A 57,463-nucleotide genomic window follows, 5' to 3' on the forward strand; every position below is an offset into this window, starting at 1 on the left:
GCGAGACGCCGGTCAGCGCGGACGAACTCGACCGCGCGAAGAACTACCTGGAGCTGCAACTCCCCGGTGACCTGGAGGGGACGACCCAGGTCGCGGGCCAGGTGGCGGAGCTCCAGTCGTTTGGTTTGTCGTTAGGCGAGCTGCCTCGCTTTGCCGCCGCGGTACGACGCGTCACGGCCGCCGAGGTGCAGCGCGTGGCCCGTCGGTACCTCACCCCGGACCGTGCGACCATCGTGGTGGTTGGTGACCTGGCGAAGGTGCGCGCCGGGATCGATGCACTGAAGCTAGGGACGACCGTGGTGTGGGACGTGAAGTCCGTGGTGCGGTAACAGGCACGGCGGACTGGCGGACGTCCTCTGGCGGCGTGCAGCTTGGGGACATGCCAACTCGCCCCTTCGCCGTCCGCGCCCGACGCCACGTCGGCGTGACCACACACACGTTGCTGGTGGCGGCCATGGTCGCCACCGCAGCGCCCCGCCAGTCCATCGCCCAGTCGGTGCAGTATCGCACACCGGCCGGCGTGACGTACCGGTCGCAGGCAGATACGGGCCCCATCGCTCGTGCTCAGCAGGCCGTCGCGGCCAACCCGCGCAGCGTGGATGCCATCCTGGCGCTTGGTGCCGCCCAGTCCGGGGCACGCCAGTTTCGCGAGGCGATCGAGACATATACACGCGGCATCGCCGTCGCGCCGAACAATGCCCTGCTCTATCGCTGGCGCGGACATCGCTATCTCTCGGTCCGCGAGCACGACAAGGCGTTGGCCGACTTTGCCCGTGGGATGGCGCTGGACTCCGCCGTCTATGGCATATGGTACCACCTGGGGGTGATTCGTTTCCTCAAGGGCGAGTTTGCAGCGGCCGCCACGGCGTTTGCGCGCGGGCGCGTCATCGCACCAGATCCCGGTGAACTCGCCGGCAGCTACGACTGGGGATGGATGTCGTTGGTGCGCGCGGGACGACGCGACGAGGCGCGCGCCTTGCTGGCGAGCATGCCGGATTCCGTCACGCGCATTGCCAACGCCTACGCGCAACGGCTGCGCCTCTACAAGGGCGAGCTGCCACCCGGCGCCCTATTTACGCCCGCGGACACAATTGACGTCCAGGTGGCGACGTTGTCGTTTGGCCTTGGCAACTGGCACCTGGTCCGCGGCGACACGACCGCTGCCCGCGCCCAGTTCACGCGGGCCGTCGCGTCCGGAGGGTGGCCGGGCTTTGCGTTCATGGCGTCGGAGTCGGATTTGACCCGAATGCGCCGATAGGCGATCTGCTCCGTCCCGTGGATGCATTTTGCGCTCGCTGACGGCGGGACGTTGCCAGCGAGGTCTAGCTATTCCATCCGACCAAGACTGCACGTTACAGGAACGCATTGGTCCGCAGGAGACGCCTGCCCTGATCGCTGGTGAACCTTCAGGAGGTCACCCCTGCCTGGTCATCGTACCAGCGTCGGGCCGAAGCCGTCGCATGGACCGCGTCAGGAGGGCCTCAGCTCCCCTCCGCGAGCGACAACTGAACGAGCGCAATTGTATCTCGGCGATAGCATCTGGGCTTGCCGATGCAACCGCTGGCGCCGTCCCAAATCCGAGACGGCGCCATTTGCGCGCGAATTGGCAGTTCTTGTTCGCTCGGCCGGGTCCGTGATGGCTTGCCCGAGCCGATCAGGGGGCTCGGGCAACAATCAGTTTCCGAGGGCCACCTGTGCCGCGCGAGATAGGGGCACTTGGGCAAGTACCGTCACGCTGTCGCAGCTCATCAATTGAAGTAGGCCGCGTTCCGCGTTGATCGCCGCCCGCCCTGGGTGCTGCTCTACGAAACGCGCGACCTCAGCCAGGCCAAGTTTGCCAAATTTGTCGAAGTCCGCGTTGAATCGCTCCAGCGCCTTCAGCCGGTCGTCGGGATCCCGCTCCAAGAAGGAGGGCACAAACGACACCCCGCAGTCGACGTGTGAGTTGCAGGCGTCAGTATCGCATCCGTGCCCAGGGCCGATCTTCTCCCCCCCACTCTCTTCCGTTGAATGGCGGTCACTGCACCAAGGAAATCCACAAGAGCAGTCGACGCATGTTGGACAGGCCGAGTCCACCCGTGCCACCTTCGAAGGACTCTCGGAACGCGCTGCGGCAAGTGAGATTGCGGCGATTGCCGCCAAGACAACTAGGCCTCGCATTGGTGTTCCTCCTGAATGAGATGTGTGCATCCAACACCCCCAGCCGGGGGCCCTACGTCTCAGGTGCAACCGCAATGCGAAGCAAGGTGATGACGACTTCCCCGTCATCATCGAAGCTTAGCGCGGCTAGTGTTCCTGCACTCGGCACATACGGTATCGTACCTGACAGTCGACGCGTCACAAGCGGCCTGCCGCTCCGCAAGTCAAAGACATCAAGGACCGAGTCGAACACCTTCGTGGGGTCATCCACCTCCCAGCGCGCCACGTTGGGTGTGACGTGAGAAGCGGCTTGGGAGGCCTCGCGAGGCGCCACGAGCTTCATCCCACGCTTCCAGTCCGATCGCAGGGCGCTTCCAAGGACGACCCCAAGAGTGTCGTTTATCACGCCTAGCGCCGCGATGCCTGGCTGGGGTGGCGTAGGTTCAGCTCGTGGCGCCTCGACGCGATCGCTCTGCGGAGGGAACCAATCCGCTGTTCTGGGAGCCTGAGAAACTCTGGTTCCCCGAATGTCCCATCGCGTCAACTCATATCGAAACGAGGTCCGAGCGGCCCAGACCCCGTTGCCAGTCGTCAGCACTCGTCGATAGTGGATCCGCGCTCGCGTGTCCATGCGAATCACCTCTGTCTGCTCTTCACCAAACGCCACCAGCGTTCGCCCCGTTGAGTCGACCCAGCGCAATGGGAAGCCAGCGAGGTCACGACTGGGCTCAATGGCATTGAGGACGATCGCATTCCCGGGGCCAACGTCCATGTCGAGCACGGAGAAGGGTGTGGGGAAGGATCGCCAGAGGCCCTCGCCTTTCATGCCATCAGTCGCGACTCTCCTGTTGCCTCTGTCTGCTGCCAGCCACCGTTCGCCGGAGATAGCCCGAAGGGCCGTAACGTCTCCATACTCACTCGGGCCGGCGCCTCGCCGCCTCAACACACGCACCGCTCCGCCTGCCTGTGAACTCAGCAAGGGCGTCTTGCCGTCGGCGAACGCAAGAACGGCGATCCCGGACTCAAGGAGAACGATGTCCGAGGGTGGTACTCTCATGAGGTCAGACTTGATCTGCCGCACTGGAGTCAGGACGATGCTGCACTTGCCGCACGCGGGCGGCTGCGCAGTGCTTATCGCCGACGTGGCGGAAAGCATCAGCGTGTACGAGCGCGATAGCCTCACTGCGCCCAGGAGCAGCGGCACCAGGTAACGACGAGCGAGCATCTTCAGCTGCGGTGAAGTGACCACGACACAGCCTGAGCTGGACGATACCGAGGGGAAGGTGCGCCGAAGCTTTCAGCTGGCCATGCTCGGATCACTCTCGTCGCCAGCGGTGATCGCGTTCCGCGTGGCGTGACGACCCCCGAGGTCGCCCGCGCGAAGTGCATCCGGCCTGCGGAGACCTCTTCGTTACTTCTTGTCTGCTCCATGCTTCACCTCGCCATCAGCCGGATAGGGTGCAAATTCCAAAGCGACCCCTGCGCTACGGTACCCCCCCCCGACACTTTGTCAATAGGGAGTTTCGTTGAGCTGGCGGCCTGAACCGTTTCCCCAACGCGCCTTGTTGTTGTGGCGACCCCGTACGATCGCGGGAGCTCACACCTGAAACCCGAGGACCCGACCTCGCCCCTACGGCACTCGGTACAACCAGCTCAGCTTGACGAAGAAGCCATCGCTGGTGCGGTCCAACTCCTGAAAGCGGAACGCTTGCGTATCGGTCAGGCTCGCCCCGTAGCCCAGGTAGAGCACCTTCCCGGGGCTCGGGAAGTAGGAGAAGAGCCAGTCGGCACGCAGTCCGTTGGTGCGAGATCGTTCGGAGCGCGTGAACGTGCCATCATCCTCGTCCCGGAACAGGATGGGATGCTCGCCATCCGGGTCACGATACGCATCCCGTAGCCGTGACTCATACTGCCCGATAAACCGGAAGAAGATCGCCCGGTTCAGCTGATACTCCATGCGCAGCCGCGGGATGTTCGTCCGCAGGATCGTCGTATTGTCGCGCACGCGACGGAACTCCTGGTGCAACATGACCAGGCTGGTCCGCAGCTGGGGCGTTGGACGCAGGTCAATCGTCACGTTCACGTCCCTGCGCTTCGCCTGCGCCGTCTCGAAGAACTCGGCGTCACGCCCAAACGTCGTGTTGAACGACGCGCCAAACCTCTGGAACTGCGGGGTCGTGATGCGAAACTGCAACTGCCGCGCCGGCACGCGGTGCCCGACGTTGAACTTCACCGTGTCCCGCAGGGACCCGCGGTTCCGCTCCACGTAGTAGTCCGCATACCGCGACGGCTGGAAGGCGAAGCTCTCCACGGACGGCGTGAGCCCCATCCCCCATCCACGCAGGAACTGGAAGCTCGTCGAGAGCGAGGCGCGCGTCTCAAGCGGGACCTCGCCATTGAAGAAGTCGTCGTAGGTCCAGGTACCCTGCAGGCTCAGGAAGGTCATCATCTGCTCGACCAGCGACCCCCGTGTACCAAACCAGGTGTAGCGTTGGTTCACCTGGGGTTGTACGTAGTCGGTACGCGCCACAAATCCGGTGCGCGTGGCGAAGTTCGGGCTCACCCCTTCAATGGAGTTGCGAAAGCCGTAGTTGCGGCCGGTGCGGTCAAAGCTCGCTTCCCAGATCGAGCCGTTCGACCCGACGTCATCCACCGAGGTGCGGCTCGCCGCGTATTGGTACTGCAGCGCGTAGATGTTGCGCATGAGGAAACGACCGTCACCATTGAAGACCTGGTTGTAGTCGTTGCCTTCGCGCCGGTCGGTGACGGTGAAACCGATGTTGCTTTGCGTGCTGATGTCGCGACGCAGGCGCACCACGTTGAACAGCGGGTTCTCCGTCCCACTCGCCGAGTATTTCTCGTTGTCCACGGCGGAGAGAATGCCAAGGTCGAAGCGCGAGATCTTGCCCGTCAGCTTCGTTGCCACCACCGGCTGCACGATGCGGCGCGTGTAGACCAGCTGGTTCGGCGTGTCGATCTGCTCGTTCCCCTCCACAAAGAAGGGACGCAGCTCGGGGAAGAACAGGGCAAAGCGTACGTCGCCGGGGATCTGCCCGGCATCCGCCTCGACCTGGGAGAAGTCGGGATTGATCGTCCCGTTCAGCGTCAGGTTCGGCGTGAGGCCCCAGCGCACATCACCCCCAAATTGCGGCTTCGCCCCGTACTGCCACGACCCCGAGCTACTGTCGGAGCCATTGAACGCGGTGGTGACCACCGGGGTCACATCCAAAACGAGTCCGCGTCGCAGATCATGGATCCCCGTCAATCGGCCGGATTGCATCAACAGCGACGCATTGCCGCGGCTCGTCACGGTCCAGGTGTCCTGGTAGTTGTTCCGCTGCGTGTTGCGCACGACCTGCAGCCCCCAGTTGAGCACGGAGCCCACCCGATAGCGGATCGACTTGAAGGGAATGCGCAGCTCAACCTCGTAGCCAAACTCGGTGATCCGCCCCTTGGACTGCCAGATCATGTCCTGGTTGAGGTCGGCGTTCCCAAGTCCGGCGCGGGAAAAACCACCGCCCCCGCCGCCACCAGGACCACCGCCTCGTCCCCGCGACCACCACCACCGCCGCCACCCTCCGTGCGAATGCCGTCGCTCTGCACGCCTAACGGGTTGACGGCAAAGACGAACGCCTGCCGCCGGTCGTTGAACGTGTCGAGGATGAACTGGATGTGGTCGTCGTTCTGGATGCGGTCGCGATCGGCGAGAGTGCCACGCACGGTCCCGGCGGGCGCGTAGGCCCGCGCGCCAAAGTAGATGGCATCGGGAGCGTACCAGACATACGCGACGGTCGAGTCCAGCGCCGGCACGCCGTCCGAGGGATTGAACTGTGAAAATCCCGTCAGCCGAGCCGCTCCCTGCCACTGGGGTTCGGAGAGCGCGCCGTCGATGGCCACTGGCGCCTCGAAGCGGGGAAGCGATACCACCGTCTTGCCGTCGCGCCCGCTGAACGTCAGGGCGTCAGCAGCGAGCTCGACGCGCCCGGTGTCGACCCCGGGGCGGACACGCTCTTGCGCAGAAAGCAGCGGGCCGACCAGCTGCCCGAGGATCACCATCAGCCGAAACACACGCATGAACGGGGCTCCACGTACCGTGCGGTTGCGCCTCAGGCGCACTGCCCGAACGAGGCCCGCATACGAGTCAGGTAATTGTCAGACAACAACTTAGGCCGTATCGGACGGGCAGCCAAGTCGCCGCGTTCCCGCCCCGCGTCATCGACCAACACAACGCCGACCCCGGCGGGTTCGTTCGTCCAGCGCTACATCACGACGCTGAAGTTGAACTTCGTACCGGATCCCGGCTCGGCGCGCAGGAAGGCGATCACCTCCTCGAGCTCCGAGACCACCTCGTCGTGCTGATTCGACAACAGCCCGAACCGGACCTGGTGCTCGCGAATGTGGTTGAGGAGCTGCTCCAGCGTCTCGACGGCCTTGCCCCCCTCGAGCCAGACCCCCTCGCGAGCCATCAACTCGTTGGTGGAGCTCATCCCGTCGGGCAGCTCCGCCTCCTCGTCCGTGTTGTACCGGAGGTCGGTGGTGTCGCAGAACTCGTTGAAGGCGTGGAGCCCGAGCCTGCGCGTCATCGCATCCAACTTGTCGGCGTGCTTGTAGAGGGCGTACCGGTCAGTCTCGTCGGACGTCACATCGGTGCCACGGAGGACGTTGGCCCACAGGACGGTGCTCACGGGATTCCCTTTCGATGGGGTCGTGGGGAAGACGCGCGCCCACCCTTCGCGGGAACGTCGCAGCGAGGATTTCCCTCTCAGTACCAGAGCGCAGCACGGGGCAGCTGCAGCACGCGGGGGGGAGGGATCGCTATTCTCGTGCTGCTCCAGCCTCGTGCTGCCCGTGCTGCATCAGTTGACGAACCTCGCGGGTTGCGCGTGCTTCCCTCCGCCCACTGGCCCTCCTACCGCTTCCCCGTCTCCGCCCTGATCACCGACTTGATCCCGCCCCGGATGTTGAAGTCCCCCGTCACCCGCATCCAGCGCGGCTTCACCCGCTCCGACAGGTCGTCCAGGATCCGGTTGACCACCCGCTCATAGAAGATCCCGTCGTTGCGGAAGCTCCAGAAATAGAGCTTGAGGCTCTTGAGCTCCACGCAGAGCTCGTCCGGCACGTAGGTCACCTCGATCGTGGCAAAGTCCGGGGCCCCGCCCTTGAGCAGCTCGAGCTCGGCGGCATCGGACTCGACCCCGCCCAGGGGGCAGAGCGAGGTGAACTCCGGGCAGGTCATGTGGATCTCGTAGTCCCTTCCCGGATAAGGGTTTGCGAAGGTCTCGAGGAGTTCTGGCTTGGGCATGGTCCGGGGAATGTGGTGGCACGGAGCCCGGCGATCAACGAGGCCTTGGTCCGGGACTTGCCGGCTGGTCTGATTCGACGCGGGTGCAGGTCTCGGGTGCGGGCTTCTGGACAACCTGCGGACCCGCGCCGTACCTTCTCAAATACGGTCGTTGCCCTTGTGCATCGACCTGTCGCCGCCGCGAGAACGGCGTGGCGGCATCGCCCCCCGGGTTGAACCCCGGGGGGCTCTTTTTTGTGGGTGTTGAGATGCGCGAGCGCCGCCATATCAGGCAGCGCCTGACGCGGGGATGGACCTAACGACAGCCGTGCGCGGGAAGTCCTAGCGCTTGTCGCGCAGCTCGCGCGAGCGGTCCTCGAGGAGCCGGCGCTCACCGGTCGTCAGGCTCTCCATCCCTTCGCGGGAGATCTTGTCGAGCACGGCATCAAGGTCGCTCTCCCGCGCAGCATCCACGGTCGCCACGCGCCGCGGTGGTGCCGGCATCGGCGCTTCGCGTCGCCGGACCGCTGCATTGCTGCGCGCGACGATGTCATCGACCCCGCCGCGCTGCTCACGCGAACGTGGCATCTGGCGCGGCACCATGCGTCCCGCTTCGTCGGGGTGGTCCGGCTCAACGTTCACATGTTGCCGCACGCGCTCGATGCGGGCGGCGGTCGACCCCCAGCGCAGGTACACCCAGGCCGCCGCCATTCCGCCAAGGTGCGCAAGGTACGCCACACCGCTCCCGCGGCTGCTGGTGGCCATCCCGCTGATCAGGTTTACCCCGACGAGGAGCGCCACCAGCGTCTTCACCCGCAGCGGCAACACGCCGAACACCAGCACCTCGTCATCGGGCCAGTGGGTCGCATACGCGACCATCACGCCAAACACGGCGGCCGACGCGCCAACGACCAGGGTGTCGCGCGCGAAGACCAGGTGGAACAACCAGCCACCCAGGCCGCAAATGAGGTAGAACTTGCTGAACTCCGCCGCCGACCAGCGATGCTCCAGGCGTGGGCCAAACGAGTAGAGCATGAACATGTTCATCACGAGGTGCCAGAACCCCGCGTGCACGAACATGTAGGTCACGATGGTCCACCACGCATCCGAGAGCCGATGCGCCTGGAAGCCAAGGGCCGGGAGCATGTTGGCATCCCCGACCACCGTGAGCTGCACGAAGTAGACCGCGACGTTGATCGCGATCAACCACTGCACCGCGCGCGTCAGCCGCGGGGCGTCGTGCGCATCGTTGAAGGAGACGGCCATAACCACCGGAATCGCGGGAGCCTGCCCACCACACCTGCCTGATATCTATCGCGAGGACCTCACCGTTGTTCCGTCCTCGCTCATCCGTCACCGGATCGTGGCCGGGCCGGAGAGCCGGTACGCCACGCGCACATCGGGGTGACGCGCCATCGCATGCTCGAGCAAAACGCTCCAGCGGCGGTCGAGCATCCCCCTTTCCGCGGCCGGCCCGGGGTGCAGCACCACCGACGTCTCCGCACTCGCGGCCCTCGCGCCCTCGACGATCTGCAAATAATCGGCGTCACTCGTGTCATCCCCCCCAACGACCACCACGGCATGGGCACAGCCCAGTCGCGCCGCCGCCTGTACCGTCTCCCACACCCGGTCCGTCGCCGCCCCCGGACCCGGCGTCTCGATGGTCACCTGCACCATCTGGAGAAAGCCGTGCAGCGCCGCAATCGCGTCCGGGCGCTGGCCATCAGTATCGACCATCACCGGCACTTTCGCCGTCACCTGTCGGAACGCCGCTGCCAGATATTCCTCGTTGGCCAGTGCGTCCCGGCCCGCAATGCAGATCGAGTGAAAGGTCGTCCGCTCTACCCCACGGTTGAGCTCGCGGGCCAGGGCGTCGGCGCTGTACATCGTCGCCGTCTCCGCCGGCCCGGCAAACCGCACAAACAGCTGGCGTCGGCCGGACCAGACCCCCTGCCGCTGGATCCCCATGGGCACCCCGGCCAGTGCGGCAGTCAACAACGGTGTCGTTCCCATGGGACGTCTACACTCCAGATGGCAGGGCCAGCGCAACAATACGTTCGCACAGCTCCGGAAACGAGATCCCGGCCGCTGCCGCCGCTTGCGGCACGAGGCTGAGCTGGGTCATCCCGGGCAGCGTATTGGCCTCCAGGCACCAGAACCTCCCCGCCGCATCCATGCGAAAATCGATGCGCGCGCACCCGCGGAGCTTGAGGGCCCGGAAAGCACGCAAGGCAAGATCCTGCACGGTCTGTGCCTCGACCAGCGTCAGGTCGGCCGGAAACACCTCGCGCGCCATCCCCGGCGTGTACTTGCACTCGTAGTCGTACAGCTCGTGCTTGGGGATGATCTCGCCAACCGGAAGCGCCTGGTCGCCCAAAATCGCCACCGTCAACTCCCGGCCGGCGATGAACTGCTCCACCATCACCTCGTCATCGAACTGCGCCGCCAGGTCGATGGCCGGCTGCAGCTCCTCGGACGACCGAACCAGGGACAGCCCGACCGTGGACCCCTGCTTGGACGGCTTCACGATGCAGGGATACCCCAGGGTCATCATCACGTCGCCCTTCTCCACCGGCGCCATCCGCCAGGTGGGGGTGGGCACTCCCGCCTCGCGCAAGATCCGCTTGGTCAGGTCCTTGTCCATCGCCAGCGCACTCGCGAGGTGCCCACTGCCGGTATAGGGAATGCCGCCCAGGTCGAGCAGCGCCTGGAGGGTCCCGTCCTCGCCTCTCCCCCCGTGCAGGGCCAGGAAGATCACGTCAGCTTCCGGAAGTTTGGCCATGGAGGCCGGCAGCGCCCGTTCCAGCCGCACGAGCGCCTGCACGTCCGGCGGGACGGTTTTCATCACCCCACCGGCCAATATCGCCTGCTCCTCGGTGGGCAACAGCGGCCCGTGCGCGGTGTCAATCGCTGTCACCGTGTGGCCGCGCTCGCGCAGCGCCGCCGCAATACGCAGCCCGGACGCCAGCGACACATCCCGTTCCGCCGAGGTCCCGCCCAGGAGCACCGTGATCCGCATCGCGCCTAACGTTTGGTGGTGTCGACCGCGACGGGCGCCACCGGCAGGGTGGGCACGCGGAACTGGATGGGAAACAGCACGGTGTACGGAATCGCCTTCCCCTTGCGACGCGCGGGCCGAAAACGCAGCTCGCGGGACCCGATCAACGCCGCAGAGTCGAACTGCGCGTACTTGGCGCCCAGTTCCACCACGGTGCTCTCGGGCACTGGAGCCCCGAACTCATCCACATGGAGGCGCAGCGTGACACTGTCGTCGATGAGCTGGAGGTAGAGCCCAACGGGATAGTCGAACGGCAGCGAGTCGTTCAGCAGCTCGGGAAGGGAATCCGGGGGACTGGTGTCGGGGCCGCGCAGTCGCGCGACCGTCTCGGAGACCTGGTCGCAGGCGCTGATCCCGAGCACCAGGGTGCACAGGATGGTGAGGGAAAACCGGGAGGCGAACATGGCGGGAATGTAAGGCGTCAGGTCTCGTGGGCGTGCCGGGCCAGCTCGTCCAGAAGGCGGAGGGCCTCCAGGGGGGTGATGCCGTTGGGATCGAGGGCCCGCAGGCGCAGCACCACGGGGTGCGGCTCGACCGTAAACAGGGTCAGTTGCGACGGCGGCGGAGCGCGATGCACCGCTCGATGCCTCGCCCCACCCACTTCCAGCGCGGCGGCCAACTGTTCTCCCTCGAGGGACTTGAGGACCTCGCGCGCGCGCGCGATCACGGCCGGCGGAAGCCCCGCGAGGCGCCCTACCTCGATCCCGTAGGACCGGTCCGCTCCCCCGGGCTGCAGCCGATGGAGGAACAACACCTGGTCCCCCACCTCGCGCACCGCGACGTTCCAGTTGCGCAGCGCGGACAACTCGTCGGCCAGCTGCGTCAACTCGTGATAGTGCGTGGCAAACACCGTCTTGCACCCCACCTGGTCATGCAGGTGCTCGCTCACCGCCCACGCAATCGAGACGCCGTCGTACGTCGAGGTGCCGCGCCCGATCTCGTCCAACAGCACGAGCGACCGTCGCGTGGCGGTATGCAGGATCGCGCTCGTCTCGGCCATCTCCACCATGAACGTGGATTGGCCGCGGACCAGGTTGTCGCTCGCACCAACTCGGGTGAACAGCCGATCGACGATCCCCAGCCGTGCGCGCGTCGCGGGCACAAAACACCCGACCTGCGCCATCAGCTGGACCAGCCCGATCTGCCGCAGGATGGTGGACTTGCCCGCCATGTTCGGGCCGGTCAGGACAATGAGCCGCGCCTCGTCTGTGAGGGTGACGTCGTTGGGGATGAAGCGATCCCGCGGCATCATCCGCTCCACCACGGGATGGCGCCCGCCGACGATCTCGAGGTCGAAGCCCTCGGTCACCTCGGGACGCACGTACCGCTCGGTGGCCGCCACCTCCCCAAAGGTGGACAGCACGTCGAGCCGCGCCAGCCGATCGGCGATGGCCTGCAATCGTCGAATCTCCCGCCCCGTGGTCGCCCGCAACGCCTCGAACAACTCACGCTCACGGCTCTCGATCCGCTCGCTCGCGGTGAGCACCTTCTCCTCGTATTCCTTGAGGGCCGGCGTCACGTACCGTTCCCCGCCGGTCAGGGTCTGCCGACGCTGGTAATCCTCGGGGACGAGGTGCTTGTTGGCGTTGCTGATCTCAATGAAATACCCGAAGACGCGGTTGTATCCCACCTTGAGGCTCGCGATCCCCGTGCGGTCGCGCTCGAAGGACTGGATCTGTGCGATCGCGTCCTTCCCGCCGTCACGGATCGTGCGCAACTCGTCCAGCGCGGCGTCCACGCCGGCCGCGATCGTCTCGCCCTCACCAATGGCGGCCGGTGGTCGCTCGGCCAGGGTGCGCTGGATCGGCCCGGCGACGTCCACGGCGGCGTCCCACGTGGCCACGACGTCCGCCAACCAGCCCCCAGCGCCCACGGCGCGCACGGCCTCGACCACCTCGGGCAATCGGCCTAACGAGTCTCCCAGGGCGCCCAGCTCGCGTGGGGTCGCCCGCGCCGCCGCCACCTTCCCCGCGAGGCGCTCGATGTCCCGGACCCCGTCCATCGCCTCGCGCAGCTGGGTCCGCTCCACTGGCCGCGTGACCAGCGCCTCCACGGCGTCGAGCCGCTCGAGGATGGCGGACCGGTCAGTCAGCGGAGCGAGCAGCCAGTGGCGCAGCAACCGCGCGCCCATCGCCGTGCGCGTGCGATCGAGCACGCCGAACAGCGTGCCCGACCGTTCGGCGGCCCCGCGCCCGTTGGGCTGGTCCGGCTCACCACGCAACGACTCGACCAACTCCAGGTTGCGCCGCGTCATCTCGTCTAGCGGCAGCACCCCACCGGGACGCTCGAGCACCGGGCGAGCCAACTGCGGAATGCCAGCCGGCTGCAGCTCACGCAGGTAGCGCAGCAGGGCGCCCCCGGCGCCCACGGCCACCTCGGCATCGGCCCCGATCCCGAGACCATCGAGGCCATGCAAGGCGAAATGCCGCGTCAACTCCTCGCGGGAGAGCCCGCCATCGAACTCCCAGGCATCGCGTTCGGTGATCAGGGCCGTCGCCGCGGTGCGCACCGGGCTTCCCGGCCCCAGCGGGGACGCCCCTCGGGGCACGAGCACCTCCCGCGGGGCAAAGCGCGCCACCGCAGCGTCCGCGTCCCCGGCGCTCGACAACACCAGGTGAAACGCTCCCGTCGACAGGTCCGCCGCGGCAATACCGAACTGGTCGCCCGCCTGATGCAACGCGCACAGGAAGTTGTTGCGCCCGCCGTCCAGCAGGTCATCGTTGAAGGCGGCGCCCGGGGTGATCGTCTCCACCACCTCGCGGCGCACGATCCCCTTCGCGAGTTTCGGGTCTTCCACCTGCTCGCAGATCGCCACGCGATACCCGTGTTGCACGAGGCGACGCAGGTAATCGTTCACCGCCTTCACGGGGACACCCGCCAGCGGGACGTCACTCGCCCCGCCGTTGTTCCGGCTCGTGAGCGTGAGGCCCAGCACGCGCGACGCCACCTCGGCGTCATCGTGGAACATCTCGTAGAAGTCCCCCATCCGGAACAACAGGATCGCGTCCTGGTGACGCGCCTTGATGTCCCGGTACTGCTGCATCAGGGGGGTGCCCTCACGACTCATCGCGGTTCGGCTTCCACCACGATCCCGTTGACGCGCGATTGGCGCTTCATGCGCCCCTGCGCCGCGACCGCATCCGCCCGGGTGGCATACCGCCCGACGCGCACGCGATATGGCGCCTTCGTCCCAACTACCCGCACCTGGAAGCCGCGGGCCTTGAGCCGCGCCGCCGCCGCATCGGCGTCCCGCTTGCGCCCGTACGCGGCGACCTGCACGCTGTATTCCGTTTGGCTCTTCGGAGCCACTTCCGGCGCCGGCTCGGGTGCCGGTGGGGGGGCCACGCGTGCCGTGTCCGCTGGCGGGGGCGACGGGGGCGCCTCGCCGCCCGCTGTTTCACAGCGCACCCGCAGGTAGTTCACCTGGTTGCGCAGCTCCACGTCGTCCTTGGGCACCCGGTCCACCGCCACACCGAGGTAGCGGCATCCCTTCGCCAGGTCGCCATCGTCGAGCGCCAGGCGTCCCGCCCAGTAGTTGTGGCGCGCCGACATGGTGCTACCGGGAAAATCCATCGCGAGACGCTCGTATTGCACGCGCGCCCCCGCGCGATCCCCGCGGGACTGCCGGAATTGCGCCACCATCAGGGTGGCGTCCTCCGCGCGTGCCGAAAACGGGTATTCGATCGCCAGCCGCGCATAGTCCCGCTCGGCCGCCGCCGCATCGCTGGTCGCGAGCGCACGGGCAAACAACGCCTCGGCATGCGCGTTGGTCCCGGGCGTGCGGATCACCAGCGCGGAATCCGCCAGCGCCCTGGCGCCGTCCCGGTTCCCGGCATTCACGAGTTGTTGCACGCGTGTCACCAGGGAGTCGCGTGTGTCCTGGGCCGACGACCGCGCAGGGCTAAGCACAAGCGCCAGCGCAACGAGCAGGACACGGCCCACGGCCCCGGCCTTCACCAGGGCACGCTCGCGATTGACGTTAAGCCGCAGCATGAGCCTCGGAGACACACATGGCACAGATCAAGGTGGAGAGAAGTTGTTCGTCCGACGACACGCGGCTGTCCTTGGCGGCGTGGTCCGCATGCTGCAATGCGCGGACCGCCTGCTCCAGGTCCCGCGCCGGCCACCGGCCCAGGTGTTTGGACCAACACTTGACCGCGTCGCCCCACGGGCGCATGGGAAAGGCCCCGGTTTCCTTGAGCAACGTGAAGTACTCGCGCTCGAGTTGGTGCGCCGGCATCCCGCGCTCCCGCGCCGCACGACCCCAGCGCAGCGCCAAGGTTTGCACCGTGAGCGCCATGATCAGGCTGACCGCAGTCACCCGCGGTTGCGACAGCACCGGTCCCACGAGGGCCAGCGCCCCGGCCACATCACGGGCGGCAACCAGGTCGAGGAGCGCCGTCGAGTCCTCACCCTCCCGCTGGCCCACCACCTCCAGCACGTCGGGCGCGGTGATGGCACGTCCGTGCGCAAAACTGACGAGCTTGTCGACCTCGCCCACAAGCTGGGCGGTGTCCGCACCAACGACCTGCAGCAGCTGCTGCGCCGCCGCCAGCTCGAGGGTGGCGCCATGCGCAGACGCCGCGTGGGCCACGAGCCACTCGGGCAGTGCATCGGCGCCCAGCGGCTCCACCGGCACCTGCGTCGCGGCCGCAAACCCCTTGTCTTCCTTGCCTCCCGCCAGCGAGACAAGCACCAGGACCGCATCCGGCGAGGGCCGCTTGAGGTACCGATCGATCGTTGCCCGCGCGTCCTTCTTGAGCGACCCGGTGTCCCGGATCACCACGGCGCGCCGATCCGCCATCATGGGCGGCGTATTGAGCAACGACTCGACGCGCTCCGGCTCCACGTCCCCCCCGCGAAAGATGTCGAGGTTGAAGTCGCGCATGGGCGCATCCACCAGCGCGTCCACCAGCGAACGCACCAGCGCATCCTTCCGGAATTCGTCCTCGCCGGAGATGTAGTACACCGGCTCAAACGTCCGCTGCTCGATCGCCGTGCGAAGGGCTCGTACTGCCTTGGCTTCCATAGGGAGCGGGCAATATAGCCCTGCCCACGTGCACCGCGCCGACAGGCGAGCGCCGGATCACCCGGCGTCAGCGCTCCGGCGGCGAAAACGATGCCGTGCGAGCGCTGGTCGCAGCGAACTCGTCAGCCGCCGCCCGAAGGGCGGGCGCTTCGTCGAGCAGCATCAACGCCGGGAGGATCGCCATTCCCGACGACATCGTCGCAATGAACGCGGGCTGCGCATCGGTTGCGACGGGGAGCTGCGACATCGTCGCTCCCTGGGGCCCAACGACAACGGCCTCGGGAATCCGCACCAGGTCGCGCGGAGGCGCGGGCGCGCGGTCCAGTGCCACCGCCGTCGCACCAATCACCATCACGCCGATCGCCAGTGACCACACCGGCACGTGCCGACGCGACCCGAACAGGGCCGGCGGGGCAGAAAGGGCGGCCTTCTCCCGAGCGAGCCGCGCGTCGAGCCTGGTGCGGAAGTTCGCCGAAGGCTCGATGGCACCCAGGTGGTTTCGCACGACAAGCAGGCTACGCCGGATGCGCTGATCCCACACTTCGCACTCCGTACACTCGGCCAAATGCAGTTGCATACCAACCACGTCGACCCCGGGCAGGGTGTCGTCGACAAAGGCGAGGTGCTTCTTGCGGAAGGTCCGGCAGTCCATCGGCGGGCGTTGCTCGGGGAAGGCTCGCCGTCTCGTAACCCACGGAGACCGCTGAGGTTCCGTGGGACGAAGGGAGCGCGCGGAACAGAACGTCCCAACCGGGCAAAATGGCAAGGGGGGCGAGAGTCGCAACTCTCACCCCCCTCCCGAACTGGTGCCCCGCCGAGGGCCTATCCCAGCGCCGGCCCGATGATCGAGGCGAAGGCGTTTCGCGCCCGATTCAGCCGGGACTTCACTGTCCCGAGATTGCAGTCCGTGATCTCGGCGATCTCCTCGTACGACTTCCCTTCCAGCTCGCGCAGGATGAACACTTCCCGGTGGTGCTCCGGGAGCCGCTCCACCGACGCCTCCACCAGCTCCCGCAGGTGGCGCTTCCGGAACAAGTCGTCCGGACGGCCGTTCGGGTCCTCGAACTGCAGCGGGCGATCGTCGTCCTGCCAGGTCTTCCGGATCGTCTGGAAGAGCACAAGCGGATTACGCGACCGATTGCGCAGCTCGTTCTTGGCCAGGTTCGACGCGATCGTGTAGATCCAGGTGGAGAACTTCTTGGACCGGTCAAACCGGTGCAGGTGGCGGTAGACCCGGATGAACACTTCCTGCACGAGGTCTTCTCCACGCTCGCGGTCGCCGATCGTGCGGTAAATGAAGTTGAGCAGCCGCGTTTGGTAGCGATCCACCAGCTCTTCGAACGCGCGCTCCTCGCCGTTCAGGAAGGCGGTCACCACCCCCGCGTCGTCCTCGCGGCGCAACTGTTCCCTGACCGTCAGGCCACCGGCCACCGGTACCGCAGCGGTCTTGTGGGCAAGGTTCGTCATGGGATCTCTCTCCGGTCCTGGGCTACGGTTCGGCATCCGATCCACTGAGTTCAGGAGTGGCGCCGTCCTCGGGAACATGGAAAGGCAGGTGCCATGCCTCCCCAACCCTTGGTACGCCATATGGCCGTAAACGGTTTGCTCAGATCGACTTACGGGTTCCGCCATCTGGCTCCAACCACGGCGCCATGTCCGGAATTGCGGACACTCCGGTCTCGGCGGGCCCCAAAAAGTGGACACGTGTACGGCAAACTCCCCCACCCCGCTGTGACCTGCGCACATCGACCGGAGCTTGGCCCGCCCACTCTACACTCGTCGGGTGGCTCTGTTGCCGCTCAGCCCGCCTGGCCGAGTCGAAAACCCGCGGCGTACATGAGGGCAATGATGGTCTTGCCGTCGGAAATCTCCCCCGACTGGATCATGGCCAGACATCGGGAGATGGGCAGCGTCTCCACTTCAATGAACTCGTCCAGCTCACGGTCGGTATCGCCGTGGGTGAGGCCGGTGGCCATGAACAGGTGAATCCGTTCGTCGGTGAATCCCGGGGTCGTGTAGATGGTCGTGAGCAGCTCAACATGCTCGGCGTGGCACCCGGTTTCCTCGCGCAACTCCCGCTTGGCGCAGGTGGCCGGGTCCTCACCCGGATCCAGCCGGCCGGCCGGGATCTCGTACATGAACTGTTCCGACGCGTATCTGTACTGCTTGATGAGGAGCACCTGGGGATCGGAGCCCGTCGGGTCGGAGACAAACGGGACGACGGCCGACGCCCCAGGGTGGCGCACCATCTCCAGTTCGCCTTCGCTCCCATCGGGAAAACGCACGCGATCCAGGTCCACATTGATGATGCGCCCGGAATAGGCGCGGCGGGTGTCGATCCGTGCGGACATCCCTACCCTCCCGCGCTCACGCGCTCGATGGCCCCGAGTGACAACTCACCGAGAGCTGGCTCCACGACACCGGCATCACCGACCACGACCACCTGCAGGCGGTCTGGATGCAGGTGCTCCTGCGCCACCCGGAGCACCGCAGCGGCATCCACGGCCCGCACGCGCTCGCGATAGGTGTCGTAGTACGACGGTTCCAACCCGAAGCCGATGCGCATGGCGAGGGCATCGGCGATGGCTGCGGTCGTTTCGAACCGCAGGGGAAAGACCCCCGTGAGGTAGTCGACGGCCAGGGACAACTCATCGGCAGCGACTGGTGCCTCGCGGATCCGCGTGATTTCGTGGAGCATCTCGCGCAGGGCCGGACCGGTCACCTCGCTCTGGACGGCCGTCGAGGCCGAGAAGATGCTCGCATCCCGTCGCCAGTCAAAACTGCTGAAGGCGCCATAGGTGTAGGCATGGCGCTCCCGCAGGTTAAGGTTGATGCGCGAGTTGAACAACCCGCCGAGGATCGCGTTCATGACGGCCAACGCGTGAAAGTCCGGGTGCGTGCGCGCCACGCTCGCATGCCCCACGCGCAACTCGCTCTGCGGAGCGTCCGGCCGGTGCAGCACCCGCACCCGCGCCGGCAGCGCGGCCCGCGACCGCCCCTCGTGCGGCGGCAACGTGCGATCCTCCCAGGTCCCAAACGTGGCCTCCGCACGCCGCACCACCGCGTCGGCCTTCACGTCCCCCGCCACGATCAGCACACTGCCGCGCGGCACATACCGGCTCCGGTGGAAGTCGCGCACCATCGCGTCGGTACAAGCCGCCACCCGCGCCATGTCCCCTCCCAGCGGGCGAGACAACCGATCTCCAGCATCAAAACACGAGGCCAGCAGGAGGTCATCGGCAAGCCCGCGCGGCTCGGCTTGCTGCTGCAGCAGTTCCGCCTGCCGCTCGTCCCGGAGGCGGGCCACGCCAGCACTCGGCAACGCGGGTTCCATCACCGTCTCGGCCAGCAGCCCGAGCGTGGCATCCAGCCGGGACGACATCACCGTGGTGCCACAGTCGGCGTGCGTCCATGCCACCGCACTGAACACCTCGCCCCCCAGCTGCTCAAAGGCCGCCGCCTGGGCATTGGTATCCCGCTGGCTGGTCCCCTCCAGCAGCGCCGGCGCGGTGAGCGCGGCGAGACCCGCTGCATCGGCCCCTTCGACCTCGCCACCAGCAGGCGTGAGGAGCAACACCGTGGCAGCGGGCAGGCGATGCAGGGGCGCGACCAGCACGCGCAGCCCGTTGGCCAGCAGGTGCGACTCCGTGGCCGGAAAGTGATACGGGCGTGGCGCCCCCGGTCCGGGACGTGGCGGCGCCCTCATGTGTGGTCCTCCACGGTGGCCTTCGGCACGTAGAGTAGTGAGGCACGATTGTCCTCGCCAAGCCACGCCGCAGCCCAACGGTTGACCTGCTCGGTGGTGACCGCGGCGAGCCGATCGGACCACGCAGCCAATTCCGCTGCATTCCCACGATAGGTCATGTATTGGGAGATCCGGTCGGCGCGCGACTGCGCCGACTGCATGGAGGTGACGAACTCGGTGGTGCTCAACGCGATCGCCCGTTCCACCTCGGCGGGGGTCGCCCCGGTGCGTCGGAAGTCGTCCACCACACTGGCTACCTCCGCCTCCAGGATGTCGGCCGACGTTTCGGGTCGCGCCGTCACATCCAGGACCAGGAGGTCGCGCCCGCGACTCAAGTCAAAGGTGAAGGCGGCGGCGCTGGTCGCCACCTGGCGACCCCGGACGAGCTGCTGTTGGAGTCGGCTCCCCTTGCCATTCCCGAGGACGGCGGCCACGATCGTGGCGACGTCGGCGTCGACGGCCCCAAACGGCGGAGAGCGGAACGCGAGGAACAGCCGTGAGGCCATGACCTCATCGGGTACGACCTGGCGTCGCCACCCCTCAAACCGCTCCGGCACCGAAAGGTCGCCCAGCGCGGGGCGCGCCCGGCCACGCGGGATCCCACCGAAGTAGGTCTCCACCAGGGCGAGGGCCGCCTCCGGCTCCACATCGCCGACGATGGTGAGGACGGCGTTGTCGGGCGCGTACCAGGTCGCAAAGAACTCGCGCACATCGTCCAAGGACGCTGCATCCAGGTCCTCGAACGACCCGATCAACGAGTGATGGAACGGATGTTCACCCGGAAAGGCCAGCGCGGGCAGCTTCTCCCACCAGGTCCCGTAGGGTTGGTTGTCCACCGACCAGCGGCGTTCGTTCTTCACCACCTCACGCTGCGTATCCAGCTTCTCCTGCGTGAGCCCTGGCAGGAGGCGTCCCATCCGATCGGCTTCCAGCCACAGGGCCAGCGCCAGCTGGTGCGCGGGCACGGTCTCGTAGTAGTTCGTGCGCTCCAGCCAGGTCGACCCATTGAGCGTGCCGCCAGAACGTTGCACAAGCTCAAAGTGCTCGTTGGCCGCCACATGTTCCGACCCCTGGAAGAGCATATGCTCGAACAGGTGCGCAAACCCGGTGCGACCCGGTCGCTCGTTGGCGCTCCCGACGTGATACCAGAGATTCACGGCCACCACCGGGGTCGTGTTGTCCTCGACGAGGGTGACACGCAAGCCGTTGGCGAGCGTGTGCGTGTGGGGTGCAGGGGTCACGGGAGGTATCAGGGGGAATCGCCACCCGTCCCGAACGGAAGGGACAGGCCGTAGAAGGCCAGGGGATTGAACCGATCTCGCGTGCCGTCGAGGGCGAGGTTCGGGGTGAGGGACTGGTGGAAGACACCGTACACCCGCAGGCGCGCAAGGGGACCTCCAAATCCGGAAAGCAGCTTCGGGCCCACCGGAATCGTGCTCAATACCTCCACCGCGACATCCTTGCCATACACGCGCCCGTTGCGGTCCCCGCCGCCGCCAAAGGTGTAGGTGAGCACGACCGGCACGTCCACGGTCAACCAGCCCGCGGTGCGGTTCGTTCCCACGACAGGGAACAGGTTGCCGATGAACAGCATCGGTGTGTTGGTGTTGCGCCGTGACGCGCCCGTCGTGCCATAGGGAGTCACGCTCGCCCCCAGGTACAGCGTCAACCACCGCGTGCGGCTGGGAATGGTCGCCATCGCCCGCATGTTGAAGCCGGTCGTCGACGGCTCCGTGGCGGGCGCCGAGAGAAAGTCGCCGGTCAGCATCCCGGGCTGCAGGAACACCACCGGACCGGCACGCTCCTGCGCGCCTGCGGCGGCACTGGCGAGGCCGGCCAACACGAGGACGCACCACGCCACAAGCGAACGACCCATCAGCCGGGCCACAGGCGCCAGCGAACCGGCACCAGGGAACCGATGACCTTCACCGACTCACTCAGCACGTGGATGGCCGTCTCGGTGCGGCTTCGGGCAATCGGGCTCGTGCGCGTGGGGGAACATTGCACGTCCAGGTCACGGCGCCAGCTCAATACCTGCAAGCGGAACATGTGAAAGGGATCACTCACGAGAATGACCCGCGACAGCCCTTCATCCCGCATCAACACCGCCACGGCGTCGAGCGACTCCTCCGTGCTCCGCCCCGTCGTCTCGAGCAACATCTGGTCGGCCGGAATGCCCTTGCGCCGCAGGTAGACCCGCCCCACTTCGGCCTCGCTGGTGGTGTCACCGTCACCTCGTCCCCCGGTGAGGATGACACGCCGCCCCTGGTCGCGCCGCCACAGGTCATGGGCGTGATCGAGGCGGGAGCGCAGCACCGGGGATGGCCGGCCGACGTATTGCGCCGCACCAAGCACGACGATGGCGTCGGCCGCCCCGGCCGAATCGCGCCGCCCCCACAACACGACACACGTCACGCTCCCCAGCCAGACCACGACCACCACGAACAGCAGTCGGGAGATGAGGCGCCAGAGCATTCTCTTCACTCGCCAAATATGCCCGGGTGTCCCACATGGACGCCACGCGTTGCCTCCCTACACCGCCGCCCGATCTCCTCGCGAGGGCACCGTCACCGCAAAACCATCACCGCGCAGGGTCGTGGCAAAGGCGTCCTGCGCCTCCCGTTCACCGTGCACCAGGAACGTTTGGCGCGGGGCCGGCCCGTCTCCCCGCACGGCATGTGCCCACGCCCGCAGCTCAGTCCGGTCCCCATGCGCGCTGTACCCGTTCACCACGGCCACCGTGGCATGCAGCGGCACCTCCTCACCAAAGATCTTCAGCACCGGCTGCCGCTCCACGATCCGACGCCCCAGGGTGTGCTCCCCCTGGAACCCGACGATCAGGATCGTGTTGCGAGGATCACTGGCGCCATGCATCAGGTGGTGCAGGATCCGCCCGGACTCCGCCATCCCCGAGGCAGCAATCACGATCATCGGCCCACGGGTGGCGTTCAACGCCTTGGATTCCGACGCTTCGCGCGTGTAGCGCACGAGGTCAAACCGAAACAGCGTATCCGTGTGGCGGACCAGGTCTTCCGCCCGGTCGAACAGGTCCGGATGCTGCTCGAATACCGAGGTCGCGCTGATCGCCAGCGGCGAATCGATGAAGATGGGGATCTCGGGAATCCGCCCCGCACGCGCCAGCTCATGCAGCTCGTACAGGATCTCCTGCGTGCGTCCGACCGCGAACGCAGGGATCAACACCTTCCCGCCGCGCCCCGCGGTGTCCGTCACGATCTGGGCAAGTTGCGACTTGGCGTCCTCAACCGTGGGATGGTCCCGGTTGCCGTAGGTGCTCTCCATGATCAGCACATCGGCGCCGCCACGCGGCGGCGCGGGATCCCGGATGATGGGGAGTCCGGCCCGCCCCACATCGCCCGAGAACACCAAACGTGTCGTGCGACTCCCTTCCTCGCACTCGAGCACCACCGAGGCACTGCCGAGGATGTGCCCCGCCTCGTGAAACGTCAGCCGAACCCCGGGCAGGATCTCCATCGACGTCCCGATGGGAAGGCCAATCATGTGTTCCAGGGTGCGCGACGCGTCCCGGATGGTGTACAGCGGTTCCGCATGCGGCTTGCCGCGGCGCTCGAGGAACGCTGCATCCTTTTCCTGGATGTGCGCCGAGTCCGTCAGCATGTGCGCGCTGAGGTCCGCCGTGGCCGGTGTACACCAGATGTTCTTCCGGTACCCCTTGGCCACCATATATGGAAGCCGGCCGGCGTGATCGATGTGCGCGTGGGACAGCACGATCGCGTCGAGCGCATCCGGATCGATCGGCAACTCCCGGTTCTTCTCGTTCGCCTCGGAGCGCTTCCCCTGGAAGAGGCCCATATCCAATGCGATCGTTCGCCCACCGGTGTGCACCAGGTGACAGGATCCCGTCACTTCACGCGCAGCGCCGGCAAATGTGATCTCCACGGCGTTCGGCTCCTTGGTTGCTGATCGCCGCGAAGATAGTACCTTCGCAAGCATGGACACCACCCATCCGCGCGACGACCAGGGCGTGCCTGCGCTGCCGGGACTTACCGTCGTGCAGCATCCGCTCGTCAAGCACAAGATCACGATGTTGCGTGATCGCGGCACCTCGACCAAGGCCTTCAAGGAACTGGTCGACGAGATCGCGATGCTCATGGCCTACGAAGCCACCGCGGATCTCCCGCTGTCCCCGTGTGTGGTGGAGACGCCACTGGAGCGCGCTCACGGATGGCAGGTCGCTGGCAAGAAGCTCACCCTCGTGCCGATCCTGCGCGCTGGGTTGGGGATGGTCGAGGGAATCCTGCGCCTCGTCCCCTCCGCCCGCGTCGGGCACATCGGGCTCTACCGCGACCACGATACGCTCGAGCCCGTCGACTACTACTTCAAGGTCCCCGCCGATGCGACGGAGCGCGACTTCTTTGTGCTCGACCCGATGCTCGCCACCGGCGGAAGCGCGGTCTCAGCGATCGCCTCCCTCAAGCGCGTTGGGGCGTCGCGCATCCGCCTGCTGTGTCTTGTTGCGGCACCTGAGGGGGTCCGTCGCGTCAGCGCCGCACATCCCGACGTGCCCATCTTCTGCGCCGCACTCGACCGCGAGCTGAACGAGAACGGATACATCCTCCCCGGGCTCGGCGACGCCGGCGACCGACTCTTCGGCACGCGCTGAACAACCGTCGCACGGGCACGTCGCGCTTGCCGCGCCGCGTGCCGCCCTCCACCTTGCTTGCTCTGCACGCGCGCACATCGCGATGGAATGCGCGTCTTGTTCGCTCTCACGTGGGGCTGTACATTCCGCCCCGTTCCTGACTGCCCACGCGACGCCGACGCCCTCACGAATGCTGATCAACCTGATTCCGGACTTCTTCGCCGTCCTGAACAGTGCTGATCGTGTCGCCGCGTACCAGCAGTACTTCGAGGCCCACCGCGCGCGCCTCTCGGCCTACTGGAACAACTACGTCTTCGATCCCGACAGCGAGCACTTCCTCGACGTCGTGCGCATGACCACGCACGCCGATCGCTCGGACCTGCGCGCCATGCTCGAGCGCACCGACGTCGTTGCCCTCGCCCAGCAGGCCGTGGCGAGATGTGACGAACTGTTAGGGAACGACGTGGAGTTCGACGTCGTGCTCATGGTGGGCGTCGGGGGCGCCAATGCCGGTGAACTCGTCGTCGCCGGTCGCGGGACCGCTTTCATCTGCCTCGAGCACTTCACCGGCGTCGCCAACCCGGAAACACAGGGCCTCGGTCTCGACCCCGAGCTGATTCCCCTCTGGCTCGCCCACGAGATCGCCCACGTCCTGCGGTACACGTCGCCAGGCAGCCGCAGCGAAATGCGCGGCCTCGTCGACGACTTCGACGGCTACTACTCCTACTGGGAAACCGGGCGACGCGCCTCCCTCCGTGAGCTCCTGGTCAACGAAGGGCTCGCCGTCACCACCTCGCGCCTCGTCAGCCCGGGACATGCGGCCTGGGAGTATTACGGATACGGTCGCCGCCAATACGCGCGGGTGCGTGAGCTCGAGTCGGCGATCATGCGCGCCATCAACCCGGCGCTCGATTCGCGCGCCCTCGGCCTTCGGCTCCGCTACCTCCTGGGAGGTACCTCCGAGGAAACGCGGACCATCGATCGGCTCGTGATCCCGGAACGCGCAGGCTACTTCCTCGGGACGCGCATGATCGAGGCGGCCGTGGAGCGTCACGGCATGGCCTGGTGCATCCGCGCCAGTGCAGAGGAAATCCTGGCCGCCGGAGCGGCCGCCGCGACCGCCTGAAGACGCGCGCCGGTTCGTTACTTCCCCACGCAAAAGCTCCGAAACAACTCGTCGAGCACGTCCTCCACGTCGACGCGCCCGACCAACTCATCCAGGTGCTGCGCGGCCGCCCGCAGGTGTACCGCCGCGATCGTCGCCGGGAGCTGCCCGTGTTCCCAGGCGTCCCGAAAGGCTGCGACCTCCTCTCGTGCCTCGTTGATGGCCAGGCGCTGTCGTGATCGCGTCAGGACCACGCCATCCACGGGGAGCTCGCCCACCTCGCGCCGCAACACCGCGTCGATGGCCGTCATCAACCCGTCGAGGCCGAGGCGCTCCGTCGCCGCGACGACGATGGCGCCTGGGGTTGGCGTCGGTTGCAAGTCACCTTTAGTGTGGACCGCAACAACCGGCGCGCGGGTGAGCGTGGCCACCGCCTCGCACGTGGCCGCAAGAGCGGCCGGGGTGTCCCCACAGGCCAGGACGAGATGCGCCGCTCGGATGTGCCGCTCGCTGACCTCGATCCCGAGTTGTTCCAGCCGGTCCCCGGTCGCGCGCAGCCCGGCCGTATCCACGAGGCGGATCGGCCAGGGGGTGCGGTCGATCCTCACCTCAACAGCATCGCGTGTCGTGCCTGGAATCTCGGTGACGATGGCGCGCTCCTCGCCCAGCAGGGCGTTGAAGAGCGACGACTTCCCGGCGTTTGGGGCGCCGGCAATGACCACCAACGCGCCATCCCGGGCCACCTCGGCCAGCGGCGCCGTCGCGGCCAGCGCGGCGAGGCGCTGCTCCAGCTCCTGCGCCGCGGTACCGATGCGCTCCCGATCGATCGGCCCGTCGTCTTCCTCGGGAAAGTCCACATCGTACGCCAGCAGCGCGTCGAGATGCACGAGCGCGCGGCGCAACTCTGCCAGGTGACGCGACAGCCCGCCATGCACCTGGGCGAGCGACAGTGCCTGATGCGTCGTCGTGCGCGCGTCGACGAGCTCCTGCACCGCCTCGGCCTGAACCAGATCCATCTTGCCGTTGAGGACAGCGCGACGGGTGAACTCTCCCGGTTCGGCGCATCGAGCCCCCCCGGCCATCAGCAGCTCGAGCACCGCGCGCGGCGCGATGGACCCCCCGTGGCAGGTGATCTCCACCATCGACTCGCCCGTATAGGAGCGCGGCGCATCGAACCGCGTCACCAGGGCATCGTCGATCGGGGCACCATCAACGGGATGCGCGATCCGGACGAGGATCGTTTCGCGCGGCCGCTCCGGCCATCGTGAGCAGCAGCGGCGCGCGATCTCGTGCGCCGCCGACCCACTGATCCGCACCACAGCCACCGCGGCGCGACCCGGGGCCGTGCTGATAGCGGCAATGGTATCGTCGCGGATCTGCAGCACGGTGGTGCGCTCCTTTACCAACTCACAATCTCACCCGGTTCGCTCCCTGCCCCGCCCCGTCGCTACCCCTTGGCCTTCGCGGCCTTCCCTCGCTCGTTGGCAATCAGCCATTGCTGCGGAAGGGCGGCGATGTTCTGCACCGCGTAATAGAGGTTGAGCCCGGACGCCCAGTTGGCAAAGAGCACCGTCATCATCACCGGCATCACGTAGGCCATCATCTTGGCCTGCGGGTTGGGCGGCGAGTTACGCAGGCCGATCCACGACAAGACGAACATCGACACGCCCATGAGCAGGGGAACGATGTAGAAGGGGTCCTTGAGCGAGATATCGGTCAGCCACAGGAACGGGACCCCACGGAACTCGATCGTGTTCTGGAAGACGAAGAACAGGGCGAACAGGATCGGCATCGGGAGCAGGATCGGCAGGCACCCCGCAAACGCGCTGAAGGGGCTCATGTCGTGCTCCTTGTAGATCCGCATCATCTCGGTCTGGAGCTTGGCCGGGTCCCCCTTGTACTTCTGCTGCAGCGCGTTCAGCTCCGGCTGGATGCGCTGCATCTTGATGGTCGTGCGCATCGCACCCTGGTTGAGCGGCCACATCAAGAGGCGAACCATCACGCCGAACAGCACGAGCAACCAGCCGTATCCCCAGCCGAGGGTCGCCTTCATCCACAGCAGGACGCGCATGACGATCGTCGCGAACGGCTGCACGACGCCCTGCATGAAGCCGCCGTACGGGTTGGAGTTCTCGAAGTCCCGACCGAGACTGAGGAGCCGCTGGTATTGCTGCGGGCCCGTGTAGAGCTCGAAGGCGAAGCGGCCCGTGGTCCCCAGCTGGGCGATGACCGTGCCGTGGGCGACGGTGGCTGTTCGGGAGATACGGGCCCCTCCCGTGATCTGGGCCTCGCCAAACTGCGTGTTGCCAGAATCGGCCAGCAGGCCCAGCATGAAATACTTGTTCTTGGCGACGGCCCAGGTTACCGGCCCCTCGATGATCTTGCGCTCACCCGGATCCAGCGAGCCGAACGGCACCCCCTCGGCATTGCGCGAGCCCGACTTGACGGCATAGGCCAGCGCCGTGTGATCGCTATTGGAGTCCGCCTCGAAGGATTGGAACGTCGAGGGCAGGTCGATCAGGAGGAAGCCGCCGGCACTCGCGCCACCGGCACCAAGGACGGACCCTTCCACGCGCACCCGCAGCGAGTCGCGCACCGGCGTGTACCGGATCTCCACCGTCGGACCCGTCGCGCCCAGGGTCCCGCTGAAGGTCGTTTGGCCACCGGCTTCGGCGACCGCGAGCACATGGTCGCCGAGGCGCACCGTATCCTGGCCCGAAAACCAGCGGTAGGACAGGAGTGGTGAACTGCCGGTGGTGAGCGTGACCTTGCGGTCCGACTTGTCGAGCGCCTCGTACGTCCGGAGCGTCACCGAACGCAGCGCGCCACCGGCCGTGGTCAAGACGGTCTGGGAGAGCGAATCCGAGACGGTGACGTCACGCGGCGGCGCGGCCATCGCCACCGTCGCCGTCGAATCCTCCACGGCTCGCGCGATGGCCGGCGTGGTCGATGGAGACGGTCCCGGTGTCGCCGCCTGGCCGCTTGGTGTCGCCGCAGCCTGGTCAGTGGAGACAACGGCCGGCGGCGGGGCTACCCGTGGCTTGCCAGGGAACAACACCGGCGTCGCGAACACCACGCCGATGATGAGGAGGATTGCGAGTACGGTACGTCTATCCATGCCAGCCACGAGGGGTCAAGGAACCGGATCGAATCCGCCGGGCCGAAACGGATGGCACCGGCCGATACGTTTGAGGGCCAACCACCCGCCACGCCACGGTCCGTGCTTTTCCAGCGCCTCGAGGGCGTAGTTGGAGCACGACGGGAAGTACCGACACGACGCGGGCAGGAGCGGACCCAGGAACAGCTGGTAGCCCCGTACCACGGCCATGAACACGGTGCGCATTCAGGTTGCAGCTCCTCGCTCACCCATACGCCCCGCCAGTCGGCGAAGTGTCGTGGTGAGGTCCTCCAGGGTCATGCGATATGCGGGCGGGAGGGCCCAGATCACTACATCGCGATTGCCTGGCCCGGACAACCACTCCCGGCGGACCACCTCACGCAACCGCCGCTTGAGGAGGTTGCGTCGGACCGCCGTCTGTCCGTACTTCGGCACCACGAGACCCACCCGCAGGAAAGCAAAAGGGGAAGAACTCACGCGAAGGACGAGGCTGCTCGTCTTCAGAGTTCTTCCCTCTTTCCGAATCCGATCAATGTCCTGGCGACGCGTGATCCGCGCCGCTCTCGGATACATCAAGGATCACGCCGCCGCGTACTTGGACGGCAACTTCACTGTGAGACTCTTGCGCCCCTTCTTGCGACGGCGGCTCAAGACCGCGCGCCCCCAACGGGTGGCCATGCGGGCCCGAAAACCGTGGGTGCGAACCCGGCGCTTGTTGCGCGGGCGATAAGTTGGCTTGCCCATTCAAAACCTCTCCAGAACGATCGACCTGCGATCCGGCAAAAGAAGGCGTACAATAGGCCCTTAACCCTTGACTGTCAACCACTTAGCTCTTGCTCGCATTCGCGAGAATTGACTTGTCAACACCTCGGGTCTACGTTGCCTCCCCCAATTTTCCACAGACCGCTGCATGCCCCTCACTCCTTCCGAAGCATGGGATCGCCTCCTGCGCGTCGCGAAGGATAAACTGACGGAACAGACGTTCCGAACATGGCTGGAACCAGCCGTGCCAGAACGCTTTAGCGATGGCAAGCTGGTCGTAAAGGTGGCCGACCAATTCGCCGTCGACTGGAACGAAAAAAAGCACGCCGCACTCCTCAACGGGTTCGCACCCATCGCCCTCGGCGAACCGTGCCAAATCGTTTTCCGCGCCGACGAAGAACGACAGGCCCGCACCGGCCAAATCGATCTCTTCTCACAGCCTAAGGGGCCCGCCTCCATTCCGGCGCAGCCCGTCCCGAGGCCACTCCTCAGTACTCGCTACACCTTCGATCACTTCGTCGTCGGCAAGAGCAACGAGGTGGCAGCCGCCGCCGCTCTCGCTGTAGCCAATGCGCCAGGGCAGATGTTCAACCCGCTCTTCCTCTATGGGGCGACGGGTGTGGGAAAAACCCACCTCATGCAGGCTGTGGCGCAGGAAATCCTCAAGCGCACCCCCGACCTCCGCATCGTTTACCTGAGCGCCGAGCAGTTCACCAACGAGTACGTCCAAGCCCTGCGCTCCAACTCCATGCCGGACTTCCGTCGACGATTTCGCGAGACCGATCTCCTCCTCGTCGATGACGTGCACAGCCTCAAAGGAAAGGAGGCAACGCAGGAGGAGTTTTTCCACACATTCAACGCCATCTACGAGGCTGGTCGACAGATCATCCTCACTTCAGATCGCTCCCCGGATGACCTCGGCAATGTCGAAGCACGGCTCGTCTCCCGTTTTCAGTGGGGAATGGTCGCCGACATCGAGTTTCCGGACCTCGAGCTGCGCATTGCCATCCTGCGCAAGAAGGCCGAGCTGGACCAGTTGCAGCGGCAGATTTCCGACGATGTCATTCGCTTTCTCGCCGAGCACATCCGGTCCAGCGTGCGTGAACTGGAGAGCGCCGTCATCCGCTTGCTGGCCTATGCCTCCCTCAAGCGCCGGGACATCACCCTCGCCCTCGCCCAGGAAGCCTTGCGCGACAAGTTGCGCCGCTCCATTGCCGGTGGCCTCGAGGAGGTGCCGGCGATTACCGCGGAGCGCATCCAGGGCGCCGTAGCCCGCGAATGGGGAGTCACTGCGGAGGCCCTGCGCTCCAAATCTCGGACCAAGACCCTCACGATTCCTCGACAAGCCGCCATGCACCTCTGTCGAGAACTACTGGCCATGCACCTGGTGGAGATCGGGGTCGTGTTCGGAAACCGGGATCATTCCACAGTCATCCACAGTCTCGAACGCGCCGCCGAGCAGATTGCGACCGATGCTATCTTCTTGCAGCGCTTGGAGTCTGCGAAGCGTGCCCTCACGTCTTAGGTGAGGTCACTTCCACATTTCCACAGCCCCTATCACTAATACCCTGTTTCTTATCTCTTCTAAGAACAGAGTAGAACGCTGGACCAGGGGGACTTCTCGCAGGACCGCCCTCTCACCACCCTTTCAGACATGCGCCTGACCATCAGCCGGGAGAAGCTCCAGGAAGCCCTGGTGGCCGTTTCGGCCGCCGTGCCGGCGAAGACCACGCTTCCGGTCCTCGGCAACCTCCTCCTTGAGACCACCGACCGTGGGCTCCGGATCTCCGGTACCGACCTCGACATCAGCGTGTCGATGGAGGTTGCCGCGGATGTGGAGGCTCCGGGTGGGATTACGGTGCCGGCGCGAAAGCTGAGTGAGATCGTTCGCGAACTCCCGCCCAGCCCGGTGAAGCTCGCTGCCGTGGGTGAGCAGCGGATCGTCGTCGAATGCGGAAAGTCCAAGTTCAAGCTGCTCGGATTGCCCAAGGACGACTTCCCGGCATTTCCAACGGTGGACTTCAAGTCAGCGTGGCGACTGCGATCCGGTGAACTCCAGCAGTTGATTTCCCACACGGCCTTCGCGGTTTCCACCGAGGAGAGCCGACCGATCCTCAACGGCGTGTTGTGGGAAGTGCGCGAAGACACGCTCCGGATGGTCGCGACCAACGGACATCGCCTGGCCAAGATGGAGCTCGCCTACGAAGGGGGAAGCAAGGCAGAGTTCATCATCCCGCCGAAGGCCCTGGAGCAGGTCCGCAAGCTGTTCCCGACGGACGAGGAGGTGGAAGTCGGTCGTGGGGAAAACCACATCGCGTTCCGCTCGCCCTTTGTCTCGGTCTACACACGCCTCATCGAGGGACCGTATCCGCCGTACGAGTCGGTCATCCCCAAGGACAACGACCGGGTCGCGATCATCGAGAAGGCCGAGTTGATCTCGGCGCTCAAGCGTATGTCGGTGGTCGCGTCGGATCAGACGCATCGCGTGAAGCTGTCGTTCAACACCGCGCTGCTGAAATTCTCCGTCCAGACGCCGGACCTGGGGGAAGGGCAGGACGAGATTCCGGTGAAGTACACGGGCGACCCGATGGACATCGGGTTCAACGGCCTCTACCTGCTGGAAGTGCTGCGGTACATGCCGACGGAGGAGATTCGCCTCACGTTCAAGCATCCGGAGCGCGCGACCACGATGGAGCCGGAGGGCTGGAAGGAATCGGCCAAGTACCTCTGTCTCGTGATGCCGCTGCGGTTGGTCGACTAGGGCAGGCGGGTCGCCACGAACGACACGACCTGCGCCACGCGCTGCGACATGGTGTTGGCGGAGGCCATGAGGTTGATCGTGAAGGACCCGCGCGACTCCACGAGCTGCCCGTCGTTTCCGGTGACCTGCAGGCGAGCCTCGCCCCGCAGGTCGCCGGACGTGCGCATGGGAAATGCGCGGGTGGAGTCGCCCTGGATGTGGGCCGTGAGCTCAACGACCTGCTCGTAGGTGGACCGATCCGCGCCGGGCACCGGCGACTGCCAGGAGATCACGGAAGTCACCGTGCGGGGCGATCCGCGAGTGCACAGCGAGTAACTGCAGGGAATCCCGCTGGGGCCAGGTGCTGGCACTGCGTGGTTGCAGGAGTCGGACGACGAGCGGCGACGGCAGCAGCCCAAGGTCGCGACATGGCAGGGTGAGGCGAGCAGGGTTCCACCGGCCGGAACGATCGACCGCGATGGGGGGCAGGGAATCGAGGCGTCCGAGGGAGTCGTTGCGCGCCACGCGGACTCCGAGACCGCGCGCGTCGTGCGTGAGCAGGGTGGTCGCCACGGTGTTCGTGCTATCGCGCCGGACACTGTCCGAGGAGATCACCAGGGTGCGCACTTCGAGCTGCAGGGGGGCCGTGGAGGGCTCCGGGACCACGAAGGGTGCAGGGACCCTCGGAACCTCGACTGGGGGCAGTGGAGCCGATTCTGGCACGACTGGCGCGGGTACGGGCGCAGGCCGGCACGCGAGCGCCAGGGTGATGGCCATCCTGCCGAGCCAACGGCGATGCGACCAGCTGCGGTGGAACGGGGGTGTCAGGACGGGCACTGGCCTATAAGCCGGGTTCTGTCGGAATCCCTCGCGGGAAACCGTAACGGTCATTTCTCTTGGAGCGTGATCGCTCACGCCCTCCAGCAGCCTACCCGCGGCGTCTTTGTCGAGTTGGGCGCTCTCGCCGCCTACTTGGCCTTGCTCCGGCCGGGGTTTGCCGTGCCAACCCTGTTGCCAGGATTGCGGTGGGCTCTTACCCCGCCGTTTCACCCTTACCCGCACGCCTTGCAGCGCAACGGGCGGTCTGTTTTCTGTGGCACTTTCCATCGCGCCACTTACGTGACGCGTCCAGGTGTTACCTGGCGACCTGCCCAATGGAGCCCGGACTTTCCTCGAGGTGTTACCCCCGCGACCGTCCAGCCACTACCCGCCTGACACCGGGGAATATAGCGGGACGGTGGGTAGCCCCGGGTGTGTTGTTGGTCACCGGATGCGGGGGGTGACGGGTGTGCACCATGACGGCGGCCTGACGCTGCCGCGCATGATGCGGTCGACGCGTCACCCGGAGAGCCGCGCGATGACCGAGTGGAGGAGAGCCCAGCCGCTGGCAGCGATCACGACGATGTTGACCCCGGACGAGCAGATGCGGGTGGATGCGGCCGGCAGCGGCGTGTTTGCCACGACCCATCGCTCGTCCGTGGACGATGTCCTGCGTGACTTGCGGCTCTGCCGGGCGCGAGCGGTCGTGGTGTCGACAGCCTTCTGTCGCGAGGTGCCGGATATTTCCCGGGTGGCCCGCGTGGTGCGGGAGTTTCCGCAGGTGCCCACGGTGGCGCTGCTCTCGCAGGTGGATCGCGGCACGGCGCGGGCGGTCCTCACGCTGGGCCAGTGCGGCATTCGCACGTTGGTCGACGTGCGGGAGCCCACCGGTTGGCGCGAGCTCCGCAGCCTGCTCGCCCGCGAGCGGTCCACCGACCTGCAGCATCTCGCCGTGGCGCACCTCCTCGGCGAGATGCCGGCGGCCCGTCCCGGCATGCGACGGTTTGCCGAAGTGCTCTTCGAGCGGGCCGCGCGCCCCGGGGGGGTGAGTGACCTCGCCGATGCCCTGCAGGTGCTGCCCAGTACCATGATGAGCCGCTTCTTCCGCGCGGCGCTCCCGCCCCCGCGGCGCCTGCTCACCTACGCCCGCCTGGTCTTCGCGGCCCACTGGTTCGAAAACCCGGGGCTCTCCATCTCACGCGTCGCCTCGCAAATGGATTATTCCTCCGCCCAGAGCTTCGGGCGCCACCTGCGCCACGCCCTGGGGCTCACGGCGCAACAGTTCCGCGATCGCTACGACGCGCGCGGCATGTTGCAGCGCCTGAGCGACGACCTCGTGGTGCCCTACCGACACGCCTGGGCGAGCTTCGACCCGTTGGTGAACCGACGTCGCAGTCCGTGCGTCAGGCCGGGGGAAGGTGCGCGACCACCTCAGCCGCACGCGCCAGGCTGACCACGGGACATCCGGCGGCCGCGATGGCCTCGTGCCCACCCTCCTCACGGTCGACCACGGCCAGGACACCGAGGACCTGTGCCCCGGCCGCGCGAAGGGCCTCGATGGCCTTGAGTGCCGAGCCGCCGGTGGTGATCACGTCTTCGATGATGACTACGCGATCCCGCTCGCGAAACGGCCCCTCGATGAGCCGTCCCGTGCCGTGCGCCTTGGCTTCCTTGCGCACCGTAAAGGCGCGCAGGGGCCGCGTGGTGCCGGCACTCTCGCGGGCGATCGCATACGAGACCGGATCGGCTCCCAGCGTGAGGCCGCCAACGGCATCCGCGTCGGGGAAGTGCGCGCGAACCGCGGCCAGCCCCAGGGCCCCGATCAGCGCGAGGCCGTCGGGACTCATCGTCGTCAGGCGGGCGTCGATGTACAGGGTGCTGCGGCGTCCGCTCGCCAGAACAAAGTCCCCGCGGCGCGCGCTGCGTTCGGCGAGCAGGGCCGCCAAGGTCGGCTCAGACGGTTGGGACATGGTCGGGAGGGCGGGTGCCTAACGCCGGAACAGGCCGCGCACACGGGAGAACAGCCCGCTCTCGCCTGCGGCATCGTCCGCCGCCGGCGCGGCGTCCACGGGAGCCCGGGCGGCGTCCGCGAGGGCCGCCGTGAACGCCACGACGTCGGCAAAGCGCTCCGCAGGTTGGCGGGCGAGTCCGCGCATCACTGCCCGATCCACGGCGTCGGGAAACACCAGGCCCGCTTTTGCCTTGTTGAGCGCAATCGGGGGCTGCGACAGGAGCTGCGTGAACATCTCCCGTGGATTCTTCGCCAGGTACGGCAGCACCCCGGTCAGCAACAGGTAGGCAATCGTGGCGAGGGAATACTGGTCGGCGGCTGGAGTGACCAGCTCCCCCGAGAGGGCTTCCGGGGCGACGTACATCAAGGTGCCGACAAAGTAGCCGGCACGCGTGAGGCGCTCGTCCTGCGTGGTATCCGTGGCCGCGGCAATGCCGAAGTCGAGCAGCTTGAGGACGCCCGTGTCGGGGTCGTACATCGCGTTGTCCGGCTTGAGGTCGCGATGTACCAGCCCCGCGTCGTGGACGGACTTTACCGCGGCACCCAGCTGTTCCATGATCTGCGCCACTTCGGTCACGGGCAGTGGTGCCTTCCGCTTGGCGTACTTCTCCAGCAACTCGCCCAGGGCCCACTCCATCACGAGATAGTGCAGGCCATCCGCCTGCCCGATCTCGATGGTGCGAATGACGTTGGGGTGCACGACGCGCTTCCCGAAGTCCGCCTCGCGCGTGAAGCGCGCGACGGCGGTCCGCTCCTGGCGGAGCTTGGGCTTGAGCAGCTTGAACGCCACGGTCCCATGGGCCGGGTGCTCCGCGCGATACACCACCGCAGTGCCCCCCTCGCCCACCAGCTGTCTCAGCGCATAGCCGGCAATGTCACGGCCCTCGAAGTTCTCCGACACGCGGGCGAACCTAATCCCGGGCGTCAGTGGCAGCAAGCAAACGGAAGGTGAGAGCCCATCGGTGTCTGCTCCCGATGGTAGGGAACCAGCCGGCGCGCGGGTATATATCAGGCCAGCCGGCTCCACCGGTCCTCTTGATGCCCTGCCCATGCGTCTGACCTCACCTCGCCTCATCGCGGGATGCACACTGCTCACCCTCCTGACCACGGCATGTGGCGGACGCGGACGCGGTGCCCCCCCAGGACGCGGCCCGGAGCCGGCCGCAGCATCCGCCCAGCCTACGGGACAGCGGCGCGTCCCGGTCCAGACGGACGCGGTCACGCTCTATCGGCGCCTGGGGCTGCTGGCCGAGGGAGGCGAGACGCCGTTCGTGGGCAACCTCACGTTCTTCGCCGGGCGTTCGACCGACTCGACCCTGATGGTGCTGACCATCTCGCTGGCGAACCGAGCCCTGCGCTTCTCGCGGGAAGGGGATCGGTATCGCAGCGGGTACCGCGTGGGCGTGGAGGTGAAGCGCGGCACCGACGTGGTCGCCAATCTTTCCAGTGACGAGACCGTGCGCGTCCTTGCCTTTCGCGAGACGCAGCGCACCGACGAGGCGGTCCTCTTCCGACGGGTCATTCCCCTGCCGCCAGGCACCTACGACCTCCGACTGATCGTCAAGGGCGACTCGGTGAACAACGGCAGCGCGATCGAGGCCACGATCGGGGTGCCGCGCCTGGCCGACGGGGCGTTAAGCTCGCCCGTGGCCTTCTTTGAGGCGACCCCGCGGACGACGCGCGATTCGCTCCCGCGCATCCTGGCGACCCCACGCAGCACGGTCGTGTTTGGGCGCGACACGCTCCTGCCGCTGTACGTCGAAGGGTACGGCACTGGCCCCACCTTTCCCGTCCGCGTGCAGGTCCGCCCGGAGGGCACCGGCAGCGTGCTGTGGAGCGACTCCGTCTCGCTCACTCGGCAAGGCAACCTGTTCAGCGGCGTGATCCAGGTCCCACTGCAGAAGCTTGGCGTCGGGGTGATGGTGGCGTACGTCAATCGTGCCGGCGGATCCGACACGCTCCGGGCGCCGATCTTCGTGGCCTTCGGCGATGACCTGCCCGTCGCGACGTACACCGAGATGCTCGATTACCTGCGCTACTACGTCAGCGCCCCGCGCCTCTCCGCGATGCGTGATGCCGGCCCCGAAGCCCGGGCGCGATTGTGGGCAGAGTTCATTCGCGATTCCGACCCCATCCCGGAGACGTCGGCCCACGAGGGGCTGCGCGACTACTTCGGTCGGATGGGCCAGGCGAACCTGCGGTTCCGGGAAGAAGGGGGTCCCGGATGGCTCACCGATCGGGGACGCGCCTTTGTGTCGCTGGGGACGCCCGACCAGATCCTGGAACCCAACATCAACGACCTCAACCAGCGTGGTCGCACCCAGATCTGGGAGTACCGTCAGCATCGCCTTGCGATTGTCTTTGTGGACCAGACCGGATTTGGCCGCTGGCGCATGACCCTGTCCTCCGAGACCGAGTTCGAGACGACGGCGCGACGCCTGATGGTGCAGTAGCGGTCGCGGGGCTGCACACCCACACCGCCGGGGCTCATGCTCCGGCGGTTTTTGGTTCCCGCCGTCCTCGGCGCGCAGTAGAGTTGAAGGTTCGTCCACCCTCCGTTTTCGATCGTGCCGTCGCCCACTCCCACGCTCCCCTCGTCCCCCACGTTGTTCCTGGTGGACGGGTATGCCCTGATCTACCGCGCGTTCTTCGCGCTCCTCTCGCGCCCACTGCGCACGGCCCGCGGGGAGAACACTTCGGCGGCATGGGGTGTCGTCAACTTCCTGCAGCGCCTGTTGGGACAGCACCATCCGGACTACGTCGCGTGGATCCACGATGCGGGGTCGTCGTTTCGCAAGGAGGTGTACCCGGCGTACAAGGCCACGCGTGAGAAGCTGACGGACGAGTTGCAGGCAGACTTCGACCAGGGATTGGCGCGCATCCGGGAATTGCTGCAGGCATTTGGGGTGCCGGTGATCGCCCAGGAGGGGTTCGAGGCCGATGACGTCATTGGCACCCTCGCGCGCCAGGCCACCGCGCAGGGCATCAACGTCGTCATCGTCTCGGGGGACAAGGACTTCCAGCAACTGGTACGCCCCGGGGTGTGGCTGCTGAACCCGGGACGCGGAGGGCCGGCGAGCGTGGAGGAATCGTGGGTCGGGGTGGAGAACGCCAGTGATCGTCTGGGAGTGCCGCCGCAGTTTGTCACCGACTACCTCGCCTTGCTGGGGGACGCCTCGGACAACGTCCCCGGCGTGCCGGGCGTCGGGGAGAAGACCGCGCAGGAACTCGTCACCGCCTACGGCAACCTCGACAGCATCCTGGCCCACGCGGCGGAGGTGCAGAAGAAGCGGCCGCGGGAGGCGCTGCTGGCGTTTGGGGACCAGGCCAAGCTGTCGCGGGAGCTGGTCACGATTCGCGAGGATGTGCCGATTCTCCTCGACCCTCCCGGCCTCAAGCGACGCACCCAGGATACCACACGCCTGCGGCAGCTGTTTGTTGAGCTGGAGTTCAACACGTTGCTCCGCGCGCTGGAGGGAGCGAGCGGCGGGCAGGGACCAGCAACGCCCATGGCGCAAGCAACTCCCGTGGCGGTGCCGGTGGCGGTGCGCGTGCTCACGACCGTGGCCGAGGTCGACGCGTACGTCGCGCGACTCGAGGCGGCTGGCGCGTGCACGCTGCACGTCGAGGGGATGGGTCGTGCGCCCGAGATGGCGAACGCGGTGTTGTGGCAGGTGCCGTGCGGGCTGACCCTGGTGCATCCGGATGGCGATGTGGCCTACCTGCCGTTGCGCCACCGGCCCTGGCACCCGCCGCAAGGGGACTTGTTAGGCGGTGCGTCGGGTGGCTCGGCGGGCCCGGTGGGGAACCACCTCGCCGCGCGCGCGCTCGCCAACGGCGTCCCCGAGGTGGCCAACCTGCCATCGTTAGGCGATGCGGCGATGGCGCGGGTGCGCGCCCTGCTGGAGGCGCCCACCGTGCGCAAGTCCGGCCACAACCTCAAGGCGGCGATCCTGCTGCTCCGGCAGGACGGCCTCACGCTGCGCGGCCAGCACTTGGACACCATGCTCGCCAGCTACGTCCTGGATCCCGGGCGGCGCGCGCATACGCTCGATGTCCTGGCCCTGGAGTTTCTCGATCGTCCGTTGCCTGCCGTGGACGAGTTGCGCGGCAAGGGGAAGGGCGAGCTGGGCTACGAATACGTGCCCGTGGAGACGGCCGCCACGTTCGCCGGCGCGTGGGCGCGTGCTGCCCATGACGTGGCCGAACATCTCGCCCCGGAACTGGCTCGCGGCAACGCCGGCCCGCTCCTGCAGGACATGGAGCTGCCACTGGTCGAGGTGTTGGCCGAGATGGAGTGGACGGGGATCGCGATCGACGTGGCCTGGCTGCGCTCGCTGAAGACGCGCTTCCAGGCGGAGCGGGAGCGCGTGGAACGGGAGATCCATACGGCGGCGGGCGAGGTCTTCAACGTCAACTCCAATCCGCAGCTGCGCACCATCCTCTTTGACAAGCTGCAACTGCCCGTCAAGAAGAAGACCGCCACCGGCCCCAGCACCGACGCCTCGGTGCTCCAGGAGCTTGCCGACGAAGGGCACGCCCTGCCCGCGCTGCTGATGGAGTACCGCGAAGTGGCCAAGCTGGAGTCGACCTACCTCGACACGCTGCCGGATCTCGTCCTGCCGCGCGACGGTCGCCTCCACACGGCCTTCAACCAGACCGTGGCAGCTACGGGGCGTTTGTCATCGAGCGATCCCAACCTGCAGAACATCCCGGTGCGCCGGGAGCTGGGCCGCGACATCCGGCGGGGGTTCGTTCCGGCGGCGGGGTACCAGCTCATTGCGGCCGACTACTCGCAGGTTGAGCTGCGGCTCCTCGCCCACCTCTCCCATGACCCCGCCTTTGTCGATGCCTTCACGCGGGGCGTGGACATCCACCGGCAAACCGCGAGCATCATCTTTGGCGTGGCCCCCGAGGACGTCACCTCGGAGATGCGCGCTCGGGCCAAGACCATCAACTTCGCGACGATCTACGGACAAGGGGCCCACGCCCTCTCCCGGCAGCTCAAGATCAGCAACGCCGAGGCCAAGGCGTTCATCACCACCTACTTCGAGCGCTTCAAGGGCGTCCGGGAATACCTCGACGGGATGGTCACCTTCGCCAAGGCGAACGGGTATGTGGAGACCATCTTCCATCGACGACGCTACATCCCCGAGTTGAAGGAGAAGAACTTCAACATGCGCGCCTTCGGGGAGCGGGTGGCCACCAACGCGCCCATCCAGGGTTCCGCTGCCGACCTGATCAAGGTCGCGATGATCCGGATCCACGCCCGGCTGCGTGCGGAGGGACTGCAATCCCGGATGCTCCTGCAGGTACACGACGAACTCGTATTTGAAGCGCCCACAGCCGAGGTCGCCGTCCTCCTCCCGATGGTCAAGACCGAGATGGAAGGGGCGGCCACCCTGTCGGTTCCGCTCGAGGTCGACCTCGGCGTCGGCCCCAATTGGGTGGACGCCAAGCACTGAGTTCCGGGTTGCAACCTGCACTATCCGGCGCGATTCGACGCATGGACCCGTTGTGACGCGCGTCACGCTGATGTCGTCAAGTGGTTGCCGTTACTGACTTTGGACGGCTGGGCCCGATTGCGGCCCCGCAGTTGCTTATGCAGACAGCGTCACCACGGTTGTCACCTGCGAACGACGATCCCCATGCGAAAATCCCGGGCGGGCTTCACTCTGATCGAGCTGTTGATCGTCGTCGTGATCATCGGCATCCTGGCCGCTTTTGCGGTCCCGAAGTTCCAGAACACCAAGGGCAAGGCCAATGCGGCCGCCCTCAAGTCGGACCTGCGGAACATGGCTACCGCCCAGGAAGCGTACTTCTACGAGAACGGGACCTACACGACCAGCATCGGAGCGCTCAACTTCGATCCCTCCCCTGGCGTGGTCTTCACCTTCGGCGTGGCAACGCCGGGAGGGTGGTCAGCCACCGTGACACACCCGCAGGCCTATCCCATCCTGTGTGGGCTGTTCATGGGGGGCGCTCCGGCCATCGCCCCTGCGACGATCGAAGGTTTGATCGCCTGCCAGTAGGGGGAGCAGGTCCAGGGGTTATGATGGGGGCGCATGCAACAGGCGTCCCCATTTTCTTTTCCCCTCCGGGAGTACGAGAAGCGTCGTGACGGGATGATCCACGCCATGGACGGCGGGCTCTGGCTGCATCGCCACATCTGGAAGGGGCGTCCCATGGCGCACCTCGTTTCAGTCGATCGTGAGTTGCTCCTGACCTACGGTCGCGCCGTGGGTCTTCCGGCCGAGCGGCTCCAGTTCAAGCCGCTCAAGGATCCTCGCACCGGGGAACGCCGTGACGCCTGGCATTGGGACCTCCTCGGCCACTTCCTGCCGCCTCCGTCGCCGCGTATCCCCTGAGTCCGGGATCAGGCCGTTGGGTCCGCTGGGGCGCCTGCGCGTGAAGTCAGCAGGGATTCGAGCTGCCGTGCCTCACTGCGCAGCACGTCACGTTCCTCGAGGAGTTCGCGCGCCTCGGCCGGGTGCCGTCGGAGGGCGAGGTACCCGCGGGCACGGCGCGCAAAGGCCCGCCACCGATCGGTAAGCCAGAAGTCGAGGGAGGCGGCCGCCGGCAGCGAGACGAGGTACACCAGCGCCCATCCCCAACCGGCGCTCCGTCCCACCACCAGGGCGAGGGCCAGGTAGACCAGGAGGACCAGGGCGAACCCACCCACGAGCGTATGCATCGCCGGTTCATCGGGATTCCGCGACGTTGCGCGGCCGATCCACAGCGCGAGGCGCAGTGGAATGAGGTGGTTGAGGCGTCCCCAGAGGGCCACAGGAGCGGCGAGGAGAAGGGCGACTCCCTCCCGGGCGACGAATCCGGTTCCACTCCCCAGCGAGGTGTTCATGTCCACCTCGGCCGGTGAGACTCCCAGCTGCACCGCACGGCGTCGCCACGATTCCAGTCGCGCGAGGAAGCCCTCCACATGCTCGACATCGTTTGGCGTGGCGTGGGGAAGCACGCGGCGGAGTTCCTCGACCTGCCGCGCGACGCGCACGGTGTCGCCCAGGGGAACGTCCGGGGTGGTGAGCGGCGGTGTCGTCCCGAAGAGGCGGCTCAGGGTGCGGGACACCTCCAGCACCTGACGGGCCGCGGCGGATGTGGGGAAGTTGAGGGTCACGGCACGGAGCCCTTCGTCCACGCGTGCGGTGAGCGCCCGCACCCGGTCGGTGGCGTCATGCACTTCCGACGCGGCGATCGGGGTGCCGACGGTGAGGAGCACGCGGGAGCGGGGGCGTCCCTTGGCCTCGAAGGTGAGGCCGACCGGGACGATCGTGACCTCGGGCACTCCGCTCTCGAGCGCCTGCAGGGCCATGCGCGCACAGCCGGTGCGGAGTGGGGCGAGGGCGGGTTCGCTGTGGCTGATTCCCTCGGGGAAGATGAGGATCATCCCCTCGCCCCGCAGGGTCTCGACGATGGCGTCGAAGGCGCCCTCATTGCGGCCCGCGGTGGCGGCACCGGATCGTTGGGCTTCGTCCTTCGCGCGACGCAGCGGCACAATGCCCACGGCGTGCACGACGAACCGGGTGATCGGGTGGTCGAGGAGCGTGGCCTTGGCGGTGAGCTGCACGCGCCGTGGCACCAGGGCGCCGACGACGAGGGCGTCCACCAGGGCGTTGTTGTGGTTCGCGGCCAGGATCACCGGGCCGTGGGAGGGGATGCGGTTCAGCCCCTCGTCCTCGACCCGCCGGTAGAACCAGCGCACGGCGACCCGCATAACCCACTGCTGCACGCCCCACGGGATCCGCATCTTAATGCGGCTCGGCGACGACGACGCCCTCCTCCGCCTCGCGCGCCATGCGACGCCCGGCCTCGACGTCCACGCGCGACAGCAGCCACGCGCCCACGGCGAAGAACGCAATCACCCCGAGAATCGCGGCCCGGCTGCTCCCCGTCGCCCAGATCGTCAGGGCAAAAAGCAGGGGCCCAAAGATGTTGGCAAACTTCTCGAAGACGGAGTAGAAGCCGAAGAACTCCCCGGACTTGTGGGCCGGGACCATGCTGGAGAACAGCGACCGGCTCAGCGCCTGCGTCCCGCCCTGCACCATTCCCACGAGGCCGGCGAGAATGTAGAAGTCCCGCGCGCTGCTCATGAAGTACCCCACGATCGAGATGGCGGTGTACGCGAGCAGGCCGATGAAGATCGAGGTCTTGGCCCCGATCCGGTTGGCGAGCATGCCAAAGAGGAAGGCGAACGGAATCCCGACAAACTGGACGATGAGGATCGCCGTGATGAGGGCACTGTCCGGAATCCCGATCTCCTTGCCGTAGGCGGTGGCCATGCGGATGATCGTCTGGATCCCGTCGTTGTAGACCAGGAACGCCAGCAGCATGAGGAACGCATGCTTGAAGGTGCGGAGCATCCGCACCGTCTCACCCAGGCGCACGAACGGCGTCACCAGCAGCGACCGTACCCCCACCTCGTCGGCCTCCGTGGCCCGGGGCGGTTCCTTCACGTGCCGGAGGATCGGCCAGCTGAATACCAGCCACCACACGGCCACCGAGAGGAACGCGAGCCGCACGGGGAGCGTGGCCTGGGCGGGGGTGAGACCCTCACCGCTCGGCAGGCCGAACAGCGCCGGGTTGAGGATCCACGCGATGTTGATCGCCAACAGGACGCCTCCGCCGACATACCCGAACGCGTAGCCCGCACTCGAGACCCGGTCCACTTCCTCCGGCTTGGCCAGGTGCGGCAGCAGCGCCTCGTAGAAGACGATGGTGGCGGTCGCCCCGACGGTCGCGGTGATGTAGAGCCACGAGGCAAGGGCAACGTCGCCTCGCTCAAGGAAGAACATGCCGGCCACCGCGGCCACGCCGAGCAACATGAACCCCGCGAGCATGCGCTTCTTGGCGGCGGCGACGTCGGAGATGGCTCCAAGCACCGGTGACAGGATGGCCACGATGACGGCCGAGATGGCGTTAGCACTGGCCCAGCTCGCCGTGCGCGAACTTTCGGCCATGTCCGCGGCCCCCACGCTGACAAAGAAGATCTGGAAGACCGCGACCTGGATCGTGGTCTGGAAAGACGAGACCGCCCAGTCGTACATCGCCCAGGCGCGTAGGTCCTTGCGATGGAGGCCAAGGCGCGTCAGCCAGGCAGTGGTGGGCGTGTTAGGCACGGCGGCATGGTGAGGGGTGGCGATTGACGCCACGGTCCGGGCGCCCAGATTTGCGGCATGGGTGTCTTCCCTCGCCGATGGCTGGTCGCCGTGCTCGCCATCGGGGCGTGCGAACGCCCCGCCGTCGAACGCGCCAACGATACGGTGCTCTCGACGGTGCCGCCACCGCCACCTCCCGCGGTCGCGCCGATTGTGACGGACGCCGCCTGGGACACCGCGGCGGGGCTGGCCTTCCTCGTGATGGGGCCCACGCCGACCAAGCCGCAATGGTCGTCCCCTTTGTGGACACCGCGGCCTCACTCGACACGATGCAGGTGCCCCTGGGCCCGTGGCGCGGGGTCGCCTTCGACTTCTTTCGCCAGGGACAGTCCATCGGGACTGCCAGCGCCGGCGATTCCATCGCGATGGATGCGCCGGACGACTGCTCGGCCTGGCCGGCGCTGCGCGTGACGCGTGGCGATTCCACCGGGTGGACCGTGGCCTTTCCCACGGGCCGCTTTGCCGCGTTAGCCATGGACTCGCTCGCTGGGCTTGCGCCGCGCGACTCCGCCGGACTGACGCGCGACCTGGCACGGGTGGCGTCCGCCGCACCGGGGGACACTGCAGAGTTGATGCGGGGGCTTCCGTATGTCGTGCATCGCGCGTGGCGCACGACCCTGTCCAATGGCCGGCAGGTGGTCATGGCGGAGATCGACCGCACCCTGAACCAGGAGGCGAGTCCCGTGCATGAGCACTTGCTGCTCGTAGCCGAGCGGGACACAACGGCTGGTAGCAGGTGGGAATTGGCCTGGTCAGAGCGCATGGTGGGCGGCGAAGAGGCGATCGAATCGATGGAGCTGATGGTGATCGGGACCGCCCGCGGTCGCTCCGAGCCCATCATCCTGTTCGCGCGGTACCTCGGCGATGGCGTGATCTACGCCGTGCTGCAGCGCGAGGGCAGCGGCGGCTGGCGGCTCCGCTGGACCAGTCCCTACGTCGGGTGCTGACGCCTAACGACCGGACGCTGCCTCACGCCCCAACCCGCCGGGCGCGCGGGCGCGCCCGAGCCCACCGGCGAGCACGGCCAGGGTGACGAGGTAGGGCAGCGCGACGAACAGCTGGTACGGCAGGTTGGACCCGCCCGCCTGGAAGCGGTATTGCAGCGCCGTGGCCGCGCCAAAGAGCAGGGCCGCCGCCAGCGCGCGCCATGCGGGGTCCACCGCCCGAGCGCGACGACGGCCAGGGCGATGAACCCGCGCCCCGCCGACATCTGCTCGGAGAAGGTGCCCACCTGCATCACCAGGGCGGCCCCTCCCAGCCCACCAAACAGGCCACTGCACAACACGCCACGCCATTGCACGCGTCGCACGTTGATCCCGGCCGCCGTGGCGGCGGGAGGGTGTTCGCCGACCGCGCGCCACCCCAGTCCGGCCCCGGTGCGATACAGGAACCACCACGAGCCCGCCGCGGCGGCATACAACAGGTAGGTCAGGATCGACTGGCCAAACAAGGCAGCACCAACGAGCGGAAGCTGAGACAGGAAGGGAAGGGCCAGGGGCCCGAGGGTCGGGATATCCAGTGCGGCGCCGCCGGGGCCGAAGAACAGCGGGTACAGGACGCCGGTGGCCCCGTAGGCCCCGAGCGTGATCGCTGTCCCCGTGATGATCTGGTCGGCGCGCGCCACGAGGACTATCACCCCAAAGAGCAGGGCCACGGCCAGCCCGGCGCCGGCGGCGACCAGCACCCCGGCGGGGGCACCAAACGCGGCCGACCCAACCACGGCGCCCAGGCATCCCGCGATGATTGCGCCTTCGAGCCCGACATTGATGATCCCGGTCCGTTCGCAGAGCGTCTCCCCAAGCGCCGCCAGCGCCAACGGGGTCGCGGTGCGGACGCTGGCGTCGAGGAAGGGAGCGAGGGCGTCCATCATGCCGCGGCCACCACGCGGTGCTGCCTGGCGCGCCACACGACGACCGACAGGATGACCGCCGCCTCGAGCACCGAGACCAACACCGCAGGCACGCCGGCGTCTCGCTGCATGGAGGCCGCACCGGCGGCCAGCCCGCCAAGGAATGTCCCGCTCACGAGCACGCCGATCGGATGCAACCCGGCCAGCAGCGCGACCGCAATCGCGGTGAACCCGTAGCCTGGGGAGAGGTTGTCGTACAACGCGCGCGTCACCCCAAGCACCTGCACGGCACCAGCGAGTCCGGCCAACGCCCCGCTCCAGAGAAACACCTGGGTGGACAACCGGGCGGTATCAACCCGACCAGCCACAGCCGCAGCGGATGCATTGGCCCCGAGGACGCGAATCCGGAATCCCCCGGCAGTCTGCGTGAAGTACCGGTGCAGCACGATGGCCAGCACCACGGCGAGCGCGAACCCCACGTGCAGCCGCGTCCCGGGCAGGAGGAGCGGGAGTTCGAGCGCGCGCGGGATGGCTGCCGACTGCGGCAATACACGTGTAGGCTCCTGGAGCGGTCCGCGCACCAGCCAACTCACGACGTTCAAGGCGATGAAGTTCACCATGATCGTCGTGATCACCTCGAGCACCCCGAACCGCCGCCGCAACCAGGCGGGACCCGCCGCGCAGGCGGCCCCCGTCACCAGTCCGGCCGCCAGCACCGGGACGATGCCAAGTGGCCCGAGCGTGTCACCAAGTGCCAGGGCGACGGCCGTGGCGGCGGCCGCACCACCCAGCAGCTGTCCGTCGGCGCCAACATTCAGGATCCCGGCGCGAAAGGCGAGGGCCACGGCAAGCCCGGCGATGATGATCGGCACCGCCCGCACCAGGGTCGACGACGCAAAGACGCCCGGCGACGCCACGGCCCCGCGCACCATCGCGCTCAGCGCGGCACCCACGTCGAATCCGCCAAGCACCAGGAGGAGCGCCAGCAGCGCGACCACCCCGGCCGCGGCCCCGAGCGCGGGCCCCGCGTGCGCGATCCATCGGGGAACACGCGACGGCGTGACCACGCGCCTAACGATTACGCGGGAAGACCCGGTAGTTCACCACGCCGGAGTCACAGACCGTCTGCGCTTCCGAATACGGGATGGCAAAGTACGTGTAGGCCCGCACCGTGCTGCGCACACGCTGGCAGGGAATCGCCCCACTGCTGTCCCCTCGCGCGGCGAGCGGCAGGGTGTCCACCCGCATCACGCGCGTGGCGCGGACCAGCCCGAGGCGCTCCAGCGGGTGATTCCACAACGTGCGCGCGATCGACTGCGCATTGAACGCCTGCGCCTGCGCCGACGTGGGCAGGTGCGCGATCCCATTCCCGATCACCCAGCGCGGCACGGCAGCCCCGAGCGTGAAGACCACCACCTTCCACGCCACGCCGATGGCGAACAGCACGAGCCACGGACGCCAGCGGCGCCGCTGGGTTCCTGCGGGAGGTGGGGTTACGTCGGGGCCATCGCCACAACCTATTCAACCGTCGCTGGTCGCAGTCAGTGCCCGGCGACTCGACTCATCACGGGCCAATCGGCGCATCGCCAGGATGCCCAGCGCCGGCCCGATGGCGAGCGGCATGTAGGCCATCTCCCATCCCCACGCGGAGCTCCACCCGGGCACCAGCCTGATCGTGACAACCGTCAACAAGAACCCCAATGCGGTCTGGATGGTCACGCTGGTGCCGACGTACGCGCGGTCCGACCATTCAGTGACCGCTGCGGAAAATTGCGCGGAATCCGCAACGATGCTCATACCCCAAACCACCGCCACGGCCACCAACACCACGGCCGGGCCGTGCATGAGGGGCCCAATGGCCAGGGCACATGCTCCGCTCACGGCCATCGCGACAATGCTCGTTTGTGCCCGGCCAAGCCGATCGGCAACGAGCCCGGCCCACACACATCCCACCCCACCGGCGCCAATGGTCAGGAACGAGAGGGCCGCCGCGCTCGCGGTCGGCCAACCGCGCTCACTGGCAACGGCTCCAAAGAACAGGCCGATCGAGCTCCACATCGCGTAGAGCTCCCACATGTGTCCGAGATAGCCACCGGTCGCCAGCATCACCTGGCGGTTCCGCCACACGCGGCCGAGCGCCCGGGGGTCGAACGGCACCGATGGCGCCTGGTGCGGCCCCTCGGTCACCCGCCAGGCAAACACGACCGCACCAGCCGCCGCGCACGCCGCAGCGAGCAGCTGGAAGCGGCGCCAGTCGTCCGGGGCGACCGCCAGGCGAAGCAGGTGCGGCACCGCCGAGCCCAACGTGGTGCCCGCTACCAGCACGCCAATCGCCAGGCCGCGGCGCGTCAGGGTCCAGCCAGCGGCGATCTTGATCCCCGGCGGATACACCCCTGCCAGGGCCATCCCGACGACGATGCGACAAACCAGCGCATGCGTCATCCCGATTCCCGGCAGGACCAGGGCCGCCGTGGCCAGCGCGGCTACCAAGGCGCTCCCGGCGGCGAGGCGGCGCGGACGCCAGCGATCTGCGAGCAGGAAGGCCGCGGAGATCATGCTCCCGGCGACAAAGCCCAGCTGCACGGCGAGCGTAAGCCACAACTTCTCACCTGCTCCCCATTGTTGGACCATCAACGGCGCCGTCACGGTGGCACTGAACCATGGCGACATGCCCAGCACCACGGCGACCACGAGGATCGCCGTTTCCCGCCCGGCGTGCCGCGTGCTCATGCGACCCGTGGTGCGCTCGCCCCGATCATCGCCCGCCCGATCGTTTCCCGGTCCCCGGCAATCTCCCGCACCTGTCCCGCGTGGACGACCCACACCCGGTCGGCGACCGACAACACCTCATCCAGGTCGGTCGAGTAGCAGACCACCGCCACCCCGGCGTCCGCAGCCGCGCGTAGTTGGTCAAGCACGGCGGCCGTGGCGCGCACATCCAGCCCTCGCGTGGGATTCTCCGCAACGATGGCGTCGGGCCGCGGGTCGAGTTCGCGCCCAAGTACCAGCTTCTGCTGGTTGCCGCCCGAGAGGGTGCCCACCACGTCATCCACGCTTTCCGACCGGACGTCGAACGACTGCCGGACCTGGTCCGCCCGCCTCGCCACCGCGTCCCAGTCCAGGGCGCGCGCCGTGGAGAGCCCCCGCAGGGCAAGGTTTTCGGTGAGCGTGAACTCGAGCACGGCCGCGTCGCGGTGCCGGTCCTCCGGGATGAACGACACGTCGCCGGGGCGCCGTACCTCGCCCGATGTGGGATCTCGCCGACCGGCGAGGAGCCGCAACAGGGCCGCCTGGCCGGCCCCCTCAACTGCAGCGATCCCCAGCACCTCGCCGGCGTGGACCTCGCCTGTGGTCGGGTGGAGCAGCACCTGGCCCGAAGGAGCGAGCACGCTCGCGTTGGTGAGGGAGAGGACCACCGGTCCCGCGTGACGCTCGCCACGTCGCGGGGCGAACGTGCCGACATCACCGCCGAGCATGGCGCGCACCAACTCGGTTTCGGGACTGGCCGACGCGGCGGCATCCCACACCGTGCGACCCGCGCGCAGGACGGTTACCTGGTCGGCCACCGAAAGCGCTTCGCGCAGTTTGTGCGTGATCATCACGATGGCGCGGCGGCCATCGGCGACGAATCGCCGCATCCACGCCAGCAACGCCTCAACCTCCGGGGGCGCCAGAACCGCCGTCGGTTCGTCGAGGATGAGGACGCGCACGTCGCGCGCCACCGCCTTGAGGATCTCCACGCGTTGTTGCGCCCCCACCGGCAGGTCACGCACGAGCAGCTCGGGATCCACCACCAGGCCGGTCTCGTCCCCCAGCGCACGCACGCGCGCCACCGCCGTACCGCGTCGCCATCGACCACCATCGCCTAACGACACATTCTCGGCGACGGTCATCGCCGGCACCAGGGTGAAGTGCTGGTGCACCATCCCGATCCCTCCCGCGAGGGCGTCGGCCGCGTTGCGCCAGGTGTGCGCGGTGCCATCGACGTGCACCGTGCCCTGGTCCGGTGCCACCAGCCCGAACGCCACGCGCATCAAGGTGGATTTCCCGGCGCCGTTTTCGCCCAGCAGCGCGTGGACCGTGCCCGGGCGCACCGCCAGCGTCGCACCGTCGAGCGCCACCACGTCACCGAATCGACGGGAGATGTCGCGCAGCTCGAGCGCGAAGGTCACGATCCCGTGGGGAGGTACAGGAACTCCGTCGGGAGGCCGAACTCCCTGCCCACCACCTCGAGCAGGGCCTGCACACCGAGCGTCTCGGTGGCGTAGTGGCCAGCGTAGATCACCGTCACCCCCAACTCGGCGGCATCGACCGTGGTGTGGTGCGGTCCTTCGCCGACGATCAAGGTGTCGATGCCACAGGCGCGAGCCTCGCGCAACGTGGTGGCATCTGCACCGGCCCCGGTGACGATCGCCCATCGATGACAGTGCTGCCCCGCGACCTCATGAGACGCGCGGGCACTGCCGCCGAGCGCGACCGAAAAGGCATGCGCCCGTGACAACAGATCCATGAGTGGCAGGTCAGCTTCACCCATCACCCCGATCGGTACCCCCTGGTACTGACCGAACCGGCCGCTGACCGTCAGGCCGAGTCGGCGCGCGAGCTGCGCGCAGTTCCCCAGTTCGAGGTGCGCGTCGAGGGGCAGGTGCGAGGCGTACACCGCGATGTCGTGCGACAGCAGGTCGCGGAGTCGCTCGTAGTGATGACCCACCAGCCGCTGGTTGCCGCCCCAGAACATCCAGTGGTGCAGCACGAGGAGGTTGCCCCCCGCGGCGATCGCCGCATCGATGGTGCGACGCGAAAAGTCGACGGCCGCGACCACCTTGCGAACCGGCCCCTGATGATCGAGCTGGAGCCCGTTGAGTGCTGGCGGATAGTCCGGAAACCCGGACGACGCCAGGCGCTCGTCCAGGAGCGCCGCGACCTGGCTGGCCGTGGGCAAACTCACTTGGTCGAGTCCCGCGAGGGGACGGGAATGATCACCGAACCGCTGGCGAGTGCCGCGACCACGGAATCCACCGCCGTGCGGGCCGTGGCGGGGAGCTGGCCCTCCACGGCAGGGTTCAAGACCAATCGCACGACGCGACTCGCCGTACCGAGCGCGACGACGCGTGGAACGAAGGTCCCTGCCTTCACTTCGCGCGCGATGTCGATGAAGGCCAGCGGCAGGTCGATCAACACGCTGCCTAACGTCACCTCGGGAGCTATCCCGTTCTGGTCGGCGTTGGAGCCGAAGACCCAGGCCTTCTTTGACTCCCGCGCGGCCTGGAATACTCCCAGGCCGGCGGCGTCGGCGTTCTGGAAGATCACGTCGACTCCGGCGGCGATCTGTGCCAGGGCCTGCTCCTTTCCGGCGGTGACATCGTCCCAGTTGCCGACGTAGGAGATCGAGACGCGGATGTCCGGCTTCACGGATCGTGCGCCGTTGGCAAATGCTTCGAACGACGACTTCACCGGCGGCAGCTCCGTGCCACCGATCGCGGCGAGACGGCCGGTCTTCGTCATGTGAGCCGCGAGCACGCCGGCCGCATACGAGGGTTCCTCGAAAGCAAAGCGAATTCCCGCGAGGTTGGGTCCGGTCGTGCTTCCCGATGTGGTGATGAACAGGGTCTTCGGGTATTCGGGAGCGACGCGCATCGCGGCGTCCTGGAACTCGAACCCATGACCGAAGACGACGCGGTATCCTTGCGCGCCGTACTGCCGGAAGTTCTCCTCGAACTCCGCAGGGTCTTCGTCTGGATGTGACTCACGCCGGCCCCCAGCGAATCACGGATGCGCAGGAGTCCATCGTAGGCGCCCCCGTTCCATGACTTGTCGCTAATGGGGCCCGGCGTGAGCAACGCCACGCGGAACGCGTCACTGGCCGGGGCCTCGCTCTTCTGGCAGCCGAGCACGACGGCAAGGACGGCGAGGGTGGTGCAACGGATCAGGCGCATGAGACGGACCCCTCGTGAGGTCAGGCGTCGGCCGCGAGGCGGATGGCCGGGGAGCCCTGTGCACGGGCTGCGGCTTCGCCCATTCGGACGGTGCCGTTGATCTGCCCGCCTTCGAACACCACGATGCTGCGTGTGTTCACGTCACCTTCAATAGACGCCGTGGCCTGAAGTTCCACCCGCTCGGTGGCGACGATGGAACCGACCACCCTGCCGCCGAGGACGGCGTCAGCGGCGTGGATGTCGCCGAGGATCACGCCAGACTTGCCGAGTAGGACCTGTCGTGCGCCGCGCACGGCACCCTCGATGGTTCCCTCGACCTTCACGACGCCGTTGGATTCGATATTCGGAGCGGGTCATGGTTCGCTCGTTGCTGGGCTTGTTGAAGATGGACATGGAGGGGCTCAGGCGTCGTCGAGGGGAGTTCCGAGGACCAGCTCGACGAGGCGGTGGAGGTCGTCGGCCGAATAGAAGCTCAGCATCACGGCTCCCTTGGAGCCGGGCTGGAAGTCGATGCGGACATCGGTCTGGAGTCGTCGGCGCAGCAGTTCGGTGAGGCGCCGCAGTTCGGCGTCGTGGGCGGAGGCGCTGCGTGGTGTGGCGGGCGTCGTCGGCTTGCCGGAGGTGGCGGCCGGCCGGGTGTCGTGGGCGAGCCGCTCGACCTGGCGCACGTTGAGTCCCTCGTCGACCGTCCGCTTGGCCACCTCGATCATGGCGCGCTCGTTAGGCAGGGCGAGCAGGGCGCGGGCGTGGCCGAGGGTGAGCTGGCCCTCGCGGACGAGCTTGCGGATCCCCTCGGGGAGGGTGAGGAGGCGGAGGAAGTTGGCGACCGTGGAGCGGTCCTTGCCGACAGCATCTGCGACCTGCTGCTGGGTGTGGCCGAAGTCGCGGGTGAGGCGTTCGTAGCCGAGGGCCTCGTCGATCGGGTTGAGGTCGGCGCGTTGGAGGTTCTCGACCATGGCGAGGACCAGCATGTCCCGGTCGTCGAACTCCTTGACGATGGCGGGGATGGCGCTCCAGCCGAGCCGGGTGGCCGCGCGCAGGCGCCGTTCACCTGCTACCAACTGATAGGTACCTTCGGCCCCCTGGCGGACCGTGATCGGCTGGAGGAGCCCCGAGGTGCGGAGGCTCTGCTCGAGTTCCTGCAACTCCTCGGGGTTGAACGAGCGCCGCGGCTGGTACGGATTGGGCTGAATCGCGGCGATGGGCAGCTCGCGCAGCGCACTCGGCGGCGCGGCCTCGGCCGCGGCCTGTGGAGCGGCGGCGGCTGGGGCAGCGGCGGGTGGTCCGGCGGCAGCAATGAGGGCCTCAAGGCCTCGTCCGAGGCGTCGCGGCTTCTCAGCGGGGGTCATGGTTCAGGGAAGGTGATGGCAAGCCAGTTGTGCAGATGTGGAAGCTGGTGTGGAACGTCAAGTATGGGGTTCGACCGGTCGATCAGGAGAAACGTACGTTTGCGTTCTGCTAATAACCTCCTTTGCCAATGACAGATAGGTCGATGAACCCACTGAAGCAATGTCGTAGGAGATGATAGGCTTGCCGAACGACGGAGCCTCTGCGAGGCGCACGTTTCTGGGGACAACTGCCTTGAAAACCTTGTCGCCGAAGTATGCCCGGGTATCGGCTGCGACCTGGCGAGAGAGGTTGAGTCTGGCGTCGAACATGGTGAGGAGGACGCCGTCGATGACCAGTTGGGGGTTGAGCCCCTTCTGGATCAGGTCAATGGTCTTGAGCAGGTGCGAAATCCCCTCGAGGGCGAAGTACTCGCACTGGAGCGGGATCAAGGCTCCATCCGCCGCCGTCAGCATGTTGAGGGTTATGAGGCCGAGCGATGGTGGGCAGTCGATGAGGATGAAGTCATATTGGGGCCTCAGCTCAGCGATCGCCTTTCGCATCTGGTGCTCGCGACTTTCGACGCCGACCAGCTCGACCTCTGCGCCGGCCAGGTCTGGGGTGGCGGGCATCAGGTCGAGCTTGGCGAAGTGAACGCCTCGCCGGATGGCCTCGGCAACCGGGCAGAGCTCCAGGAGGACATCGTAGGTGGTGTAGCCGATCTCCTCGGGCGTGATCCCCAGCCCGGAGGTCGCATTCCCCTGGGGGTCGGCGTCAATCAGGAGCGTGCGCTGCTCAGCGGCAGCCAGTGAGGCTGCGAGGTTCACGGCGGTCGTGGTCTTTCCGACGCCGCCTTTCTGGTTGGTAATCGCGATGACTCGTGACACGCCGGCCGCTGGTGGATCTGGGGGGCGGAATATGGGTGTGAACGGGGCAGGGGGCTAGGAGTGTTTCACGTGGAACTTCCCAGTAGCGGCGCCTGTCCTGGGAGCCTGGGAGGTGGCGGCACAGTCATTGTTTCACGTGAAACGAGGCAACTCCACATTGTGGACACCTTGTGGAGTACCACTGCCACCCGCGCCTTCCCCTCCCAAACGGCTCCCCTGCCCATGCCTTCACGGCTAGAGGGGGACCCATGAACGCCCCAATCGGCGGCCAGTCCAGGCAGATTGTCTGCCGGGCTCTGCCGGGCCGCCCGTTGGCGAGGGCGAGACGGCGGACGTCGTCAGGCCTTCCATGAACCGGGGCAAAGTTCACCCTGGGGGCCGTCCACGCCTATCCCGAGGGTGATAACTCATATGCGCAGGCAGCCGACTCCCACCGGAATGCTGAAGTACCCGCCAGATGGCTATTACCGGGTGCATCCCACGGACATGACCACCTGGAAGGCGTGCAAGTGCAGCCCGTCCTGCGGACTCAAACCCGGACAATGCCTCACCAGAGGGTGTCGGTGCCACGCCTGCTACTGGGCGAATCCCGAGAACCCGACCTTCATTCGGTTCCTGCGTCACGATCCGGATGATCCGGTCTCGTAGGAGATCGCGGTATCTCTGCGACCGCTGCTTCGGTTACGTCCTCCGACGAGCCAAGCTCAGGGTCGAGCGCTCCACTCCGCCAACGCGGAATCCCGGTTGATCGGGACAAACACAGGCGGAGAGCCTGCGCTCCCGTCCGCGGAGCGGAGCAGGTACCACGGACGCCGCGGATCCCGGAGCTCCTCGTGGCGGGCGTTGAGATCGTGCAGGTCCTTGAGGTAGACGTTGGAGCCCCAATCCCTGGCGAGCAGTCCGACCCAGATGAAGGTGCCGGCCCGGTCCTCGAGGACTCGCTGCTGACATCGGGCTGAGTACGGCCGCCCCGGGAGCGCTCGCTCTGATTGGTCCGGCGACCAAGGCGACGGGATCAGCCTGGCAGAGTCACCGACAAGCCGGCTCCAGTCCACCTCGGTGGCTGCCGCCCCCCGCTCCCGACCCTGCAGTGCCTCGTCCAGTGCACATGCATCGACGCTCCTGTAGACCCACTCTGCTTGCGAGCGCGACACACCAACAGCCCATAAACGAGCCATCAACTGTGAACCCCAGCTCTCTCGCACCAATACCACAGCTTCCCGCACGCCAGCCTGTTCGGCCATCCGTGTCACCGGCCACCTGAGCGGCGCGAGGCCGGCAGCGTACTGCCTCCCTCGGTCGCCCATGACGCTCATACCAGCCAGGGCGACCGCCGCGACGGACGCTCCGACCACAAAACCACGCGCCCCGGGCCATCTCCTCACCACCGCCCCGGGCGCCCGAGCAGCAAACCACGCGCAGAGCGGCACCAGCAGGAAGACGAAACGGGGGCCCAGGTAGAACCCATCATGCCAGTAAAGACCATATAACCCGCACACCAACAAGCCAGTAAAGAGCCAATTTCGCTCAAATAGCCGCCCACTCCAGGAAAGTAAGGCGCCGAGCAATACGATCAGCAGGCTCGGGAGCGGGGTCTCGAAGAGATAGGTCTGCAGCCGAAGGAGATAGAGGCTCACCAGCTCCACCCCGGTCGCCGGCGTGTGGGGCATCCCCCACGGCGACGCGTGGAAGCCCAGCCCGTGCTCGGCGCCCCACAACTTCTCGTACGCGAAGAGCAGGGGGTCCCCGGTCGTCGCCTGGTTGTACCACAATAGAATCCCAAGCGGGATCGACATCGCGCACAACATCGCGATTGCATGTGCCCATCGTTCGGTGCCGCGCACGAGGCGCCAGGCCACCCACGCTCCGATCGGCAGCGCAACCGCGAGGGCATCCACCGGTCGCACCGTCGCACCGCATCCCAGCGCGAGGCCAATGACAATCGCCATGGCGATCGACGCGCGCTCCGCATGACGCGTCGCACCCCACCAGGCGAGCAGGGGCCAGGCACAACGTCCCCACGTGGTTCATGTGGGACGCGGCCATGAACGCCATGAACGGCGCGAGGGCAAACACCACGACGCTGCCTAACGACACGGCCGCACTGGCCCCGGAACGTCGCACGATCGCCCAGAAGAGCGCGACACTCACGCCGCCCAGTGCCGGTCCCACGAGCCACGGGCTCCGAGCCACACCCCGGGCACCAGCAACAACGGTCCCCGGGGGAAACTGGGCATACCACTTTCCGTCGGAATCGAGCACATGCAACGCGCTCGAGAACTCGGGAAAGGCCGGTGCGTCGAGGTAGAGACGGCCCTGCGCAAAGATCCTGGCCTGGATCACCTGCGCGATTTCATCCAAATGGAGCGGTGTCCCGTCGAAGACGAACCACGCGATGCACGCATACAGCAGGAACGCCAGGCCGCCGAGGAACGCACCCGCGCCGACTGGTCGGCGCATGGAGAGGTTCGCCAGCGAGTCCCACCATCGCGCCGTGAACGAGATCCGTCGACCGAGGATGGCCGTGACCAGCCCTACTCCAACGACAATCGCGGTCCCGCTCAGCCACCCACTCGCCACCTGCGCGTACCACGGCGCCTGGCGGCCGCCGGGGATCCAATTCACGATCGGGAAGAACCCGAACGCCACCAACAGGGCAGCCAGGAGCCACCCGGTGGGGTCCGGCGAAGGTTGGGGGCGGGTTCGGTCACATTGTCAGGACGTTTCCCCTGCCGCACGTGCAACGCGCCGCCAGCGTTCCACCTCGAGCACGATGTTCTGGAGATCGGAAGGGCTCACTCCCGGGACGCTGGCCGCCTGCGCCAGGGTTCGCGGCCGGAGTCGGGCCAGCTTCTGGCGCGCCTCGAACGAGACTGAGCGCATCTGTTCATAGGGCACCTCCTCCTCCAGCTGAAAGGCCCCCATGCGCTGGAGCTTTTCCGCCGCCGACCGCTCGCGAGTGAAATACCCCGCGTACTTGATCTGCAGCTCCGCGCTCACGACGGCGTCGGCGCTGAGTCCTGCTCCAACCCCGGATGCGCTCAGGAGCGCGCTCAACTCCACCCCCTGCCGACGCGCCAGCTCCACCACCTTGACCGAGTGGGGAATCGGGCTGCTCGCCAGGGACGCCAGGAGCGGATTCGCGATATCCGGCCGAATACTCGTCTCGTCGGCCAGGCGAAGCGCCTCATCCTCGGCACGCATGCGCTCCGCCGCCATCGCCTGCTCGGCGTCAGAGAGCATGCCGAGTTGAGTGGCCAGCGGGGCAAGGCGCCGGATCGCATTGTCCTGTCGCACGGTGAGCCGGAACTCGGATCGCGAGGTGAAGAGCCGGTAGGGCTCGTCCACGCCGCGGTGCACGAGGTCGTCGACGAGGACGCCGATATACGACGTCTCCCGACCGAGCGAAAACGGCGGTCGTCCCTGCGCACGCAATCCTGCGTTGATCCCCGCGACCAGTCCCTGCCCCGCAGCCTCCTCGTACCCGGTGGTCCCGTTGATCTGCCCGGCGAAGAAGAGCCCGGGAATCGCCCGAACTTGCAGTGACGGATCGAGCTGGGTCGGCGGGAAATAGTCGTATTCGATGGCGTAACCTGCCCGCGTCATCCGGACGTCGCGCAGGCCAGCCACCGAACGCAGCACCTCGAGCTGCACCTCAGCCGGCAACGAGGTCGACATCCCGTGCACGTACAACTCGGCGGTGTCGTGCCCCTCGGGCTCAAGGAAGATCTGGTGGCGTTCGGCAGCCGGGAACTTCACGATCTTGTCCTCGACCGAAGGACAGTACCGCGGTCCCATCGCCCCAATCGCGCCGCCGTACATCGCCGACTTGCCGATGTTGTTGGAGATGATCTCCTTCCCCTCACT

Annotated in this window: 56 protein-coding genes, 1 other RNA gene and 1 pseudogene (2 of these 58 running past the window's edge); 13 read left to right on the top strand and 45 right to left on the bottom strand. The window is 67.1% G+C overall.

The window, feature by feature from the left end:
* Both IPK85_06350 and IPK85_06355 read left to right on the top strand, forming a co-directional pair.
* Positions 1-329, top strand: partial view of an insulinase family protein gene (locus IPK85_06350; protein MBK8247002.1) — the final stretch only. 1,096 nt of this gene lie to the left of the window's left edge; 329 of the gene's 1,425 nt are visible here — the last part of the coding sequence; its start codon lies beyond the left edge, outside the window; it ends in the stop codon at positions 327-329.
* Positions 330-379: 50 nt separating this feature from the next.
* Positions 380-1,258, top strand: coding sequence for a tetratricopeptide repeat protein (locus IPK85_06355; protein MBK8247003.1), 879 nt, complete (start codon positions 380-382; stop codon positions 1,256-1,258).
* A gap of 416 nt (positions 1,259-1,674) precedes the next feature.
* Here the strand turns inward: IPK85_06355 and IPK85_06360 are convergent, their stop codons facing one another.
* The 21 genes from IPK85_06360 to IPK85_06460 all read right to left on the bottom strand — a co-directional run bounded on the left by IPK85_06360 (position 1,675) and on the right by IPK85_06460 (position 23,170).
* Positions 1,675-1,917 carry a hypothetical protein gene (locus IPK85_06360; GenBank protein MBK8247004.1) on the bottom strand — a complete coding sequence of 81 codons (243 nt, stop codon included), beginning with the start codon at positions 1,915-1,917 and terminating at the stop codon, positions 1,675-1,677.
* Positions 1,918-2,212: 295 nt separating this feature from the next.
* A complete protein-coding gene (locus IPK85_06365; protein ID MBK8247005.1) occupies positions 2,213-2,965 on the bottom strand; it encodes a hypothetical protein in 753 nt (250 codons plus the stop codon).
* An 804-nt stretch (positions 2,966-3,769) separates the two neighbouring features.
* Positions 3,770-5,608 (bottom strand): hypothetical protein, encoded by a 1,839-nt coding sequence (locus tag IPK85_06370; protein ID MBK8247006.1) that lies wholly within the window; start codon positions 5,606-5,608, stop codon positions 3,770-3,772.
* Positions 5,605-6,213, bottom strand: coding sequence for a hypothetical protein (locus tag IPK85_06375; protein MBK8247007.1), 609 nt, complete (start codon positions 6,211-6,213; stop codon positions 5,605-5,607). Before IPK85_06375 ends, IPK85_06370 begins: the two co-directional genes overlap by 4 nt.
* A gap of 185 nt (positions 6,214-6,398) precedes the next feature.
* Complete coding sequence (locus IPK85_06380; GenBank protein MBK8247008.1) at positions 6,399-6,824, bottom strand: hypothetical protein; 426 nt, start codon at positions 6,822-6,824, stop codon at positions 6,399-6,401.
* Between the two features lie 224 nt (positions 6,825-7,048).
* A complete protein-coding gene (queF, locus tag IPK85_06385; GenBank protein ID MBK8247009.1) occupies positions 7,049-7,453 on the bottom strand; it encodes an NADPH-dependent 7-cyano-7-deazaguanine reductase QueF in 405 nt (134 codons plus the stop codon).
* Between the two features lie 309 nt (positions 7,454-7,762).
* Entirely contained in the window at positions 7,763-8,686 is a 924-nt protein-coding gene (locus IPK85_06390; protein MBK8247010.1) for a rhomboid family intramembrane serine protease, read from the bottom strand.
* Between the two features lie 87 nt (positions 8,687-8,773).
* On the bottom strand, positions 8,774-9,433 hold the full coding sequence (locus IPK85_06395) for a hypothetical protein (protein ID MBK8247011.1): 660 nt from the start codon (positions 9,431-9,433) through the stop codon (positions 8,774-8,776).
* Between the two features lie 7 nt (positions 9,434-9,440).
* Positions 9,441-10,439 (bottom strand): D-alanine--D-alanine ligase, encoded by a 999-nt coding sequence (locus tag IPK85_06400; GenBank protein MBK8247012.1) that lies wholly within the window; start codon positions 10,437-10,439, stop codon positions 9,441-9,443.
* A 5-nt stretch (positions 10,440-10,444) separates the two neighbouring features.
* Entirely contained in the window at positions 10,445-10,882 is a 438-nt protein-coding gene (locus IPK85_06405; protein ID MBK8247013.1) for an energy transducer TonB, read from the bottom strand.
* A gap of 17 nt (positions 10,883-10,899) precedes the next feature.
* Entirely contained in the window at positions 10,900-13,545 is a 2,646-nt protein-coding gene (gene mutS / locus IPK85_06410; protein ID MBK8247014.1) for a DNA mismatch repair protein MutS, read from the bottom strand.
* Positions 13,542-14,471, bottom strand: coding sequence for an SPOR domain-containing protein (locus IPK85_06415; GenBank protein ID MBK8247015.1), 930 nt, complete (start codon positions 14,469-14,471; stop codon positions 13,542-13,544). Before IPK85_06415 ends, mutS begins: the two co-directional genes overlap by 4 nt.
* A complete protein-coding gene (holA, locus tag IPK85_06420) occupies positions 14,458-15,507 on the bottom strand; it encodes a DNA polymerase III subunit delta (GenBank protein ID MBK8247016.1) in 1,050 nt (349 codons plus the stop codon). The genes IPK85_06415 and holA overlap by 14 nt, the downstream gene beginning before the upstream one ends.
* Positions 15,508-15,574: 67 nt before the next feature.
* Positions 15,575-16,159 carry a zf-HC2 domain-containing protein gene (locus IPK85_06425; protein MBK8247017.1) on the bottom strand — a complete coding sequence of 195 codons (585 nt, stop codon included), beginning with the start codon at positions 16,157-16,159 and terminating at the stop codon, positions 15,575-15,577.
* A 170-nt stretch (positions 16,160-16,329) separates the two neighbouring features.
* Positions 16,330-16,974 (bottom strand): sigma-70 family RNA polymerase sigma factor, encoded by a 645-nt coding sequence (locus IPK85_06430; protein ID MBK8247018.1) that lies wholly within the window; start codon positions 16,972-16,974, stop codon positions 16,330-16,332.
* 332 nt (positions 16,975-17,306) lie between these two features.
* Positions 17,307-17,858, bottom strand: a complete 552-nt coding sequence (locus IPK85_06435; protein ID MBK8247019.1) for an NUDIX hydrolase — start codon at positions 17,856-17,858, stop codon at positions 17,307-17,309.
* A gap of 2 nt (positions 17,859-17,860) precedes the next feature.
* Positions 17,861-19,213, bottom strand: a complete 1,353-nt coding sequence (locus IPK85_06440) for an insulinase family protein (protein ID MBK8247020.1) — start codon at positions 19,211-19,213, stop codon at positions 17,861-17,863.
* Positions 19,210-20,493, bottom strand: coding sequence for an insulinase family protein (locus IPK85_06445; GenBank protein ID MBK8247021.1), 1,284 nt, complete (start codon positions 20,491-20,493; stop codon positions 19,210-19,212). The genes IPK85_06440 and IPK85_06445 overlap by 4 nt, the downstream gene beginning before the upstream one ends.
* A gap of 8 nt (positions 20,494-20,501) precedes the next feature.
* On the bottom strand, positions 20,502-21,128 hold the full coding sequence (locus IPK85_06450) for a hypothetical protein (protein MBK8247022.1): 627 nt from the start codon (positions 21,126-21,128) through the stop codon (positions 20,502-20,504).
* Entirely contained in the window at positions 21,128-21,727 is a 600-nt protein-coding gene (locus tag IPK85_06455; protein ID MBK8247023.1) for a YdcF family protein, read from the bottom strand. Before IPK85_06455 ends, IPK85_06450 begins: the two co-directional genes overlap by 1 nt.
* Before the next feature lie 57 nt (positions 21,728-21,784).
* Positions 21,785-23,170, bottom strand: a complete 1,386-nt coding sequence (locus IPK85_06460; protein MBK8247024.1) for an MBL fold metallo-hydrolase — start codon at positions 23,168-23,170, stop codon at positions 21,785-21,787.
* A gap of 52 nt (positions 23,171-23,222) precedes the next feature.
* Between IPK85_06460 and upp the strand changes: the two genes are divergently transcribed.
* Both upp and IPK85_06470 read left to right on the top strand, forming a co-directional pair.
* The gene (gene upp, locus IPK85_06465) at positions 23,223-23,894 is read left to right on the top strand and encodes a uracil phosphoribosyltransferase (GenBank protein MBK8247025.1); all 672 of its coding nucleotides are present in this window, start codon (positions 23,223-23,225) and stop codon (positions 23,892-23,894) included.
* 169 nt (positions 23,895-24,063) lie between these two features.
* Entirely contained in the window at positions 24,064-24,999 is a 936-nt protein-coding gene (locus IPK85_06470) for a hypothetical protein (GenBank protein ID MBK8247026.1), read from the top strand.
* 17 nt (positions 25,000-25,016) lie between these two features.
* On the opposite strand, the gene mnmE is transcribed toward IPK85_06470, so the two are convergent.
* The 5 genes from mnmE to rpmH form a co-directional block, all read right to left on the bottom strand.
* Entirely contained in the window at positions 25,017-26,363 is a 1,347-nt protein-coding gene (mnmE, locus tag IPK85_06475) for a tRNA uridine-5-carboxymethylaminomethyl(34) synthesis GTPase MnmE (GenBank protein MBK8247027.1), read from the bottom strand.
* Between the two features lie 62 nt (positions 26,364-26,425).
* A complete protein-coding gene (gene yidC / locus IPK85_06480) occupies positions 26,426-28,096 on the bottom strand; it encodes a membrane protein insertase YidC (GenBank protein ID MBK8247028.1) in 1,671 nt (556 codons plus the stop codon).
* A 15-nt stretch (positions 28,097-28,111) separates the two neighbouring features.
* Positions 28,112-28,321 carry a membrane protein insertion efficiency factor YidD gene (yidD, locus tag IPK85_06485; GenBank protein ID MBK8247029.1) on the bottom strand — a complete coding sequence of 70 codons (210 nt, stop codon included), beginning with the start codon at positions 28,319-28,321 and terminating at the stop codon, positions 28,112-28,114.
* A complete protein-coding gene (rnpA, locus tag IPK85_06490) occupies positions 28,322-28,672 on the bottom strand; it encodes a ribonuclease P protein component (GenBank protein ID MBK8247030.1) in 351 nt (116 codons plus the stop codon).
* A 3-nt stretch (positions 28,673-28,675) separates the two neighbouring features.
* Entirely contained in the window at positions 28,676-28,840 is a 165-nt protein-coding gene (gene rpmH / locus IPK85_06495; GenBank protein MBK8247031.1) for a 50S ribosomal protein L34, read from the bottom strand.
* Between the two features lie 166 nt (positions 28,841-29,006).
* On the opposite strand from rpmH, the gene dnaA reads away from it, so the two are divergent.
* Both dnaA and dnaN read left to right on the top strand, forming a co-directional pair.
* The gene (gene dnaA, locus IPK85_06500) at positions 29,007-30,383 is read left to right on the top strand and encodes a chromosomal replication initiator protein DnaA (GenBank protein ID MBK8247032.1); all 1,377 of its coding nucleotides are present in this window, start codon (positions 29,007-29,009) and stop codon (positions 30,381-30,383) included.
* Positions 30,384-30,512: 129 nt separating this feature from the next.
* Positions 30,513-31,619 carry a DNA polymerase III subunit beta gene (gene dnaN, locus IPK85_06505; protein MBK8247033.1) on the top strand — a complete coding sequence of 369 codons (1,107 nt, stop codon included), beginning with the start codon at positions 30,513-30,515 and terminating at the stop codon, positions 31,617-31,619.
* On the opposite strand, the gene IPK85_06510 is transcribed toward dnaN, so the two are convergent.
* The 3 genes from IPK85_06510 to rnpB all read right to left on the bottom strand — a co-directional run bounded on the left by IPK85_06510 (position 31,616) and on the right by rnpB (position 32,806).
* Positions 31,616-31,786 (bottom strand): hypothetical protein, encoded by a 171-nt coding sequence (locus tag IPK85_06510; GenBank protein ID MBK8247034.1) that lies wholly within the window; start codon positions 31,784-31,786, stop codon positions 31,616-31,618. The two genes, dnaN and IPK85_06510, sit on opposite strands and share 4 nt — an antisense overlap.
* A 43-nt stretch (positions 31,787-31,829) precedes the next feature.
* A complete protein-coding gene (locus IPK85_06515) occupies positions 31,830-32,264 on the bottom strand; it encodes a hypothetical protein (protein ID MBK8247035.1) in 435 nt (144 codons plus the stop codon).
* A 162-nt stretch (positions 32,265-32,426) separates the two neighbouring features.
* Positions 32,427-32,806: RNase P RNA component class A (gene rnpB, locus IPK85_06520), an RNA gene on the bottom strand.
* A gap of 71 nt (positions 32,807-32,877) precedes the next feature.
* On the opposite strand from rnpB, the gene IPK85_06525 reads away from it, so the two are divergent.
* Complete coding sequence (locus tag IPK85_06525) at positions 32,878-33,870, top strand: hypothetical protein (protein MBK8247036.1); 993 nt, start codon at positions 32,878-32,880, stop codon at positions 33,868-33,870.
* Here the strand turns inward: IPK85_06525 and pyrE are convergent.
* On the bottom strand, positions 33,821-34,387 hold the full coding sequence (gene pyrE, locus IPK85_06530) for an orotate phosphoribosyltransferase (GenBank protein MBK8247037.1): 567 nt from the start codon (positions 34,385-34,387) through the stop codon (positions 33,821-33,823). The genes IPK85_06525 and pyrE overlap by 50 nt on opposite strands.
* An 18-nt stretch (positions 34,388-34,405) precedes the next feature.
* A complete protein-coding gene (locus tag IPK85_06535; GenBank protein MBK8247038.1) occupies positions 34,406-35,329 on the bottom strand; it encodes a serine/threonine protein kinase in 924 nt (307 codons plus the stop codon).
* 148 nt (positions 35,330-35,477) lie between these two features.
* Here IPK85_06535 and IPK85_06540 point away from each other — a divergent pair, with 148 nt between their 5' ends.
* The 4 genes from IPK85_06540 (at position 35,478) to IPK85_06555 (ending at position 40,796) form a co-directional block, all read left to right on the top strand.
* Positions 35,478-36,881: a GWxTD domain-containing protein gene (locus tag IPK85_06540; GenBank protein MBK8247039.1), complete on the top strand. Its 1,404-nt coding sequence runs from the start codon at positions 35,478-35,480 to the stop codon at positions 36,879-36,881.
* 114 nt (positions 36,882-36,995) lie between these two features.
* Positions 36,996-39,893 (top strand): DNA polymerase I, encoded by a 2,898-nt coding sequence (gene polA / locus IPK85_06545; GenBank protein MBK8247040.1) that lies wholly within the window; start codon positions 36,996-36,998, stop codon positions 39,891-39,893.
* 183 nt (positions 39,894-40,076) lie between these two features.
* Positions 40,077-40,460, top strand: a complete 384-nt coding sequence (locus IPK85_06550) for a prepilin-type N-terminal cleavage/methylation domain-containing protein (protein ID MBK8247041.1) — start codon at positions 40,077-40,079, stop codon at positions 40,458-40,460.
* 33 nt (positions 40,461-40,493) lie between these two features.
* A complete protein-coding gene (locus IPK85_06555; GenBank protein ID MBK8247042.1) occupies positions 40,494-40,796 on the top strand; it encodes a hypothetical protein in 303 nt (100 codons plus the stop codon).
* Between the two features lie 8 nt (positions 40,797-40,804).
* Here IPK85_06555 and IPK85_06560 read toward each other — a convergent pair whose 3' ends face one another.
* Entirely contained in the window at positions 40,805-42,190 is a 1,386-nt protein-coding gene (locus tag IPK85_06560) for a 1-acyl-sn-glycerol-3-phosphate acyltransferase (GenBank protein ID MBK8247043.1), read from the bottom strand.
* A gap of 1 nt (position 42,191) precedes the next feature.
* Positions 42,192-43,487: an MFS transporter gene (locus IPK85_06565; protein ID MBK8247044.1), complete on the bottom strand. Its 1,296-nt coding sequence runs from the start codon at positions 43,485-43,487 to the stop codon at positions 42,192-42,194.
* 338 nt (positions 43,488-43,825) lie between these two features.
* Here IPK85_06565 and IPK85_06570 point away from each other — a divergent pair, with 338 nt between their 5' ends.
* On the top strand, positions 43,826-44,545 hold the full coding sequence (locus IPK85_06570) for a hypothetical protein (protein ID MBK8247045.1): 720 nt from the start codon (positions 43,826-43,828) through the stop codon (positions 44,543-44,545).
* Here the strand turns inward: IPK85_06570 and IPK85_06575 are convergent.
* From IPK85_06575 to IPK85_06625, 11 genes and pseudogenes are all read right to left on the bottom strand, one after another.
* Positions 44,530-45,468, bottom strand: coding sequence for an ABC transporter permease (locus tag IPK85_06575; protein ID MBK8247046.1), 939 nt, complete (start codon positions 45,466-45,468; stop codon positions 44,530-44,532). The genes IPK85_06570 and IPK85_06575 overlap by 16 nt on opposite strands.
* The gene (locus tag IPK85_06580; GenBank protein MBK8247047.1) at positions 45,465-46,514 is read right to left on the bottom strand and encodes an ABC transporter permease; all 1,050 of its coding nucleotides are present in this window, start codon (positions 46,512-46,514) and stop codon (positions 45,465-45,467) included. The genes IPK85_06575 and IPK85_06580 overlap by 4 nt, the downstream gene beginning before the upstream one ends.
* Before the next feature lie 4 nt (positions 46,515-46,518).
* A complete protein-coding gene (locus IPK85_06585) occupies positions 46,519-46,893 on the bottom strand; it encodes a hypothetical protein (GenBank protein MBK8247048.1) in 375 nt (124 codons plus the stop codon).
* Between the two features lie 75 nt (positions 46,894-46,968).
* Positions 46,969-48,177 carry an MFS transporter gene (locus IPK85_06590; protein ID MBK8247049.1) on the bottom strand — a complete coding sequence of 403 codons (1,209 nt, stop codon included), beginning with the start codon at positions 48,175-48,177 and terminating at the stop codon, positions 46,969-46,971.
* Complete coding sequence (locus tag IPK85_06595; protein ID MBK8247050.1) at positions 48,174-49,619, bottom strand: ATP-binding cassette domain-containing protein; 1,446 nt, start codon at positions 49,617-49,619, stop codon at positions 48,174-48,176. Before IPK85_06595 ends, IPK85_06590 begins: the two co-directional genes overlap by 4 nt.
* Positions 49,616-50,395 carry a Nif3-like dinuclear metal center hexameric protein gene (locus IPK85_06600; GenBank protein MBK8247051.1) on the bottom strand — a complete coding sequence of 260 codons (780 nt, stop codon included), beginning with the start codon at positions 50,393-50,395 and terminating at the stop codon, positions 49,616-49,618. Before IPK85_06600 ends, IPK85_06595 begins: the two co-directional genes overlap by 4 nt.
* Positions 50,392-51,168, bottom strand: a pseudogene (locus IPK85_06605) (BMP family protein). The gene IPK85_06600 and the pseudogene IPK85_06605 overlap by 4 nt, the downstream one beginning before the upstream one ends.
* Before the next feature lie 235 nt (positions 51,169-51,403).
* Positions 51,404-51,706 carry a polymer-forming cytoskeletal protein gene (locus IPK85_06610; GenBank protein MBK8247052.1) on the bottom strand — a complete coding sequence of 101 codons (303 nt, stop codon included), beginning with the start codon at positions 51,704-51,706 and terminating at the stop codon, positions 51,404-51,406.
* 78 nt (positions 51,707-51,784) lie between these two features.
* Positions 51,785-52,732 (bottom strand): ParB/RepB/Spo0J family partition protein, encoded by a 948-nt coding sequence (locus IPK85_06615; GenBank protein MBK8247053.1) that lies wholly within the window; start codon positions 52,730-52,732, stop codon positions 51,785-51,787.
* Between the two features lie 57 nt (positions 52,733-52,789).
* Positions 52,790-53,596, bottom strand: coding sequence for a ParA family protein (locus tag IPK85_06620; GenBank protein MBK8247054.1), 807 nt, complete (start codon positions 53,594-53,596; stop codon positions 52,790-52,792).
* A gap of 704 nt (positions 53,597-54,300) precedes the next feature.
* Positions 54,301-55,545, bottom strand: a complete 1,245-nt coding sequence (locus IPK85_06625) for a hypothetical protein (GenBank protein MBK8247055.1) — start codon at positions 55,543-55,545, stop codon at positions 54,301-54,303.
* 95 nt (positions 55,546-55,640) lie between these two features.
* Here IPK85_06625 and IPK85_06630 point away from each other — a divergent pair, with 95 nt between their 5' ends.
* A complete protein-coding gene (locus tag IPK85_06630) occupies positions 55,641-55,904 on the top strand; it encodes a hypothetical protein (GenBank protein ID MBK8247056.1) in 264 nt (87 codons plus the stop codon).
* 407 nt (positions 55,905-56,311) lie between these two features.
* On the opposite strand, the gene mnmG is transcribed toward IPK85_06630, so the two are convergent.
* On the bottom strand, positions 56,312-57,463 hold the 3' portion of the coding sequence (gene mnmG / locus IPK85_06635) for a tRNA uridine-5-carboxymethylaminomethyl(34) synthesis enzyme MnmG (GenBank protein ID MBK8247057.1). Its footprint extends 783 nt past the window's final position; only the last 1,152 of its 1,935 coding nucleotides appear in the window; its start codon lies beyond the right edge, outside the window; the stop codon is at positions 56,312-56,314.

Source organism: Gemmatimonadota bacterium, assembly GCA_016712265.1.
GTDB lineage: Bacteria > Gemmatimonadota > Gemmatimonadetes > Gemmatimonadales > Gemmatimonadaceae > RBC101.

Bases quoted from the DNA above. Each gene is read 5' to 3' on its own strand.
- IPK85_06590 (MBK8247049.1), bottom strand. From the start codon at position 48,177: ATGAGCACGCGGCACGCCGGGCGGGAAACGGCGATCCTCGTGGTCGCC.
- IPK85_06470 (MBK8247026.1), top strand. From the start codon at position 24,064: ATGCTGATCAACCTGATTCCGGACTTCTTCGCCGTCCTGAACAGTGCT.
- yidD (MBK8247029.1), bottom strand. From the start codon at position 28,321: ATGCGCACCGTGTTCATGGCCGTGGTACGGGGCTACCAGCTGTTCCTG.
- IPK85_06390 (MBK8247010.1), bottom strand. From the start codon at position 8,686: ATGGCCGTCTCCTTCAACGATGCGCACGACGCCCCGCGGCTGACGCGC.
- IPK85_06570 (MBK8247045.1), top strand. From the start codon at position 43,826: ATGGTCGTCCCCTTTGTGGACACCGCGGCCTCACTCGACACGATGCAG.
- IPK85_06440 (MBK8247020.1), bottom strand. From the start codon at position 19,213: ATGAGGGCGCCGCCACGTCCCGGACCGGGGGCGCCACGCCCGTATCAC.
- rpmH (MBK8247031.1), bottom strand. From the start codon at position 28,840: ATGGGCAAGCCAACTTATCGCCCGCGCAACAAGCGCCGGGTTCGCACC.
- yidC (MBK8247028.1), bottom strand. From the start codon at position 28,096: ATGGATAGACGTACCGTACTCGCAATCCTCCTCATCATCGGCGTGGTG.
- pyrE (MBK8247037.1), bottom strand. From the start codon at position 34,387: ATGTCCCAACCGTCTGAGCCGACCTTGGCGGCCCTGCTCGCCGAACGC.
- IPK85_06625 (MBK8247055.1), bottom strand. From the start codon at position 55,545: ATGGCGATTGTCATTGGCCTCGCGCTGGGATGCGGTGCGACGGTGCGA.
- IPK85_06400 (MBK8247012.1), bottom strand. From the start codon at position 10,439: ATGCGGATCACGGTGCTCCTGGGCGGGACCTCGGCGGAACGGGATGTG.
- IPK85_06550 (MBK8247041.1), top strand. From the start codon at position 40,077: ATGCGAAAATCCCGGGCGGGCTTCACTCTGATCGAGCTGTTGATCGTC.
- IPK85_06375 (MBK8247007.1), bottom strand. From the start codon at position 6,213: ATGCGTGTGTTTCGGCTGATGGTGATCCTCGGGCAGCTGGTCGGCCCG.
- IPK85_06435 (MBK8247019.1), bottom strand. From the start codon at position 17,858: ATGTCCGCACGGATCGACACCCGCCGCGCCTATTCCGGGCGCATCATC.
- IPK85_06415 (MBK8247015.1), bottom strand. From the start codon at position 14,471: ATGCTGCGGCTTAACGTCAATCGCGAGCGTGCCCTGGTGAAGGCCGGG.
- IPK85_06395 (MBK8247011.1), bottom strand. From the start codon at position 9,433: ATGGGAACGACACCGTTGTTGACTGCCGCACTGGCCGGGGTGCCCATG.
- IPK85_06405 (MBK8247013.1), bottom strand. From the start codon at position 10,882: ATGTTCGCCTCCCGGTTTTCCCTCACCATCCTGTGCACCCTGGTGCTC.
- IPK85_06575 (MBK8247046.1), bottom strand. From the start codon at position 45,468: ATGATGGACGCCCTCGCTCCCTTCCTCGACGCCAGCGTCCGCACCGCG.
- IPK85_06555 (MBK8247042.1), top strand. From the start codon at position 40,494: ATGCAACAGGCGTCCCCATTTTCTTTTCCCCTCCGGGAGTACGAGAAG.
- holA (MBK8247016.1), bottom strand. From the start codon at position 15,507: ATGGAAGCCAAGGCAGTACGAGCCCTTCGCACGGCGATCGAGCAGCGG.
- IPK85_06425 (MBK8247017.1), bottom strand. From the start codon at position 16,159: ATGGACTGCCGGACCTTCCGCAAGAAGCACCTCGCCTTTGTCGACGAC.
- dnaN (MBK8247033.1), top strand. From the start codon at position 30,513: ATGCGCCTGACCATCAGCCGGGAGAAGCTCCAGGAAGCCCTGGTGGCC.
- IPK85_06370 (MBK8247006.1), bottom strand. From the start codon at position 5,608: ATGATCTGGCAGTCCAAGGGGCGGATCACCGAGTTTGGCTACGAGGTT.
- IPK85_06510 (MBK8247034.1), bottom strand. From the start codon at position 31,786: ATGCGCACGTCCGGCGACCTGCGGGGCGAGGCTCGCCTGCAGGTCACC.
- dnaA (MBK8247032.1), top strand. From the start codon at position 29,007: ATGCCCCTCACTCCTTCCGAAGCATGGGATCGCCTCCTGCGCGTCGCG.
- IPK85_06615 (MBK8247053.1), bottom strand. From the start codon at position 52,732: ATGACCCCCGCTGAGAAGCCGCGACGCCTCGGACGAGGCCTTGAGGCC.
- IPK85_06560 (MBK8247043.1), bottom strand. From the start codon at position 42,190: ATGCGGATCCCGTGGGGCGTGCAGCAGTGGGTTATGCGGGTCGCCGTG.
- IPK85_06355 (MBK8247003.1), top strand. From the start codon at position 380: ATGCCAACTCGCCCCTTCGCCGTCCGCGCCCGACGCCACGTCGGCGTG.
- IPK85_06430 (MBK8247018.1), bottom strand. From the start codon at position 16,974: ATGACGAACCTTGCCCACAAGACCGCTGCGGTACCGGTGGCCGGTGGC.
- upp (MBK8247025.1), top strand. From the start codon at position 23,223: ATGGACACCACCCATCCGCGCGACGACCAGGGCGTGCCTGCGCTGCCG.
- IPK85_06565 (MBK8247044.1), bottom strand. From the start codon at position 43,487: ATGTACGACTGGGCGGTCTCGTCTTTCCAGACCACGATCCAGGTCGCG.
- IPK85_06455 (MBK8247023.1), bottom strand. From the start codon at position 21,727: ATGCTCTGGCGCCTCATCTCCCGACTGCTGTTCGTGGTGGTCGTGGTC.
- IPK85_06450 (MBK8247022.1), bottom strand. From the start codon at position 21,128: ATGGGTCGTTCGCTTGTGGCGTGGTGCGTCCTCGTGTTGGCCGGCCTC.
- IPK85_06365 (MBK8247005.1), bottom strand. From the start codon at position 2,965: ATGAAAGGCGAGGGCCTCTGGCGATCCTTCCCCACACCCTTCTCCGTG.
- mutS (MBK8247014.1), bottom strand. From the start codon at position 13,545: ATGAGTCGTGAGGGCACCCCCCTGATGCAGCAGTACCGGGACATCAAG.
- IPK85_06540 (MBK8247039.1), top strand. From the start codon at position 35,478: ATGCGTCTGACCTCACCTCGCCTCATCGCGGGATGCACACTGCTCACC.
- IPK85_06630 (MBK8247056.1), top strand. From the start codon at position 55,641: ATGAACGCCATGAACGGCGCGAGGGCAAACACCACGACGCTGCCTAAC.